The 57671-nt window shown below is 52.9% G+C and carries 48 protein-coding genes, 1 rRNA gene and 1 riboswitch (1 of these 50 running past the window's edge); of the genes, 25 read left to right on the forward strand and 24 right to left on the reverse strand.

Features of this window, described 5'->3' with window-relative positions:
- Positions 1-10: 10 nt before the first annotated feature.
- The 3 genes from OGV74_RS05020 to btuB form a co-directional block, all read right to left on the reverse strand.
- Positions 11-1552 (reverse strand): 16S ribosomal RNA (locus OGV74_RS05020).
- 377 nt (positions 1553-1929) lie between these two features.
- Entirely contained in the window at positions 1930-2781 is an 852-nt protein-coding gene (murI, locus tag OGV74_RS05025) for a glutamate racemase (RefSeq protein WP_086504743.1), read from the reverse strand.
- Complete coding sequence (btuB, locus tag OGV74_RS05030) at positions 2726-4582, reverse strand: TonB-dependent vitamin B12 receptor BtuB (protein ID WP_003028868.1); 1857 nt, start codon at positions 4580-4582, stop codon at positions 2726-2728. The genes murI and btuB overlap by 56 nt, the downstream gene beginning before the upstream one ends.
- 65 nt (positions 4583-4647) lie before the next feature.
- Positions 4648-4834: riboswitch (cobalamin riboswitch) on the reverse strand.
- A gap of 115 nt (positions 4835-4949) precedes the next feature.
- Here btuB and trmA point away from each other — a divergent pair.
- The gene (trmA, locus tag OGV74_RS05035; RefSeq protein WP_003028866.1) at positions 4950-6050 is read left to right on the forward strand and encodes a tRNA (uridine(54)-C5)-methyltransferase TrmA; all 1101 of its coding nucleotides are present in this window, start codon (positions 4950-4952) and stop codon (positions 6048-6050) included.
- Positions 6051-6132: 82 nt separating this feature from the next.
- Here trmA and OGV74_RS05040 read toward each other — a convergent pair whose 3' ends face one another.
- Positions 6133-6492: a YijD family membrane protein gene (locus tag OGV74_RS05040; protein ID WP_003028863.1), complete on the reverse strand. Its 360-nt coding sequence runs from the start codon at positions 6490-6492 to the stop codon at positions 6133-6135.
- A 15-nt stretch (positions 6493-6507) separates the two neighbouring features.
- A complete protein-coding gene (gene fabR, locus OGV74_RS05045) occupies positions 6508-7143 on the reverse strand; it encodes an HTH-type transcriptional repressor FabR (protein WP_003028862.1) in 636 nt (211 codons plus the stop codon).
- 191 nt (positions 7144-7334) lie between these two features.
- Here fabR and sthA point away from each other — a divergent pair, with 191 nt between their 5' ends.
- Positions 7335-8735, forward strand: a complete 1401-nt coding sequence (gene sthA, locus OGV74_RS05050; RefSeq protein WP_003028860.1) for a Si-specific NAD(P)(+) transhydrogenase — start codon at positions 7335-7337, stop codon at positions 8733-8735.
- Here sthA and oxyR read toward each other — a convergent pair.
- The 4 genes from oxyR to argC all read right to left on the reverse strand — a co-directional run bounded on the left by oxyR (position 8718) and on the right by argC (position 13168).
- Complete coding sequence (gene oxyR, locus OGV74_RS05055; RefSeq protein WP_003028858.1) at positions 8718-9635, reverse strand: DNA-binding transcriptional regulator OxyR; 918 nt, start codon at positions 9633-9635, stop codon at positions 8718-8720. The genes sthA and oxyR overlap by 18 nt on opposite strands.
- Positions 9636-9898: 263 nt before the next feature.
- The gene (gene argH / locus OGV74_RS05060) at positions 9899-11272 is read right to left on the reverse strand and encodes an argininosuccinate lyase (RefSeq protein WP_003028856.1); all 1374 of its coding nucleotides are present in this window, start codon (positions 11270-11272) and stop codon (positions 9899-9901) included.
- A gap of 108 nt (positions 11273-11380) precedes the next feature.
- Entirely contained in the window at positions 11381-12154 is a 774-nt protein-coding gene (argB, locus tag OGV74_RS05065; RefSeq protein ID WP_003028854.1) for an acetylglutamate kinase, read from the reverse strand.
- A gap of 9 nt (positions 12155-12163) precedes the next feature.
- The gene (gene argC, locus OGV74_RS05070) at positions 12164-13168 is read right to left on the reverse strand and encodes an N-acetyl-gamma-glutamyl-phosphate reductase (RefSeq protein WP_008323185.1); all 1005 of its coding nucleotides are present in this window, start codon (positions 13166-13168) and stop codon (positions 12164-12166) included.
- 155 nt (positions 13169-13323) lie between these two features.
- Here argC and argE point away from each other — a divergent pair, with 155 nt between their 5' ends.
- From argE to gldA, 6 genes are all read left to right on the forward strand, one after another.
- Complete coding sequence (gene argE / locus OGV74_RS05075; RefSeq protein WP_003028848.1) at positions 13324-14475, forward strand: acetylornithine deacetylase; 1152 nt, start codon at positions 13324-13326, stop codon at positions 14473-14475.
- Between the two features lie 269 nt (positions 14476-14744).
- Positions 14745-17396, forward strand: a complete 2652-nt coding sequence (gene ppc / locus OGV74_RS05080) for a phosphoenolpyruvate carboxylase (RefSeq protein WP_032938423.1) — start codon at positions 14745-14747, stop codon at positions 17394-17396.
- Between the two features lie 212 nt (positions 17397-17608).
- Positions 17609-19342, forward strand: a complete 1734-nt coding sequence (locus tag OGV74_RS05085) for a phosphoethanolamine transferase CptA (protein WP_003840540.1) — start codon at positions 17609-17611, stop codon at positions 19340-19342.
- A gap of 151 nt (positions 19343-19493) precedes the next feature.
- Positions 19494-20342, forward strand: a complete 849-nt coding sequence (locus OGV74_RS05090) for an AraC family transcriptional regulator (RefSeq protein ID WP_086504742.1) — start codon at positions 19494-19496, stop codon at positions 20340-20342.
- A 247-nt stretch (positions 20343-20589) separates the two neighbouring features.
- Entirely contained in the window at positions 20590-21252 is a 663-nt protein-coding gene (gene fsa, locus OGV74_RS05095; protein ID WP_016151282.1) for a fructose-6-phosphate aldolase, read from the forward strand.
- Between the two features lie 11 nt (positions 21253-21263).
- Positions 21264-22367 (forward strand): bifunctional L-1,2-propanediol dehydrogenase/glycerol dehydrogenase, encoded by a 1104-nt coding sequence (gene gldA, locus OGV74_RS05100; protein WP_016151281.1) that lies wholly within the window; start codon positions 21264-21266, stop codon positions 22365-22367.
- 86 nt (positions 22368-22453) lie between these two features.
- Here the strand turns inward: gldA and katG are convergent, their stop codons facing one another.
- The 3 genes from katG to OGV74_RS05115 all read right to left on the reverse strand — a co-directional run bounded on the left by katG (position 22454) and on the right by OGV74_RS05115 (position 26756).
- Positions 22454-24634 carry a catalase/peroxidase HPI gene (katG, locus tag OGV74_RS05105; protein ID WP_048234198.1) on the reverse strand — a complete coding sequence of 727 codons (2181 nt, stop codon included), beginning with the start codon at positions 24632-24634 and terminating at the stop codon, positions 22454-22456.
- Positions 24635-24802: 168 nt separating this feature from the next.
- Positions 24803-25690, reverse strand: coding sequence for a methylenetetrahydrofolate reductase (metF, locus tag OGV74_RS05110; RefSeq protein WP_003028830.1), 888 nt, complete (start codon positions 25688-25690; stop codon positions 24803-24805).
- Positions 25691-25847: 157 nt separating this feature from the next.
- A complete protein-coding gene (locus tag OGV74_RS05115; protein ID WP_286520436.1) occupies positions 25848-26756 on the reverse strand; it encodes a LysR family transcriptional regulator in 909 nt (302 codons plus the stop codon).
- Between the two features lie 89 nt (positions 26757-26845).
- Between OGV74_RS05115 and OGV74_RS05120 the strand changes: the two genes are divergently transcribed.
- The gene (locus OGV74_RS05120) at positions 26846-27223 is read left to right on the forward strand and encodes a carboxymuconolactone decarboxylase family protein (protein ID WP_086504740.1); all 378 of its coding nucleotides are present in this window, start codon (positions 26846-26848) and stop codon (positions 27221-27223) included.
- A 38-nt stretch (positions 27224-27261) separates the two neighbouring features.
- On the opposite strand, the gene OGV74_RS05125 is transcribed toward OGV74_RS05120, so the two are convergent.
- Positions 27262-28818, reverse strand: a complete 1557-nt coding sequence (locus OGV74_RS05125) for a bifunctional metallophosphatase/5'-nucleotidase (protein ID WP_086504739.1) — start codon at positions 28816-28818, stop codon at positions 27262-27264.
- Positions 28819-28951: 133 nt separating this feature from the next.
- Between OGV74_RS05125 and OGV74_RS05130 the strand changes: the two genes are divergently transcribed.
- Entirely contained in the window at positions 28952-30127 is a 1176-nt protein-coding gene (locus tag OGV74_RS05130; protein ID WP_286520441.1) for a cytoplasmic protein, read from the forward strand.
- A gap of 35 nt (positions 30128-30162) precedes the next feature.
- On the opposite strand, the gene metL is transcribed toward OGV74_RS05130, so the two are convergent.
- Both metL and metB read right to left on the reverse strand, forming a co-directional pair.
- Positions 30163-32595: a bifunctional aspartate kinase/homoserine dehydrogenase II gene (gene metL / locus OGV74_RS05135; RefSeq protein WP_003028820.1), complete on the reverse strand. Its 2433-nt coding sequence runs from the start codon at positions 32593-32595 to the stop codon at positions 30163-30165.
- 2 nt (positions 32596-32597) lie between these two features.
- Positions 32598-33758: a cystathionine gamma-synthase gene (gene metB, locus OGV74_RS05140; protein WP_003028818.1), complete on the reverse strand. Its 1161-nt coding sequence runs from the start codon at positions 33756-33758 to the stop codon at positions 32598-32600.
- A gap of 264 nt (positions 33759-34022) precedes the next feature.
- Between metB and metJ the strand changes: the two genes are divergently transcribed.
- The gene (gene metJ, locus OGV74_RS05145) at positions 34023-34340 is read left to right on the forward strand and encodes a met regulon transcriptional regulator MetJ (protein WP_003028816.1); all 318 of its coding nucleotides are present in this window, start codon (positions 34023-34025) and stop codon (positions 34338-34340) included.
- Positions 34341-34392: 52 nt separating this feature from the next.
- Here metJ and OGV74_RS05150 read toward each other — a convergent pair whose 3' ends face one another.
- The 3 genes from OGV74_RS05150 to rpmE all read right to left on the reverse strand — a co-directional run bounded on the left by OGV74_RS05150 (position 34393) and on the right by rpmE (position 37125).
- Positions 34393-35817, reverse strand: a complete 1425-nt coding sequence (locus tag OGV74_RS05150) for an MFS transporter (RefSeq protein ID WP_032950714.1) — start codon at positions 35815-35817, stop codon at positions 34393-34395.
- 78 nt (positions 35818-35895) lie between these two features.
- Positions 35896-36576: an oligogalacturonate-specific porin KdgM family protein gene (locus OGV74_RS05155; protein WP_003028811.1), complete on the reverse strand. Its 681-nt coding sequence runs from the start codon at positions 36574-36576 to the stop codon at positions 35896-35898.
- A gap of 336 nt (positions 36577-36912) precedes the next feature.
- Positions 36913-37125 (reverse strand): 50S ribosomal protein L31, encoded by a 213-nt coding sequence (rpmE, locus tag OGV74_RS05160; RefSeq protein WP_003028810.1) that lies wholly within the window; start codon positions 37123-37125, stop codon positions 36913-36915.
- Positions 37126-37329: 204 nt separating this feature from the next.
- On the opposite strand from rpmE, the gene priA reads away from it, so the two are divergent.
- From priA to OGV74_RS05200, 8 genes are all read left to right on the forward strand, one after another.
- Complete coding sequence (gene priA / locus OGV74_RS05165; protein WP_086504737.1) at positions 37330-39528, forward strand: primosomal protein N'; 2199 nt, start codon at positions 37330-37332, stop codon at positions 39526-39528.
- A 156-nt stretch (positions 39529-39684) separates the two neighbouring features.
- Positions 39685-40710, forward strand: coding sequence for a DNA-binding transcriptional regulator CytR (gene cytR, locus OGV74_RS05170; RefSeq protein WP_086504736.1), 1026 nt, complete (start codon positions 39685-39687; stop codon positions 40708-40710).
- A gap of 93 nt (positions 40711-40803) precedes the next feature.
- Positions 40804-41784, forward strand: coding sequence for a cell division protein FtsN (gene ftsN, locus OGV74_RS05175; protein WP_003840513.1), 981 nt, complete (start codon positions 40804-40806; stop codon positions 41782-41784).
- Positions 41785-41875: 91 nt separating this feature from the next.
- Complete coding sequence (hslV, locus tag OGV74_RS05180; protein WP_003028805.1) at positions 41876-42406, forward strand: ATP-dependent protease subunit HslV; 531 nt, start codon at positions 41876-41878, stop codon at positions 42404-42406.
- 9 nt (positions 42407-42415) lie between these two features.
- On the forward strand, positions 42416-43747 hold the full coding sequence (gene hslU / locus OGV74_RS05185) for an ATP-dependent protease ATPase subunit HslU (protein ID WP_003028803.1): 1332 nt from the start codon (positions 42416-42418) through the stop codon (positions 43745-43747).
- A gap of 67 nt (positions 43748-43814) precedes the next feature.
- A complete protein-coding gene (gene menA, locus OGV74_RS05190; protein WP_003028801.1) occupies positions 43815-44744 on the forward strand; it encodes a 1,4-dihydroxy-2-naphthoate polyprenyltransferase in 930 nt (309 codons plus the stop codon).
- A 92-nt stretch (positions 44745-44836) separates the two neighbouring features.
- Positions 44837-45322 (forward strand): ribonuclease E activity regulator RraA, encoded by a 486-nt coding sequence (gene rraA / locus OGV74_RS05195; RefSeq protein WP_003028798.1) that lies wholly within the window; start codon positions 44837-44839, stop codon positions 45320-45322.
- A 159-nt stretch (positions 45323-45481) separates the two neighbouring features.
- Positions 45482-46225: an SDR family NAD(P)-dependent oxidoreductase gene (locus tag OGV74_RS05200; protein WP_003840511.1), complete on the forward strand. Its 744-nt coding sequence runs from the start codon at positions 45482-45484 to the stop codon at positions 46223-46225.
- A gap of 202 nt (positions 46226-46427) precedes the next feature.
- Here the strand turns inward: OGV74_RS05200 and zapB are convergent, their stop codons facing one another.
- Positions 46428-46673 (reverse strand): septal ring assembly protein ZapB, encoded by a 246-nt coding sequence (gene zapB, locus OGV74_RS05205; RefSeq protein WP_088732415.1) that lies wholly within the window; start codon positions 46671-46673, stop codon positions 46428-46430.
- 428 nt (positions 46674-47101) lie between these two features.
- Between zapB and OGV74_RS05210 the strand changes: the two genes are divergently transcribed.
- The 4 genes from OGV74_RS05210 (at position 47102) to fpr (ending at position 51465) form a co-directional block, all read left to right on the forward strand.
- Positions 47102-47947, forward strand: a complete 846-nt coding sequence (locus OGV74_RS05210) for an MIP/aquaporin family protein (protein WP_003028793.1) — start codon at positions 47102-47104, stop codon at positions 47945-47947.
- A gap of 21 nt (positions 47948-47968) precedes the next feature.
- Positions 47969-49477 (forward strand): glycerol kinase GlpK, encoded by a 1509-nt coding sequence (gene glpK / locus OGV74_RS05215; protein WP_003028792.1) that lies wholly within the window; start codon positions 47969-47971, stop codon positions 49475-49477.
- Between the two features lie 135 nt (positions 49478-49612).
- A complete protein-coding gene (gene glpX, locus OGV74_RS05220; RefSeq protein ID WP_003840506.1) occupies positions 49613-50623 on the forward strand; it encodes a class II fructose-bisphosphatase in 1011 nt (336 codons plus the stop codon).
- Between the two features lie 95 nt (positions 50624-50718).
- The gene (gene fpr / locus OGV74_RS05225) at positions 50719-51465 is read left to right on the forward strand and encodes a ferredoxin--NADP(+) reductase (RefSeq protein ID WP_003840504.1); all 747 of its coding nucleotides are present in this window, start codon (positions 50719-50721) and stop codon (positions 51463-51465) included.
- 63 nt (positions 51466-51528) lie between these two features.
- Here fpr and OGV74_RS05230 read toward each other — a convergent pair whose 3' ends face one another.
- A complete protein-coding gene (locus OGV74_RS05230) occupies positions 51529-51957 on the reverse strand; it encodes a DUF805 domain-containing protein (RefSeq protein ID WP_003840502.1) in 429 nt (142 codons plus the stop codon).
- 100 nt (positions 51958-52057) lie between these two features.
- Between OGV74_RS05230 and OGV74_RS05235 the strand changes: the two genes are divergently transcribed.
- Positions 52058-52654: a YiiQ family protein gene (locus OGV74_RS05235; RefSeq protein WP_086504735.1), complete on the forward strand. Its 597-nt coding sequence runs from the start codon at positions 52058-52060 to the stop codon at positions 52652-52654.
- A gap of 111 nt (positions 52655-52765) precedes the next feature.
- Positions 52766-53533: a triose-phosphate isomerase gene (gene tpiA / locus OGV74_RS05240; RefSeq protein ID WP_003028783.1), complete on the forward strand. Its 768-nt coding sequence runs from the start codon at positions 52766-52768 to the stop codon at positions 53531-53533.
- Between the two features lie 39 nt (positions 53534-53572).
- Here tpiA and OGV74_RS05245 read toward each other — a convergent pair whose 3' ends face one another.
- The 4 genes from OGV74_RS05245 to sbp form a co-directional block, all read right to left on the reverse strand.
- Positions 53573-55045: a DASS family sodium-coupled anion symporter gene (locus OGV74_RS05245; protein WP_286520445.1), complete on the reverse strand. Its 1473-nt coding sequence runs from the start codon at positions 55043-55045 to the stop codon at positions 53573-53575.
- 113 nt (positions 55046-55158) lie between these two features.
- Positions 55159-56463 carry an SLC13 family permease gene (locus OGV74_RS05250; RefSeq protein WP_003840496.1) on the reverse strand — a complete coding sequence of 435 codons (1305 nt, stop codon included), beginning with the start codon at positions 56461-56463 and terminating at the stop codon, positions 55159-55161.
- Between the two features lie 73 nt (positions 56464-56536).
- A complete protein-coding gene (locus OGV74_RS05255) occupies positions 56537-57286 on the reverse strand; it encodes a CDP-diacylglycerol diphosphatase (protein ID WP_003028780.1) in 750 nt (249 codons plus the stop codon).
- A gap of 104 nt (positions 57287-57390) precedes the next feature.
- On the reverse strand, positions 57391-57671 hold the final stretch of the coding sequence (gene sbp / locus OGV74_RS05260) for a sulfate/thiosulfate ABC transporter substrate-binding protein Sbp (protein ID WP_003028779.1). Its footprint extends 709 nt past the window's final position; the window shows 281 of its 990 coding nt (coding positions 710-990); its start codon lies beyond the right edge, outside the window — the gene reads right to left on this strand; the stop codon is at positions 57391-57393.

Here is a 57671-nt window from a genome sequence, read left to right on the forward strand (position 1 = left end):
TTCTTTAAGGTAAGGAGGTGATCCAACCGCAGGTTCCCCTACGGTTACCTTGTTACGACTTCACCCCAGTCATGAATCACAAAGTGGTAAGCGCCCTCCCGAAGGTTAAGCTACCTACTTCTTTTGCAACCCACTCCCATGGTGTGACGGGCGGTGTGTACAAGGCCCGGGAACGTATTCACCGTGGCATTCTGATCCACGATTACTAGCGATTCCGACTTCATGGAGTCGAGTTGCAGACTCCAATCCGGACTACGACATACTTTATGAGGTCCGCTTGCTCTCGCGAGGTCGCTTCTCTTTGTATATGCCATTGTAGCACGTGTGTAGCCCTACTCGTAAGGGCCATGATGACTTGACGTCATCCCCACCTTCCTCCAGTTTATCACTGGCAGTCTCCTTTGAGTTCCCGACCGAATCGCTGGCAACAAAGGATAAGGGTTGCGCTCGTTGCGGGACTTAACCCAACATTTCACAACACGAGCTGACGACAGCCATGCAGCACCTGTCTCAGAGTTCCCGAAGGCACCAAAGCATCTCTGCTAAGTTCTCTGGATGTCAAGAGTAGGTAAGGTTCTTCGCGTTGCATCGAATTAAACCACATGCTCCACCGCTTGTGCGGGCCCCCGTCAATTCATTTGAGTTTTAACCTTGCGGCCGTACTCCCCAGGCGGTCGACTTAACGCGTTAGCTCCGGAAGCCACGCCTCAAGGGCACAACCTCCAAGTCGACATCGTTTACGGCGTGGACTACCAGGGTATCTAATCCTGTTTGCTCCCCACGCTTTCGCACCTGAGCGTCAGTCTTTGTCCAGGGGGCCGCCTTCGCCACCGGTATTCCTCCAGATCTCTACGCATTTCACCGCTACACCTGGAATTCTACCCCCCTCTACAAGACTCTAGCCTGCCAGTTTCGGATGCAGTTCCCAGGTTGAGCCCGGGGATTTCACATCCGACTTGACAGACCGCCTGCGTGCGCTTTACGCCCAGTAATTCCGATTAACGCTTGCACCCTCCGTATTACCGCGGCTGCTGGCACGGAGTTAGCCGGTGCTTCTTCTGCGAGTAACGTCAATCGTTGCGGTTATTAACCACAACGCCTTCCTCCTCGCTGAAAGTACTTTACAACCCGAAGGCCTTCTTCATACACGCGGCATGGCTGCATCAGGCTTGCGCCCATTGTGCAATATTCCCCACTGCTGCCTCCCGTAGGAGTCTGGACCGTGTCTCAGTTCCAGTGTGGCTGGTCATCCTCTCAGACCAGCTAGGGATCGTCGCCTAGGTGAGCCGTTACCCCACCTACTAGCTAATCCCATCTGGGCACATCCGATGGCAAGAGGCCCGAAGGTCCCCCTCTTTGGTCTTGCGACGTTATGCGGTATTAGCTACCGTTTCCAGTAGTTATCCCCCTCCATCGGGCAGTTTCCCAGACATTACTCACCCGTCCGCCACTCGTCACCCAAGGAGCAAGCTCCTCTGTGCTACCGTTCGACTTGCATGTGTTAGGCCTGCCGCCAGCGTTCAATCTGAGCCATGATCAAACTCTTCAATTTAAGTTTGATGCTCGTGAATTAAACTTCGTAATGAATTACGTATGTTCACTCAGAGACTTGGTATTCATTTTTCGTCTTGCGACGTTAAGAATCCGTATCTTCAAGTGCCCACACAGATTGTCTGATAAATTGTTAAAGAGCAGTTGCGACGCGCTTTAGCGCTCTGTCGCGAGGTCCCGTATATTACGTTTTCCTCATTCAGAGTCAAGCATTTATTTTTGCTTTTCTCTACGAGATTCTCAGTGGAACCCCGCTGACCCGGCGGCTTGTAATCCGTTATTCCGTGTCAGTGGAGGCGCATTATAGGGAGTTATTTCGGGCTGACAAGGGGAAATTTAAAATAATCTTCCGAGTGCGTATTTTTTCATCAAAACAACTTAAACTGACAGTTTTTCGAGCGTTTTAAAGCCATAGCGCTGTAGCACGGGCAATAGTTGTTCGGCTTCTGTCGTCATTGCCATACAAAATGCAACGTTCTCATCTGTTGATTTCGCATCTGGCGCTTCATGTTCTAATAACCAGGCCGTGCGGCGCGCAATCGCGGCACCAGAATCCACCAGCCGCGTCCCCTCGGGCAGGACCTGTAAAAGCTCTTCCTGTAATAGAGGGAAATGAGTGCACCCGAGCACTACCGTGTCGGGTGGTTCCGACATCCGCAGCCACGGACGCAGAATACGCCGCAGCTCTTCCAGAGAAAGTGTTTCACCGTGCAGCTTCGCTTCCGCCAGTTCCACCAGCTCAGCAGAACCCAACATTGCAATTTGGCATTCGTTAGCAAACCGCGCAATCAGCTCATGGGTATACGAGCGCTTCACCGTTGCACGCGTAGCCAGCAGCCCCACTACGCCATTCGCCGTGAGTCGCGCCGCCGGTTTAATCGCAGGCACCACGCCCACAACCGGGAAGGCAAACTTCTCACGTAACGCAGGAAGCGACACCGTGCTTGCTGTATTACATGCGATGACCGCAAGAGAGAGGGGATAACGCTGCTGGACAGCAGTCACAATCTCAACAACACGCTCGACGATAAACTCCTCGCTCTTCTCTCCATAAGGAAAGGCGACGTTGTCGAAAGCGTAGATATAGTGGAGATCCGGCAGAAGACGCCGGATCTCGTCATAGACCGACAACCCACCGACGCCGGAATCAAACACCAGCACGGTGGGACGGGGATCAGAAGGTGTAGCTGCCAGACAAGGTGTATTCCCGTCCTGCAGTTGCGTAGCCATAAACTGTCTCGTAATCTTTATCGAACAGGTTGGCGATTTTACCACGAACTGTCAGCTGTGAGGTGATTGGATATGATAATCCGATATCCCATAAGCTGACGCCGCCCAATTTAACATCACGATTATTGTCGTAATCATTATCGTAACGTTCACCTATATATTGATACGCAACGTTCCAGCCCAGATCCTGGACCTGTCCGGTTAACTCATACTTAACCTGCTGTTTTGCACGGCGATAGAGCACCTTGTTTGTGTCATCATCGCGCGGATCAACGTATTGTAGCGTTAGATGATGTTCTACAGGGCCAGTCGTAATGTTTCCGGTCCATTCCAGCCCCTTAATCGTGGCTGATTTAACGTTGACGTACTGGTTATTCTTGTAGTCGATCAGGTTTTGAATTTCATAGTGGTATGCGGAAAGACGCCAATCAAGCGGCCCTGTCAATCCATCAATTCCTGCTTCCCACTGTTTGGATTCTTCCGGTTTCAGGTTCGGGTTGGCGGCAATACCCGGCCCATAGGATGAGGCAAAGCGCGTCGCCCCGTACTGCTGACCCAGCGAGGGTGCCAGGAAACCAGTACCGTAAGAGAGCGTTGCGCGATAACCATCAACAAACTCCCAGCCGGCTGCGGTCTGCCAGGTGCCATGCCAGCCGAATTGTTCGTCATGATCTTCACGCCCCGAAGCTTCCAGCGTGACGCTGTCAATTTGTTGCTGTCCGGTCAGATAAAGCCCGGTCGTATCACGTTTATAGCTGTCGGATAACGTCGTGCTACTGGAGGTCAGTTTTTCCTGTTTCCAGTCAACACCGCCGTTGATCGCCCCATGTCCAACCTCAATGCTATTCCCCCACTGGATATAACGCTGTTCCATATCATCCAGCGTGGCATCTCCTGCGTAGCGGCCAAGCTCGTTACTGTAGTTGTAATCCTTCAGGCGCTGGTAGTTAGCAATTAACTGAGAAGAGTAAATGCCAGAGTTGTACCGTAAACCCGTATCCCAGGACTGGTTGTAATTCTGGGCTTCGTCATTACCGCCCGGATAACCCCACGCCCCTTGGTCGTAATCGCTATTCGCGGTGTAGCCGTAGCCACGGAAAAAACCGGAGAAATTATTGTCGAACTTATGCTGTACCGCGCCCCAGAACAACTTGTTACGGTAACCATCCCGGTCGCTGTCACCGCTGTAGGGTGAATCGGGCTGAATGTTAAAGCCTTTCGTCGTCTGATATGCGCCGGCAGCGGTCACCACCGTGTCGCCGAAACGCTTGTTGATAGCGCCATCGTAAGTCTGATAACCGTTACTACCCATGCCTGCGTTGATCTGCGATTTCTCTTCATCACTCATCGTAATGATGTTAACCACACCACCGATCGCACCAGATCCATACACCGCTGAACGCGGTCCGCGAATGTATTCAACCCGCTGCACCAGCGATACCGGAATCTGGCCAATATCAACACCATTGGAAATGCCTGGCCGTGCCATTGGAACACCGTCAATCAGTACCAGCACATGACGCGCTTCAGTCCCACGCACATATAGAGAAGAGCTGCTCCCCATCCCACCGGTCTGCGAGATATCTACCCCCGGCAATCGACGCATGACATCATTCAGATCTTTTGACTGCCAGCGCTGAATATCTTCACGCGTGACCACATCGGTGGGGGCAAGAACAGTATTAACAGGCTGCTGAAAACGGTTGGCAGTGACGACGAGAGTATCCGGGCGAGTGTCCTGTGCCCAACCAGAAAATGCCGTGACGGACAGCGCCGTGCACAGCAATGATTTTTTGATCATTGTAAAGCATCCACAATTTAAGAAGGATGCCGCAGGTCCCACCGATAGTACGCGATGATGAAAACCAGATGCGACGTTAGCCGGCAGGTCTTCGGGCTTGGAGGCGACTTAAAGAGACGATGACTTCCCGCGGCAATCCGCAGTGTCTGCACCAGGTGCGCTCATCTCTTACCTTCCTTACCGCTGCGCGTCAGCTCCAGATTTACACTGGATTCCCTTTTAACTCACAGGACCGGAAAACGGATGCTACAGTTTGTTACAACCTGGTGTCCAGACCGCGTATCACATTATCGGAAATCATCAATGACTGGACATCTGTTGAGCAATCCCTACAATCCCCGCGTACTTTTATTTTTCAGGACGCATCATGACCCCCGAACACCTTCCGACAGAACAGTACGACGCCCAGTTAGCTGAGAAAGTAGTGCGTCTGCAGAGCTTAATGACGCCATTTTATGCACAGGCTCCGGAAGTGTTTCGCTCACCGGTCAGCCATTACCGTATGCGCGCCGAATTCCGCCTGTGGCATGACGGTGATGACCTGTACCACATCATGTTCGACAGCCAGACCAAAAACCGTATTCGCGTCGACAGCTTCCCGGCTGCCAGCGAGCTCATTAACACGCTGATGACGGCAATGATCGACGGCGTTCGCAACAACCATGTCCTGCGCCACAAACTGTTTCAGATTGATTACCTCACAACCCTGAGCGATCAGGCGGTGGTTTCGATGCTGTACCATAAAAAGCTGGATGATGAATGGCGTAAGGAAGCCGAAGCGCTGCGAGATGCGCTGCGGGCGCAAAACCTGAACGTGCATTTGATTGGTCGGGCTACCAAAACCAAAATTGAGCTGGACCAGGACTACATTGACGAACGCTTGCCGGTTGCAGGTAAAGAGATTATCTACCGCCAGGTTGAGAACAGCTTCACCCAGCCGAACGCCGCCATGAATATTCAGATGTTGGAGTGGGCGATTGATGTCACCAGGGGCTCAAAAGGCGATCTGCTGGAGCTGTATTGCGGCAATGGCAATTTCTCGTTAGCCCTGGCGCAAAACTTCAACCGCGTACTGGCGACGGAAATCGCCAAGCCGTCCGTGGCTGCTGCGCAGTACAACATCGCGGCTAACCATATTGATAACGTACAAATTATCCGCATGGCGGCCGAAGAGTTTACACAGGCGATGAACGGCGTTCGCGAGTTCAACCGTTTGCAGGGAATCGATCTGAAGAGTTACCAGTGTGAAACTATCTTCGTTGACCCACCGCGCAGCGGTCTGGACAGCGAAACGGAGAAAATGGTGCAGGCGTATCCGCGCATTCTGTACATCTCCTGCAATCCGGAGACGCTGTGTAAGAATCTGGAAACGTTAAGCCAGACGCACAATGTTTCACGTCTGGCTCTGTTCGATCAGTTCCCGTATACGCACCATATGGAGTGCGGAGTACTGTTAACGAAGAAGTAAGACTGAACGGAGGCCGGATAAGCACTACCGGTTCAGATTGCCGGATAGCGGCTTTGCCTTATCCGGCCTACAGCGACAACTGTTACTCCACAATTTCCTGTTTACGGTTACGCACTTTAAAGCCGATCCAGAACACCAGAATCACCGACAGCACCGCCGGGAAGAAGTTAGAGCCAATATCCGGATATTCAGCGCGTACCACGGTGCTGTACAGCAGAACACCGAGAATAAAACAGGCGGCGGCCAGGCCCGGCAATCCCACAGGCATGGTGCGGTTCTGATAGCGTTGATGCAAACAATAAACCGTCAGCACCAGCGAAATAATCGGGAATACGGAGAATGGCACAATGGAGCTAAACAGCGCCGCAAATGTACCATTGATCGATAAGCCAGCAACCAGCGCCAGCAGCAGCGTACCTTTATCTTGACCTGACTGTTTCATTGCTTGTCCTTCTCGTTACTCGGAGTGGTGCGTCATCTTCTCTTGTTCACGGCGGTACCAATAAAATGCGCCTTTCGCGATCATACGCAGTTGCAATACCAGCCGCTCTTCTAGCTGTCGACGCTGTTCAGCGCCAACATCCAGTGCTTCTGCCCCGGCGCTGAAAACAATGGTTACCATGGCTTCGGCTTGCGCTTCAGTAAACGCACGAGGCATATGGTTTTCGAGTTCCAGATAGTCCGCAAGTTCCGCAATGAAGTGCTGAATTTCACGTGCGACCGCTGCACGAAACGCTGCGGATGTCCCCGAACGCTCGCGCAATAATAAACGGAAGGCGTTGGGATTGTTGCCGATGAACTCCATAAATGTTGAGACCGAGGTGCGGATCACACTCCCGCCCTTCGCGATACGCTGGCGCGCCTGGCGCATCAATTGACGCAGCATCAGACCGCTTTCGTCCACCATCGTCAGGCCGAGTTCATCCACATCGCGGAAATGGCGATAAAACGAGGTTGGCGCAATGCCCGCTTCACGAGCAACTTCGCGTAAACTGAGGCTGGCAAAACTACGCTCAGCGCTCAGTTGACTAAATGCGGCTTCTACCAGCGAACGCCGGGTTTTTTCTTTTTGTTGCGCTCTAACGCCCATCACGATGTCTGAATCCTTCCACATACCTTGCTGGCACTATACCAGAGATTAGGCGGTTGGCATGGCTTTGTGAATGATTGTTTACGCGCAGTTTGTGCTTCGACTTCGCAAAAAAGCACAACGATAATTGGGTTATCCTGACAACGATGTTACTATTCTGTTGCTTTTATGTATAAGAACAGGTAAGCCTGACCATGTCACATTCCTACGATTACGATGCAATAGTAATAGGTTCCGGTCCCGGCGGCGAAGGCGCTGCAATGGGTCTGGTTAAGCAAGGAGCGCGCGTCGCGGTGATTGAGCGCTATCATAACGTCGGCGGAGGCTGTACCCACTGGGGCACCATCCCGTCGAAAGCCCTCCGCCACGCCGTCAGCCGCATTATTGAATTCAATCAGAACCCACTGTACAGCGACCACTCCCGACTCCTTCGTTCTTCTTTTGCCGATATTCTCAACCACGCTGATAACGTTATTAATCAGCAAACGCGTATGCGGCAAGGATTTTACGAGCGCAATCACTGCGAAATTTTGCAGGGGAATGCCCGTTTTGTTGATGAACACACGATCGCCCTGGAATGTCACGACGGTACGGTGGAAACGCTGACTGCGGATAAGTTTGTTATTGCCTGCGGTTCGCGTCCTTATCGCCCTGTTGATGTCGACTTTTCGCATCCACGGGTTTACGACAGCGACTCTATCCTGAGCCTGCACCACGAACCACGCCATGTGCTGATTTATGGCGCGGGGGTCATTGGCTGTGAATATGCGTCGATCTTCCGTGGAATGGACGTCAAAGTTGATTTAATCAACACCCGCGATCGTCTGCTGGCGTTCCTAGATCAAGAGATGTCCGACTCGCTCTCTTACCACTTCTGGAACAGCGGTGTGGTCATTCGCCATAACGAAGAGTATGAGAAGATTGAAGGCTGCGATGACGGCGTCATCATGCACCTGAAATCCGGTAAGAAACTGAAGGCAGACTGCCTGTTGTACGCCAATGGCCGTACCGGTAATACCGATTCGCTGGCGCTGGAAAACATTGGCCTGAAAACCGACAGCCGTGGGCAGCTCAAAGTGAATAGCATGTACCAGACGGCGCTGCCGCATGTGTATGCTGTAGGGGATGTGATCGGTTATCCGAGCCTGGCATCGGCAGCCTACGACCAGGGACGCATTGCCGCCCAGGCGTTGGTAAAAGGCGAAGCCACCGCGCATCTGATTGAAGATATCCCGACCGGGATTTATACCATTCCAGAAATCAGCTCCGTTGGTAAAACCGAACAGCAACTCACGGCAATGAAAGTTCCATACGAGGTTGGCCGCGCCCAGTTTAAGCATCTGGCACGTGCGCAAATCGTGGGTATGAGTGTCGGAACGCTGAAGATCCTGTTCCATCGCGAAACCAAAGAGATTCTGGGGATCCACTGCTTTGGGGAGCGCGCGGCCGAAATTATTCACATCGGGCAAGCGATAATGGAGCAAAAAGGTGGTGGTAACACTATCGAGTACTTCGTTAACACCACCTTTAACTACCCAACCATGGCAGAAGCCTATCGGGTAGCAGCGCTAAATGGCTTAAACCGCCTGTTTTAACGCACTGTCGAAATGGCCATCCATTGATCCACGGATGGCCTCTGCCAACTGTTCATAACGGCTGCGCAGCGGCGAACCAGGACGGTACACCAGACCAATCGTACGACGCGGTTCGGGTTTAATGCATGGCAGATAAACGACACCATCACGCTTACGCTCCGGCGGAACAGCCAGCGCAGGCAGTAAGGTAATACCGCTTCCTGCCGCCACCATGTTACGCAGCGTTTCCAGACTGGTTGCCCGAAAATGGGTATCTTCATCAGCACCCGCTTCAAAGCAGAAGCCCATTGCCTGATCGCGCAGGCAGTGGCCATCTTCCAGCATCAGCAGTTTTTCACCCGCCAGATCGGACATCGGTACACAGTCACGGTTTGCCCACGGATGATCTTCATAGATCGCCAGCAGCATAGGCTCATCAAATAGCGGTACTTCGATGAACGCCTCACTCTCTTTCACCAGCGCCAGAATGACGCAGTCGAGCTTGCCGCTATCCAGTTGCGCTAACAGCTGATGTGTCTGCGCCTCATGGAGATACATTTCCAGTTTTGGGAAGGTCTGGTGCAACATCGGAATAATATGCGGCAGCAGGTATGGCCCCACCGTTGGGATCAAACCAATATGCAGCGGGCCAGACATTGTCTCGCCTTGTTGGCTTGCCATCTCCTTGAGCACTTTGACCTCGCGCAGCACGGTGCGCGCCTGATCCACCAGCAGCAAACCAGCCTGGGTGAACAGCACCTTGCGACTCGTACGCTCCAACAACATGACGCCAAGCTCATCTTCCAGCTTGCGGATCTGCCCGCTCAGTGTTGGTTGGCTAACGTGACAGGAGTCTGCCGCTCGTCGGAAGTGACGATGTTCGGCTAGCGCTACCAGGTATTCAAGATCACGAATATTCATTATTCATCCTCCATCGCCACGATAGTTCGTAGCGATAGGTAGCATAGCAACGAACGATTATCCCTATCAAGCTTTCTGTTTAATAATGCACCACAGAAACGGAACGGTACCCCTTTAACCCTTGAAGCTACTGTCCGTTCTGAGAGTTTCTCTCATACTCGAAATAACTAAAGCCAACGTGAACTTTTGCGGACCTTGTGTCCGCATTTTTTTTGCATAAAAAAGCCCGGCGTGACGCCAGGCTCGAATGATTACCCATCACTTTATGCCAGACGTGCCTTCGCGTAGTCGATCGCCTGTGCAACCTGCTGGGGTGACACGCCGCCTTTCGCCGCACGCTTGTCCAGGCACGATTGCAACGAGAGGATCGGGTAAACATCATCGCCAATCACCTGGCTAAACTTTTGTAAGTCAGCAAGCGACAGCGCCTCCAGCGGTTTGCCCTGTCGAATCGCCTCGACCACCGTTTCACCTACGATATGGTGCGCTTCGCGGAACGGGACACCTTTCGCCACCAGATAATCCGCCAGCTCAGTGGCGTTAGCATAACCCTGCTGCGCTGCTTCCTGGCAACGCGGACGTTTCACCTGGATGCCATCCAGCACCAGCGCGGCCATATGCAGACAGTCCAGCCAGGTGTCGAGCGCGTCGAACAGCCCTTCTTTGTCTTCCTGCATATCTTTGTTGTATGCCAGCGGGAGGCCTTTTAACGTCATCATCATGCCGGTCAACGCACCCTGCACGCGACCGCATTTGCCACGGATCAGCTCCAGCGCATCCGGATTTTTCTTCTGCGGCATCAAAGATGAACCCGAAGTCACACGATCGGACAGCTCGACAAAGCCCGCTTCGCCGGTGTTAAAGAAAATCAGGTCTTCAGCAAAACGCGACAGGTGTACCATGCCGATAGAGGCGTCTGAGAGTAACTCCAGAACGTGGTCACGGTCAGAAACGCTGTCCAGACTGTTGCGCGTAGCCGAGGCAAAGCCCAACCAACCCGCCAGCTGCTCGCGATCGATTTCATACGCCGTACCCGCCAGCGCGCCGCAGCCTAACGGACTGACGTCCAGGCGTTTGAGCGCATCCTGCAGGCGGCTCTCGTCACGCGCCAACATTTCAACATAGGCCAGACACCAGTGAGCAAACGTCACCGGCTGCGCACGTTGCAGGTGGGTGTAACCCGGCATGACGGCGTCCTGGTTATTCTCCGCCGTCACCACCAGCGCAGTTTGCAACTGACGATTGGCCGATAGTAATTCGATAACCGTGTCTTTGCACCACAGCTTGAGATCGGTCGCGACCTGGTCGTTACGGCTACGTCCGGTATGCAGTTTTTTACCAAGCTGGCCGACTTTATCAATCAGCTTACCTTCCACCCAACTGTGAATATCTTCGGCATCGCTTTGCAGAATCTGCTGAGGATTCGCACGAACCTCTTCCAGCAGATTATTCAGCGCCTCTTCCAACCGCAGCTGTTCATCAGCAGTCAGTACACCGACCGTTACCAACGCTTTGGACCAGGCCACAGAGCCAACAATATCCTGTTCTGCCAGGCGGTAGTCAAAACGCAACGAGTCGTTGAACTGTTTGAACCGCTGATCTGCTGCCTGTGTAAAACGCCCACCCCAAAGTGCCATAACGAATTTCCTTAATATGATATTTTTGCCCGGTGGCGCTGCGCTTACCGGGCCTACAAAACCCACGTAGGCCGGATAAGGCGAAGCCGCCATCCGGCACATTAATAGTTAAGCCAGAATACGCGTACCAATTGGCGTGCCGTTAAACAGCGCCGGGAGTTGCTCTGCATGACGCCAGGAGGCGATATCCACCGGACGACCCAGCGTACGCGCGGCATCCAGCGCCGCATTCACCTTCACGATCATGCCATCGGTAATAATGCCCTGTTCAATCAGCTGTTCCGCTTTCGCTGCGGTCATTTCGGCAATACGCTGGCCTTTACCATCCAGAATACCGCTCACATCAGAGAGCAGGATCAGATCCGCACCCAGCGTTGCCGCCAGCGCTGTTGCCGCCTGATCGGCATTCACGTTCATCAGCAGCCCATCATCAGTGACGCCAATAGAGCTCACTACCGGCAGAAAACCGCTTTCCAACAGCGTGTTAATCAGCTTAGGCGAACCCGGCTGCGCCAGTCCAACATGACCCAGTTCTTTATCGAGCGGCGTCACTTTTACGCTGTCGCCATCGCCAAGATACAGACCCACAGACGCGATGTGATGTTTTTTCGCCCAAGCCAGCAAGGTTTTATTCGCCGTTCCCGCCAGGGCACCGGTAATAATGTCAATTTGATCGGCAGGCGTGACGCGCAGACCATTTTTCTTTTTCACCGGCAGATTCAGCTGCTTCATCAGCTCGTCGACCACGCAGCCGCCACCGTGCACAATGACCAGCGGACGCTGGTGCGACTCACGATAATTCACTAGTGCGGTAAACAAGCGCTCCAGCGCCTCTTCGCTATCCAGTAAAACGCCGCCCAGCTTGATAATTAATGGATTCATTGTTGCACCCTAAATAAGAGACTGCGTTTGGGCAAAGCCAAAACGAATATTTGCGCACTGCATCGCCTGTGCCGCCGCGCCTTTCAATAAGTTGTCTTCCGTCGCCACGACGATCAGGTGTTCACCCTGTACGGCAAACCCGATATCGCAGAACGGTAATCCAACCACATTCTTCAGTGCCGGAACCCCTTTGTCATACAGACGCACCAGCGGTTTATCGCCATACGCCTGTTGCAGCGTCTGAGCCACCTGTGCATGGGTTACGCCCGCCTTAAGGCGGCAAGTGATAGTTTCCAGAATTCCGCGCGGGAAGTTACCCAGATGCGGGGTGAAAATCACTTCTGTCCCCAGATGAGTGGCGATTTCCGGCTGATGACGATGGGTAAACACGCCATACGGCTGCAGGCTCACCTCACAAAAGCTGTTGGAGATAGCCGCTTTACGCCCCGCACCGCTCACGCCGCTGGTCGCATTAATTACCGGCCACTGGCTGAGATCCAGCAGCCCGGCATCAATCAACGGTTTCAGCGAAAGCTGCGCCGCCGTCGGGTAACAACCTGGCACAGCAATCAGATTCGCTTCTTTCAGTTTATCCGCGTTCCACTCCGCCAGCCCATAAACGGCCTGCTCCAGCAGCTCAGGATGCTGATGCGTAAAGCCATAATATTTTTCATAGAACGCGCCGTCGTTTACGCGAAACGCGCCCGAAAGGTCAAACACCACGCAACCGGCCTGCAAAAACTGCGGAGCCAGGTCATGACTCACCTCATGAGCCGTTGCGAGGAACACAACATCCACCCCTGCGCTAAACTCGCTGATATCTGACATTGGCTGCAACGGTAAATCGACAATGCCTTTCAACTGCGGATGCAAATCGGAGATTAATTTTCCTGCATCATTGCTTTGCGCTGAGACGGTCAAAGCGGTTATGGTCATATCAGGATGGCGATTTACATAGGTCACAAGCTCTGCGCCGGCATAGCCACTGGCGCCCACAATCAGCGTATTCAACATCGGGGCAGCTCACCTTCTTAGATTCTGTTGCCAGGTATAAGCCTTTATCACCTCACCTTACACTTGGTGGGTTTTATTACGCTCAACGTTAATGTATTTTTATTCACAAATACTGCATGAATATTGATACTATCATGACCCGAGGTGTGTCAACAATGAAAAACAATTTACCGCCATTTATCGAGATTTACCGCGCTCTGATTGCCACGCCATCGATCAGCGCCACCGAAGAAGCGCTCGATCAAAGCAATGCAGGTTTAATCACTCTGCTGGCGGGCTGGTTTAAAGATTTAGGCTTCAATGTTGAGGTCCAACCGGTTCCCGATACGCGAAATAAATTCAATATGCTGGCGAGCATTGGACAGGGCGCTGGCGGCCTGTTGTTGGCGGGCCATACCGATACGGTACCCTTTGACGACGGACGCTGGACGCGCGATCCGTTCACTCTAACCGAGCATGACAATAAGCTGTATGGTTTGGGTACGGCGGATATGAAAGGCTTCTTCGCCTTTATCCTCGACGCGTTGCGTGATGTCGACGTCACGAAACTGAAAAAACCCCTGTACATTCTGGCCACTGCTGACGAAGAGACCAGCATGGCGGGAGCTCGCTACTTCTCTGAAACTACCGCTCTGCGCCCGGACTGCGCGATCATTGGCGAACCCACATCCCTGCAACCGGTGCGCGCGCACAAAGGCCATATCTCTAATGCGATACGCATTCTGGGACAGTCGGGTCATTCAAGCGATCCGGCGCGTGGCGTTAATGCGATTGAACTGATGCATGATGCCATCGGCCATATCATGCATCTGCGCGATGACCTGAAAGCGCGCTATCACCATGATGCCTTTACCGTCCCGTATCCAACGTTAAATTTGGGCCACATCCACGGCGGTGACGCCGCCAACCGAATCTGCGCCTGCTGCGAATTGCATATGGATATTCGCCCGCTACCGGGTATGACGCTAAACGATCTCAATGGGTTACTTAACGAAGCGCTGGCCCCTGTCAGCGAACGTTGGCCGGGTCGCCTGACCGTATCGGAACTGCATCCGCCAATTCCAGGCTATGAGTGCCCACCTGACCATCAACTGGTAGAGGTGGTTGAGAAACTGCTGGGCGCACAGACTGAAGTGGTGAACTATTGCACCGAAGCGCCGTTTATCCAGACGCTTTGCCCAACGCTGGTATTGGGTCCAGGCTCCATTAACCAGGCGCATCAGCCGGATGAGTATCTGGAAACGCGCTTTATTAAGCCAACCCGCGAATTAATCACCCAGGTTGTGCACCATTTCTGCTGGCATTAACTGCTTGTCACCCCGCTAATCCCTTAGTGGTAAGCGGGGCGATTTTTTAACATTTCCATAAGCAACGCTTATTTGATTGGATGTGAATTAAATAACGTAAATTCACGGCATTTATTCGTTTGCTGAACCGATTTCGCAGCAATTGACGTCACGTGTTTTACGTGGCTTTATAAAAGACGGCTAAAAAGTTAAGTCCGCAAGATTTTGCGTGATAGTCAGGCGCGAAAGATACAGGACATATTCAAAATAGATGGGGTGTCTGGGTTAATATGAACGAACAATATTCCGCGTTGCGTAGTAATGTCAGTATGCTCGGCAAAGTGCTGGGAGAGACCATCAAGGATGCGTTGGGAGAGAACATTCTTGATCGCGTAGAAACAATTCGAAAGCTGTCCAAATCATCTCGCGCTGGCAATGAAATTAATCGCCAGGAATTGCTCACCACACTGCAAAATCTGTCTAACGACGAGCTGCTGCCGGTTGCCCGCGCATTTAGCCAGTTCCTGAACCTGGCCAACACCGCCGAGCAGCACCACAGCATTTCGCCAAAAGGCGAAGCCGCCAGCAACCCGGAAGTGATTGCTCGCACTCTGCGTAAACTGAAAGAGCAGCCCAACCTCAATGACGCCACCATCAAGAAAGCCGTAGAATCACTCTCTCTGGAGCTGGTACTCACCGCCCACCCGACCGAGATCACTCGTCGTACGCTGATCCACAAAATGGGTGAAGTGAACGCCTGCCTCAAGCAGCTTGATAACAAAGACCTCGTCGATTATGAACGCAACCAACTGATGCGCCGTCTGCGTCAGCTCATTGCTCAGTCCTGGCATACGGATGAAATCCGCAAACTGCGCCCAAGCCCGGTTGATGAAGCTAAATGGGGATTCGCGGTTGTTGAAAACAGCCTGTGGGAAGGTGTGCCGAACTACCTGCGCGAGCTGAATGAACAACTGGAAGAGCATCTTGGATATAAGCTGCCGGTTGATTTTGTCCCGGTTCGATTTACCTCCTGGATGGGCGGCGACCGTGACGGCAACCCGAACGTAACGGCGGATATCACCCGTCACGTGCTATTGCTCAGCCGCTGGAAAGCGACAGACCTGTTCCTGAAAGACATCCAGTTTCTGATTTCTGAGCTGTCGATGGTGGATGCCACTCCGGAACTGATGGCGCTGGTAGGTGAAGAAGGCGCAGCTGAACCATACCGCTACCTGATGAAAACCCTGCGTTCTCGTCTGATGGCGACCCAGGCCTGGCTTGAAGCCCGTCTGAAAGGCGAGAAATTGCCGAAACCTGCGGGACTTCTCACCCAAAACGAACAGCTCTGGGACCCGCTTTACGCGTGCTACCAGTCTCTACAGGCCTGTGGTATGGGCATCATCGCCAATGGCGAATTGCTCGACACCCTGCGCCGCGTGAAGTGTTTCGGCGTGCCGCTGGTGCGTATTGATATTCGTCAGGAAAGCACCCGTCATACTGAAGCCTTGGGCGAACTGACTCGTTATCTGGGCATTGGCGACTACGAAAACTGGTCGGAAGCAGATAAACAGGCTTTCCTGATCCGCGAACTGAATTCCAAGCGTCCGCTCCTGCCGCGTAACTGGGAGCCGAGCAATGACACCCGTGAAGTGCTCGACACCTGTCGGGTCATTGCCGAAGCCCCGTATGGCTCCATTGCCGCCTATGTTATCTCGATGGCGAAAACGCCGTCGGATGTGCTGGCCGTGCATCTGCTGCTGAAAGAAGCCGGAATTGGTTTTGCTATGCCGGTCGCTCCGCTATTTGAAACGCTGGACGACCTCAACAATGCCGATGACGTCATGTCCCAGCTTCTGAATATCGACTGGTACCGCGGCTTTATCCAGGGCAAACAGATGGTCATGATTGGCTACTCTGATTCCGCAAAAGACGCGGGCGTGATGGCAGCGTCCTGGGCGCAATACCAGGCTCAGGACGCGCTGATCAAAACCTGCGAAAAAGCCGGTATCGAACTGACGCTGTTCCACGGTCGCGGCGGATCCATTGGTCGCGGCGGCGCGCCTGCGCATGCGGCGCTGCTCTCTCAACCACCAGGCAGCCTGAAAGGCGGTCTGCGCGTGACAGAACAAGGGGAGATGATCCGCTTTAAGTACGGCCTGCCGGAAGTGACCATCAGCAGCCTGTCGCTGTATACCGGAGCAATTCTGGAGGCCAACCTGTTACCACCGCCAGAACCGAAGGATAACTGGCGTCATATCATGGATGAGCTTTCCGATATTTCCTGCGAGCTATACCGTGGATATGTGCGTGAAAACAAAGACTTCGTCCCTTATTTCCGCTCAGCTACACCGGAGCAGGAACTGGGTAAATTGCCGCTCGGTTCACGTCCGGCAAAACGCCGTCCGACCGGCGGCGTTGAGTCTCTGCGTGCTATACCGTGGATCTTTGCCTGGACGCAGAACCGTCTGATGCTCCCGGCCTGGCTTGGTGCTGGTACCGCGCTGCAAAAAGTGGTTGAAGATGGTAAGCAAAGCGAACTCGAAGCGATGTGCCGCGACTGGCCATTCTTCTCCACACGCCTTGGCATGCTGGAAATGGTTTTCGCGAAAGCAGACCTGTGGCTGGCAGAGTATTACGATCAGCGCCTGGTCAAAAAAGAGCTGTGGCCGCTGGGTGAAGAGCTACGCCAACGCCTGGCAGCAGATATCGATGTCGTACTGGCGATTGCCAACGACTCACATTTGATGGCCGACCTGCCGTGGATTGCCGAGTCCATTCAGTTAAGGAATGTTTATACTGACCCGCTGAACGTCTTACAGGCAGAGTTGTTACACCGCTCACGCCAGGCCGAAGAGCAAGGTCATGAACCGGATCCACGCGTTGAACAAGCGCTGATGGTGACCATCGCGGGTGTCGCCGCCGGTATGCGCAATACAGGCTAACGTCCCCTCCTGCTGTCGCCTTCGTGCTACTGTACGAAGGCGACAGTAAAAACCGCTGTTACAACCACTTCATTTTCAATATATTCCTGCCTGAACATATTCACTACGTGAATATTACAACAGCAAAACACGATCCTGAGATCGTGATGCTTCAGTTCCTCTTAATGTTTAGTCGCTACTCTTGGCGCTACGATTAAAGACAGGCTCACATTATGCAATCCTTACAACTCCAGTCTAAACCCGCCTTTAGCTGGAAAGCCCTGGGTTGGGCGCTCCTCTATTTTTGGTTTTTTTCCTCATTACTACAGGCCGTTATCTATTTTAGCGGCTATAGCGGATCTACCGGCCTACGCGACTCCCTGCTGTTCAGCTCGCTGTGGTTGATCCCGGTATTTTTATTTCCAAACCGTATCCGCATTATTGCTGCCGTCATTGGCGTAATTCTATGGGCGGCCTCGCTGGCAGCTCTGAGCTATTACGTCATTTACGGGCAAGAGTTCTCGCAAAGCGTTCTGTACGTAATGTTTGAAACCAATGCGAACGAAGCCAGCGAGTACCTGAGTCAATACTTCAGCCTGAAGATCGTCTTAATTGCGCTGGCATATACAGCAATGGCAATTCTGCTATGGACACGTCTGCGTCCGGTACATATTCCATCACCCTGGCGCTATCTGGTGTCGTTTGCACTGTTATACGGATTGATTCTGCATCCGATGACAGTGAACACATTTATCAAACATAAGCCGTTTGAAAAAACGTTGGATGGCCTTGCTTCACGTATGGAGCCCGCCGCGCCGTGGCAATTCATCTCCGGGTATTATCAGTATCGTCAGCAGTTGACCTCGCTCAATAGCCTGCTGAATGAGAACAATGCCCTGCCGCCGCTGGCCAACTTTAAAGACAGTTCAGGTGACGCACCGCGTACGCTGGTACTGGTGATTGGTGAGTCAACGCAACGTGGCCGCATGAGCCTGTATGGCTATCCGCGTGAAACGACGCCAGAACTGGATGCGCTGCATAAATCCGATCCTAACTTCACCGTATTCAATAATGTCGTGACTTCCCGTCCGTACACCATTGAAATCCTGCAGCAGGCGCTGACCTTCGCTAACGAAAAGAACCCGGATCTGTATCTGACTCAGCCGTCCCTGATGAACATGATGAAACAGGCGGGTTATAAAACCTTCTGGATCACTAATCAGCAGACGATGACCGCCCGCAACACCATGCTGACGGTGTTCTCTAAGCAGACGGATAAACAGTTCTATATGAACCAGCAGCGTACGCAAAGTGCGCGCGAATATGACAGCAACGTGCTGGCGCCATTTAAAGAAGTCCTGGCCGACCCGGCACCGAAAAAGTTCATCATCGTGCATCTGCTGGGTACGCATATTAAGTACAAATTCCGCTATCCGGATGGCCAGGGTAAGTTCGATAATAATATCGACCATGTTCCCGCAGGCCTGAGTAACGATGAGCTGGAAGCCTACAACGATTACGACAGCGCGAATGTTTACAACGATCATATTATTGCCAGCCTGATCAAAGACTATAAAGCGACCGATCCGAACGGCTTCCTGCTGTACTTCTCCGATCATGGCGAAGAGGTTTACGATACGCCACCGCACAAAACGCAGGGTCGTAATGAAGACAACCCAACGCGCCATATGTACACGGTGCCGTTCCTGTTGTGGACTTCGGAAAAATGGCAGGCCGCGCACCCGCGCGACTTCTCACAGGATGTGAATCGTAAATACAGCAGCTCAGAGCTTATCCATACATGGTCTGACTTAGCGGGCTTCACCTACGATGGCTTCGATCCAACTCGCGCCATTACCAGTCCGCAGTTCAAAGAGACAACCCGCTGGATTGGCAATCCGTACAAGAAAAATGCCCTGATAGATTACGATTCCCTGCCTTACGGCGATCAAATCGGTAATCAATAACCGTCTGCCGGATGCGCTACGCTTATCCGGCCTACAGCTCGCAAAGACTTGTAGGCCGGATATGGCATTAGCCGCCATCCGGCAATAATCACTTGAGGGCGATTGTTTTCAACGTTACTGTTTCCCTGTCTGCTGCCTGCAAGGGATTAACATGTATCACGACGTCAGCCATCTTCTCTCCCGCCTGATTAACGGCCCCACGCCGCTGCGGCAGATTTATTTCGCCAGCACCAATAGCACAACGCCGGAACTGGCGTATCAGGTCGATTTTCCCCGGCTGGAAATTGTGCTGGAAGGTGAATTTGCGGATTCTGGCATCGATAAGGTGCTTACTCCCGGCGATGTCTTGTTTGTTCCGGCTGGCGGCTGGAATATTCCGCAGTGGGTCACACCGGTCACGACACTCAGCATTCTTTTCGGCAAACAGCAACTGGATTTCAGCGTCGTCCAATGGGACGGCAAGCAATATCAAAACCTTACCCGCCAGCACGTCGCACGGCGTGGGCCGCGTATTGGCTCTTTTCTGCTGCAAACGCTCCATGAGATGCAAATGCAGCCGCAGGAGCAGCAAACGGCCAGGCTAATCGTTGCAAGCTTGCTGAGTCACTGTCGCGATCTACTCGGCAGCCAGATCCAAACCGCATCACGTAGTCAGGCGCTTTTCGACGCCATTCGCGGCTATATTGACGAACGCTACGCTTCGCCGCTCACCCGAGAATCCGTCGCGCAGGCGTTTTACATTTCACCCAATTACCTCTCCCACCTGTTTCAAAAAACGGGCGCTATCGGGTTTAACGAATACCTGAATCATACGCGACTGGAACATGCAAAAACGCTATTAAAGGGTTACGAGCTGAAGATCAAAGACGTGGCGCACACCTGTGGGTTTATTGACAGCAACTACTTCTGCCGCCTGTTTCGCAAGAATACTGAGCGTTCGCCGTCAGAGTATCGTCGGCAGTATCACAGCCAGCTGACGGAGAAAAAAACTGACCAGTAATAATCGCATACTGGGACAGAAAACGGAGACAAAGGTAACATTTACTGGATTTTTGTATTATCAAAAAACATATGCCAGCACATATCACTTACATGTGAAGTATCTCCCACTTTTATAGCCATATTACATTTATCCAGCTTTTGGCAGATTTGTCAGATAGCACTGCGTGACGAAACACTCTTATCCTGTGCATAGCAAAGCAACCCGGCAACGGGTAGCTAACGGAAAACGTAGAGGGTGTTTTTGTATGGAACTTTATCTTGATACCGCCAACGTCGCGGAAGTCGAACGTCTGGCCCGCATCTTCCCTATCGCGGGCGTCACCACCAACCCAAGCATTGTGGCAGCAAGCAAAGAATCCATCTGGGATGTGCTGCCACGCCTGCAGAACGCCATTGGAAAAGAGGGCATTCTGTTTGCCCAGACCATGAGCCGGGATGCGCAGGGCATGGTGGAAGAAGCTAAACGCCTGAGCAATGCGGTGCCCGGTCTGGTAGTGAAAATCCCGGTGACATCCGAAGGTCTGGCCGCGATCAAGATGCTGAAAAAAGAGGGTATCACCACGCTGGGAACCGCCGTTTACAGTGCTTCTCAGGGGCTACTGGCTGCGCTGGCAGGAGCGAAATATATCGCGCCTTACGTTAACCGTATCGACGCGCAGGGCGGCGACGGGATTCGCACAGTACAGGAACTGCAAACATTGCTGGAACTGCATGCACCGAACAGCATGGTACTGGCGGCCAGCTTTAAAACTCCACGTCAGGCGCTGGATTGCTTGCTGGCAGGATGTGAAGCAATCACCCTACCATTAGACGTAGCGCAACAAATGCTCAATACCCCTGCGGTAGAGTCAGCAATAGAGAAGTTTGAGCAGGACTGGAACAACGCATTTGGTCACATCAACCTGTGAGGAAATAAAGTATGGATCGCATTATTCAATCACCTGGTAAGTACATCCAGGGTGCTGATGTTATTACCCGTCTTGGCAGCTACCTCAAACCACTGGCAGAGCGCTGGCTGGTCGTTGGAGACAAGTTTGTCTTAGGCTTTGCCCAGGGTGCACTGGAAAAAAGCTTCCAGGATGCCGGACTGGCGCTGGAGATTGCACCGTTTGGCGGCGAATGTTCACAAAACGAAATCGACCGTCTGCGCGTCGTAGCGGAAAAAGCGCAGTGTGCGGCAGTACTTGGTATTGGTGGCGGTAAAACGCTGGATACCGCCAAAGCGCTGGCGCACTTTATGGGCGTGCCTGTCGCCATTGCGCCAACCATCGCCTCTACCGATGCGCCGTGCAGCGCGCTGTCCGTCATTTACACCGATGCCGGTGAATTCGATCGCTATCTGCTGCTGCCCAATAACCCGGACAGGGTCATTGTTGATACCAAAATTGTCGCGGGCGCACCGGCGCGTCTGTTAGCTGCGGGTATTGGCGATGCGCTGGCGACCTGGTTCGAAGCGCGTGCCTGTTCACGCAGCGGCGCAACCACAATGGCGGGCGGTCAGTGTACTCAGGCGGCGCTGGCGCTGGCAGAGCTGTGCTTTAATACGCTGATCGAAGAAGGTGAAAAAGCGATGCTGGCTGCAGAGCAGCACGTGGTTACACCAGCACTGGAGCGCATTATTGAAGCCAACACCTATCTGAGTGGCGTCGGTTTTGAAAGCGGTGGTCTGGCAGCGGCTCACGCCATTCATAACGGTCTGACCGCAATCCCGGATGCACATCATTATTACCACGGCGAGAAAGTGGCATTCGGTACGCTGACGCAGTTGGTGCTGGAAAACGCGCCGGTCGATGAGATTGAAACCGTTGCCGCGCTGTGCCATTCCGTTGGCTTGCCGATTACCCTGGCGCAACTGGATATCAAACAGGATATTCAGGCGAAAATGCGCATTGTGGCTGAGGCAGCCTGTGCCGAAGGCGAAACCATCCACAACATGCCTGGCGGCGCAACGCCGGACCAGGTGTATGCCGCCCTGCTTGTGGCTGACCAGTACGGTCAACGTTACCTGCAAGAGTGGGAATAACCTGCAAATAGAAAATCCCCGCAAATGCGGGGATTTTTTTATTCCTACCATGCCGGACCCGCGCAAGCGGCATCCGGCATTGTCTGTTACAGCAGATCGAAACGATCCAGGTTCATCACTTTCACCCATGCGGCCACGAAATCTCTCACGAACTTCTCGTGGGCATCGCTGCAGGCATAAACTTCAGCCACTGCGCGCAGTACAGAGTTAGAACCAAATACCAGATCGGCGCGGGTTGCGGTGTATTTTACTTCGCCACTCAGACGGTCACGACCTTCAAACAGCTCTTGTGACTCATCAACCGCCTTCCACTCATGGCGCATATCCAGCAGATTGACGAAGAAGTCAGTGCTGAGTACGCCTGGACGATCGGTAAAGACACCGTGCTGGCTACCATCAAAGTTGGTGCCCAGTACGCGCATACCGCCCACCAGCACTGTCATTTCCGGTGCGGTTAACGTCAGCTGCTGTGCTTTATCAATCAGCAGCGACTCGGTGGTCGATACGTCAGGACGGGCGCGGTAGTTACGGAAGCCATCGGCGATCGGCTCAAGCAGTTCAAACATCTCAATATCCGTTTGATCCTGGCGCGCATCCACGCGGCCCGGCGCAAAAGGTACCTTAATGCTGACACCCGCAGCACTTGCCGCCTGCTCGATACCGACAACACCTGCCAGCACGATAATATCGGCCAACGAGGCGGTATGAGCAGACTTATAAATCCCTTCCAGCACAGGCAGAACGCGTGCTGCGGTGGCATTCACATCCCAGCCGCGCTGTGGATCCAGCGCCAGACGCGCACCGTTAGCGCCGCCACGTTTATCCCCACCGCGGAAAGTCGATGCCGACGCCCATGCTACCGATACCAGTTCGCCCACGGACAGCCCGGAAGCGGCGATGGTCGCCTTCAGCTTCAGGATATCTTCTTCGCTTGGGTTGAAGAACGCATGCGGCAGCGGGTCTTGCCAAATCAAATCTTCTTTTGGCACTTCCGGTCCGATGTAACGCGCTTTTGGCCCCATATCACGGTGCGTCAGTTTAAACCACGCACGGGCAAACGCTTCGTTGAACGCCTGCGGATCGTTCAGGAAACGGCGGGAGATTTTCTCGAACTCAGGATCGAAACGCAGCGTCAGGTCGGTAACCAGCATCGTCGGCTTACGTTTTTTCGATGGATCAAACGGATCAGGAATAATTTCTGGCGCGTCAACCGCTTCAAACTGAATAGCGCCTGCCGGACTGCGGGTTTGTACCCACTCGTATTTGAACAGGTTCTCGAAGAAATAGTTGCTCCATTGGGTTGGCGTCTGCGTCCAGACCACTTCCAGACCGGATGTAATGGCATCCGCGCCCGCGCCGCTGCCGTAGCTGCTCGCCCAGCCCAGGCCCTGTGCTTCAATCGGTGCGGATTCAGGATCGGCGCCTACGTGCGAAGCCGGTGCAGCGCCGTGGGTTTTGCCCAACGTATGACCACCGCCAATCAGCGCCACGGTTTCTTCGTCGTTCATACCCATATTACCGAAGGTCGCGCGAATAGCTGCTGCCGCTGAAAGCGGTTCGCCGCTATGGTCCGGCCCTTCCGGGTTCACATAGATAAGGCCCATTTCGGTTGCGCCCAACGGCGCTTTGGCCAGTTCTTCCGGGTGACGGTGAGTCAGCCAGGCTTTTTCATCACCCCAGTTTACGTCGAGATCCGGTTCCCAGACATCTTCACGACCAGCACCAAAGCCGAAGGTGCGGAAGCCTGAGTTTTCCAGCGCCACGTTACCCGCGAGGATAAACAGGTCGGCCCAGGAAATTTTCTGGCCATATTTCTGCTTGATTGGCCACAGCAGACGACGCGCTTTATCAAGGCTTACGTTATCCGGCCAGGAGTTCAGTGGTGCAAAACGCTGCTGTCCGCGACCCGCGCCACCGCGTCCATCGATGGAGCGATAGGTCCCTGCACCGTGCCATGCCATGCGGATAAACAATCCAGCATAGGTTCCCCAGTCAGCGGGCCACCACGGTTGAGATTCGGACAGAAGGGCTCTGAGATCCCCTTTCAGGGCAGAGTAGTCGAGTTTGCTAAACTCTTTGCGGTAGTCGAAGTCCTCACCCAGCGGGTTAGAACGGTTGGAATGTTGGTTTAAAAGATCAACGCGCAGTTGATTTGGCCACCAGTCGCGGTTGTTCGTTCCTGCTCCCGCGCTCTGGTCGTGACCGCCCTGATGAAAAGGACACTTACCGGCAGTTGATGCGTTTTGGCTATCGTCGGACATGCTCATCTATATGCTCCCTTTACAGTGTTCTGACTACGATATACACCACCAGAGATAAGATATAGTCGAAATAACCCACAGATTCGATAGCTAATTCCTTTTATATTTTACGTTACAGAGATGTAGATCAAAATGATCAACAAAAAGCCCTCCGTAGAGGGCTGGGGCATCTGTTTAGTTCGGTCTTACACCCAGTGTGTGACAAATAGCGTAGCTCATCTCGGCACGATTAAGGGTATAGAAGTGAAAATCTTTCACCCCTTCGCGGCTGAGAATCTTCACCATGTCCATAGCGATATTAGCGCCCACCAGCTTGCGGGTTTCCGCGTCATCATCCAGACCATCAAACATGGTCGACATCCACGCCGGAATGCGGACGTTGGTCATGTCGGCAAATTTTTTCGCCTGCTTAAAGTTGGAGACTGGCAGGATACCCGGAATAATTTCCACGTCGATTCCCGCAGACACACAGCGATCACGAAAGCGCAGATAGCTTTCTACATCGAAGAAGAACTGGGTAATCGCACGGTTCGCACCGGCATCAACCTTACGCTTCAGGTTCAGCAGATCGGCCTGAGCGCTCTTCGCTTCCGGGTGCACTTCCGGGTAAGCCGCAACGGAGATATCAAAGTCTGCAACGTCTTTCAGTAGCGTCACCAGGTCAGAAGCATACATATCCGGTTTACCGCTTCCCGGCGGCAGGTCACCGCGCAGGGCAACAATATGACGAATACCGTTGTTCCAGTAGTCCTGAGCAATAGTCCGCAGCTCATCGCGGGTTGCATCAATACAGGTCAGGTGCGGAGCCGCTTCAAGGCCAGTGCGATCCTTAATGCCTTTAATAATGCTGTGCGTACGGTCGCGCTCACCAGAGTTTGCACCGTAAGTGACTGAAACAAACTTCGGCTTCAGGCTGCTCAGGCGATCGATGGAGTTCCACAGGGTTTGCTCCATTTCACTGGTGCGCGGCGGGAAAAACTCAAATGAAACGTTAATCTGACCGGCAACTTCTGCCAGGCTCTGATTCAGGGCTTCCCGCTGGTTGGCGTGAAAAAAGCTCATACCTTACCTCATCAATCTTTTGTCGTTATATGTTGTGTTGTGAACTGCTATACGTTTAGACGTCTAGATGTAAAAATGACGGAAAAGCATGCTGGCGTCAACACAAAAATCATCGCTAAAGGTGAGGAATACTCAGCCAACGTGAAAAAAATTCACATCAGTCTGAATTGATGAGGGATTGCGCCATGACCGTCTGCAGCCATGCTAATTTTTTTACGTTTTCAGGCAGCATCAGCAACCCCGTGCTAATACGCAATTCGGTATCGGTAAGCGGCAGGAATATCACCCCCCGACGTTGGATAGCGGAAAAGGAGGCCGGAAGTAGGCTCAGACCTTCACCCTGCGCGATCCGCGCCAACAACACATCATGTTCCAGCGGTTCTTCAATACAGGCAGGAGAGTAACCAGCATGACTAAAAATATGTCGGGTATAATCAAAAAAGGCAGGGTTACGTTCACGTTTGAACCAGAACAGTGGTCGGTGGCTCAGCGACATTAACGAGAGCGAAGGCAGCGCCGCCTCTGGCCAGAGCGCGGGTAAGGCGACGATCAACGATTCTTGCCAGCCGAGCGGCGTGACGCTAAGCCCCGAAGTCTCAAGCGGTAACGCCACCAGCGCGGCATCCAGCTTTCCACGACGCACCAGACGCGCGAGTTCAGGCGAACCATGACGGACAATATGTCGCTTCTGCACATGCGTAGTCAGTTGTGACTCAAGCGCCGCAAAAACGCCCTGTTCAAACGCTGTACTTAGCCCTAAGCGCAGAGATGGCCCCCCGATTTGCGTTAATTGACTCAACGCAGCGTAGGTTTTGTCCTGGAGATCAAGCAGCGGGCGCACCATTTCAAGTACGTGCTGGCCGTCCTCCGTCAGCGTTAATCCACGGGTATGACGGACAAACAGTATGACCCCCAGGCGATCTTCAAGCTGGCGAATGTGGCGGCTCAACGGCGGTTGCGACATGAACAAGCGCTGCGCAGCCCGGCTCATATTGTTCTCTTCCGCTACTACGGAAAAGTAGCGCAGCAGGCGAATATCCAGAGAGTGTAATTGCGATGTTGTCATACCGAAAAGGTATCACGGAAACGGTATTATCCAAATCATTCTACGCCCCCTATTCTCTCGCCATACGCCACACCTACGAGGGAAAAATCATGGAATCAGAACGTTTTATTACCGGCCAGAAAATGCTGCAACAGGTAGATGGTAAAGGGGGAGAGGCCGTCGTTGAGAGCCTGAAGGATATCGCGCCGGATTTTGCCCGCTACCTGCTGGAATTTCCGTTTGGCGACATCTATGCACGTCCAGGTCTGGACCTGTGCAGCCGAGAAATTGCCACTGTCGCCGCTTTAACGGCAATGGGCAATGCCGCCCCGCAGTTGAAAGTGCATATTGGCGCGGCATTACACGTTGGTTTAACGCAGGATGAGATCGTTGAAGTGATTATGCAGATGGCCGTATATGCCGGCTTCCCTGCCGCACTCAATGGTTTGTTCGCCGCGAAAGAGGTATTTGCCTCTCACAGAGGCTAAAACAACAGGCCAGCGGATTGTCTGCTGGCCTGAGCTCACTATGGTTTCACATCTGCCACACGCATGCCTTTAAGCTGCTCATCCGTCAGCGTATTTCCCGCCTTGAAATAGTCAACGACAGCATTAGAGACATAGTAACCTCCGGAGGTATTTCGCGCTTTTCCTTCGGTAAATGCCGTAAAACCATCACCGCCGTCTGCCAGGAAGCTATTGGTGGCTATGTGATAAACCGTGGCATCCTCAATCGGTTTACCGTTTAACGTTAGTACGGTGACGCGCTGACCGACTGGTTTACTGCTGTCATACTTCATCTCCAGTCCTTTGGACACCTGCAATACACCGTTGCTTAAACCCGCGCCGTGCTCCATCAGGCTACGCAACTGTTTACCGGTGAGATCCATTGTTGACAGCTCGTTGGGGAACGGGAAGGTGCTAATGACTGCACCCATCGTGATAGCACCTGCTGGGATTTCATTACGGATACCGCCCGAATTAGTGAGCGCTAATTGAGTATCTTTACCTGCCGCCACCAGCAACGCATCCGCCGCCAGATTGCCCAACGAAGAAGATTCACCGTAAGCACGCGTCAGCTCAACCGGGGAGTTTGCAACCGTCTGTTGTACCACCTTATCAAGCTTTTTATTCCAGCCATCAATGACCTGTTTCGTCTGCGGGTCTGGCTGCCACTCATCAGCATAAATGGTCTTCAGCTCGAAGTTCTTCACGGTAAATTGATGCGGTTTCTGCTGATAATCCAGCACCAGTTTACCCACATCAATACCGCCGCTGTCGGTAGAAAGAATCAGAGTGTTACCGACTTTAATCGGCTCCGGCGTGCCCACATGCGCATGGCCGGTAATCAGGATATCCAGCCCCTTTACCTGACCTGCGGTCTGGATGTCTTTATCCAATGCACGGCGCACATCTGTACTTCCCTGACTAGACTGACGCGCTGGCGTACCTTCATGGATCAGCGCCACAGTGAGATCGACTTTACCTTTAAGCTCATCGATATAGCGTTGCAACCACTTCACTTCATCCCGCGCTTCAATACCGACACGTGTCGCAGCAGAAACCGTATCATCAAAAGCAAACACGCCGTGCAGGCCAATCACACCAATCTTCACGCCATCTTTTTCAATAATGGTGTAAGGCTTATCCCAGAACATTTTGCTGCTGTTCTGATAAAAGATATTACCCTGCACGATGGGGAATTTCGCCTGACTCAGTTGTAGTAGCGTGTTATCCCAACCGTGATCGAATTCATGATTACCCATGGTTACAGCATCAAAATTCATGGTGTTCATGATATCGATAATCGCCTTACCCTTGGTCAGGCTGCTGATATACGGCCCGGTAAAATAATCACCGGCATCAAAAAACCAGGTGGCGCTATTTTTCGTTTTTTCCTGCTTCACCATCGTCGTGATATTAGCCCAACCACCAATATCACGCGTGCCATTAGCAATCCATGGGACTTTATAAGGTTCAACGTGGGCGTGAAGATCGTTGGTATAGATAATCGTGACATCTTTGGCACTCGCCCAAAGCGGCAACGATACCAGAACACCAACAGCAAGCATTTTTAACTTCATAATCAATCCCTTTCAGTCATATAAAGAATCGCTACGTTACGTTCTGAAAGGTTTTTTTATGTGAGAAAACTCACATCCACTGGTGATAGTCGCGGGTCAAAATCAACGACCATTAAAAATCGTTGGTAATACGATGACGTCACTGTTCACCATCAATTGCTGTAAGTCCTTCGGCTGTAAAAATCTGGGGCTGGCGAGCTCACCAGATTACAGCTGGCCCGAGTATCGGTTGGGTTATGCTGCGCTGCATTGCCGGGCATGCGGCAGCTATCCCCCGCTGTTTAATGAGGAACAGTTTGGTGGGTGGTTGTCAGCATATTTAACGGATTTTGCCGCCCAAAGCGGTCATTTTTGCCCACGATGTTATCAGCGGGAAACCATCCTCTATGGGCATAATCCTCAGGGCAGCCAACGCATTCAGTGCTGGAGCTGCAAACAAGTCTGGACACCAAAGCAGCAGCCGCTCACCACCATTGTTCCACCAGAACAAATAGCGACGGTTCCCTTAATCGTCCCTTTTCAGGGAGCCTGCACCGACCAGAAACTTTATGTATTACTCAGTTTTGACGCTATTCGCGGCAATATTTTGCATATTTCCAGTAATTTCACGCCCCATCTCGTAGGGGATACATTACGATACCGCTGGCGTAACAACGTTGAACCTACGGTCATTCATGACGATATCGTTGAACGAGTAAGACAGAGGGAAACCCTGTTTTTACGCCGCAGCCAGTTTGATGAAATCCAGTACGGCAGTGCCATGCTCAAACGAAATGCCAACGGCGCAGTTTTACGCCCGGTCATTACCGCGCACGGACATTTCCGCATACTGAGCCATCTCTGGCCTGAGGTAAAAACGCACATTATTGCCCACGAATGTTTTCTGCGCGGCGCGGCGATTACCGCATGGGCGCAGCAATATCGCGATCATCACGCTTCGCTTTGGTTTATTGATGAAGAGATCAATAGCGATAAGTGCACACTGCCCTGGCGATTGCTGGGTAAAACCTGGCAGGGGTGGTGGCAAAACCAGTGGCAAATTTGGCAACAAGGCGACACACGCAAAATGGTGTGTCTGTTAACGGAGGGTCAGGTTGAAAAAGGGGCGTCAATCACACTGGCGGCAGGCCACCATTTTCTCGTCTGGTTACAGCAGCAGGTGGAGTTTCGGGATAGCGCCCGTTACTCGGCTCATTCGGTGTTTCAGACGATAAGGACTCTGGCGGAGCAATACAACACCCTGATCACCCAGCGCGATTTGCCCGGTGGCGCTGCCGCTTACCGGGCCTACGGTTCATGCCATATGTAAGCCGGATAAGCGTAAGCGCTATCCGGCAACACAAACTACAGCAACTGCGCTAAACGGTTGATGTCAGACTGAATCGCCCCAGCGGTGACGTCACGGCCCGCGCCCGGTCCACGGATCACCAGCGGGTTATCGCGATACCAGCGGCTCTCTATGGCGAATACGTTATCGCACGGCAACAGCGCCGCCAGCGGGTGTTCAGGGCGAACCGCTTCAACACCAACGCGAGCTTTGCCGTTAGCATCAAAACGCGCCACATAGCGCAGCACCAGCCCCATTTCACGCGCCGCTTCCAGACGCTGCACCATCTGCTCGTTCAGTTCATCGCCATTCTCAAAGAAATGGTCGATAGAGCCTTCTTCACAATGCGCAGGCACCAGCGATTCCACGCGAACCTGGTCCGGTTCGATGTCGTAACCCGCTTCACGCGCCAGAATCACCAGCTTACGCATCACATCTTTGCCGGAAAGATCTACGCGCGGATCGGGTTCAGTCAGACCCTGTTGCCATGCCTGATCCACCAGATCGGTGAATGGGACCGTGCCATCAAATTGCAGGAACAACCACGACAACGTGCCGGAGAAGATCCCGCTGATCGACAAAATGGTATCGCCACTATCAATCAGATCGCGCACGGTATGGTTGATCGGCAAACCTGCACCCACGGTGGCGTTATATAACCAGTGGCGACCCGTTTTTTCGAAAGCGTCATGAATCTGGCGGTAATTATTACTGCTGCTCGCCCCGGCCAGTTTGTTGGCGCTGATAACGTGGAAACCATGGCTGGCAAAATCCAGATACTGATCCGCCAGTTGCTCGCTCGCTGTCACATCCAGCACCACTAAATCATCATACGGGTGAGCACGCATCCACAGGAATAGAGACTCTTCATCCTGCTCTACCGCCTCGTCATCAAAGAAAGCTAACGCGCGGCTGGCATCCAGCCCTTCGTAATTCAGCAGGCTACGACGGCTATCAACCACACCCGCCAGCACAAACTCTAATCCGGTACGCGCCGAGAGCGTGCTCTGCTCGCGAGCGAACAGCTCCAGCCAGCGCGACCCAATGTTGCCTTTGCCGAACAACACCAGACCAATGCGTTTTTCAGCACGGAAGATTGACTGATGCAGACCCTGAATCAGGCTCTCCGTTGGCCCAGTACGCAGTACCGCGACCAGGCTGATGCCCTCTTCCGACTGCCAGGTGAATTCAACCGGCTGACCTTTCAACTGTTGCCAGAAACGGTGGCAGTGCAGCGGATTACGGGTGACGCCCGCCCCGACCATCGCCACCAGCGCCAGCCCCTGGCGCAGACGCAGCTCGCCAGGCAGGCCAGCTTCATCCAGAATTTTCAGCGCGCTGTCAGCGACTTCGGAGGTGTAGCAAAATTGCAATAGCTGGCGGTCAGGATGCACGCCCACTGCCAGCGGACGCACCTGGCTACGTTTTAAAACCTGGTCAATCTCTTTATAAGCCAGCTTAAAATCCTGGCCAGTCGGAACCAGAAACTCAATCAGGCAGACGTCATCATGACTGGTCACAATACGCGCCCCGGTACCGGAGGCCAGTACTCGCTCAATACGCGTTGAACCCTGCTCAGGGGTATAACTACAACGCAACTGGAGATCGATATCGCTACCGGAAACCGGCTGTAAGGTACGGGCATGGAGAACCGGTGCCGCCAGACGCGCCAGCTCGCTGGCTTCATCCAGACGCAGCAGCGGCAGCAAACAGGCGTCTTTTACTTTACGCGGATCCGCGCTGTAAACCCCAGCGACATCGCTCCAGATGGTTACTCGGGAAACGCCCGCCAGCGCACCAACCTGCGTCGCCGAGTAGTCAGAACCGTTACGCCCCAGTAGCACTGTTTCACCGGCATTGCTGCGGCTAATAAAGCCGGTAACCACCAGGCGTTTACCCGGATGCTGCGCCAACAGTTGCTGCAGTAATGGGTAAGAAAGACCTTCATCTACCTGCGGCTGGGCACCGCGTTCAGCACGTAAAAAATCGCGCGCATCCAGCCAGGCCGACTCCAGCCCCTGTTGATTAAGGACGGCAGACATCAAACGCGCGGACCATACCTCGCCATGCCCAACAACCTCAGCATAGACGGCATCGTTCACGCCGCTGTCGAGTAACCCGGCCAGACGCTCCAGATCGTGAATAAACGCGCCAATCAGTCCATCCGCCACCTCGGGAGGTAACAAACCGCTGATAAGCTCACTTTGATAGCGACGTAACGCCTGTTGAACCTGATGCGCAGAAAGGCGATCGGTCTGGCTTAATTTCAGCCAGCTAATCAACTGGTTAGTGGTACTGCCTGCGGCTGAAACAACCATCATGTCATCAGGCTGCGAGTAATCCGCCATAATGCCTGCAACACGCAGATAACATTTCACGTCTGCCAGACTACTACCACCAAATTTGTGCAGTTGACGACCCTTCGCCCCTGCCTGCGCAATCACACTCATGTTTACCCCTTGTTTGCAGCCCGGAAGCCATTTTCCAGGTCGGCAATTAAATCTTCGCCATCTTCAATACCGGTGGAGATACGCAGCAGCGTTTCGGAAATTCCGGCAGCAGCACGCGCTTCTGGTGCCATGCCCGCGTGTGTCATGGTTGCGGCGTGGGAGATCAGACTTTCAACGCCCCCTAACGATTCCGCCAGCGTAAACAATGACAACCCGCCGAGGAAACGGCGCAGCGTTTGCTCATCGCCATCCAGTTCAAAACTTAACATCGCGCCAAAGCCTTTTTGCTGACGCGCAGCAATCTCATGGCCCTGATTATCCGGCAATGACGGGTGATATAATTTTTTCACCAGCGGCTGAGTTTGCAGATAATCGACTATCGCCTGAGCATTACGTTGCGCCACCTCCATACGAGGAGACAAAGTACGCAGGCCGCGCAACAGCAGATAACTATCAAACGCGCCGCCGGTCACACCAATATTATTCGCCCACCATGCCAGTTCAGTGACCGTCTCCGGATCTTTGGCTATAACCACACCAGCCACCACGTCTGAGTGACCGTTTAAATATTTCGTGCATGAATGCAACACCAGATCGGCGCCTAATGCCAGTGGATTTTGCAGTGCCGGGCTTAAAAAAGTGTTGTCCACCACGCTGACCGCGCCAGCCTCGCGCGCCAACTGGCAGATTTTCGCAATATCCACCACGCGCAGCAGCGGGTTGCTTGGACTTTCTACCAGCACCAGCTTCGGTTTTTCCGCCAATGCGGCCTGCAATGCCTGCTCATCTCCTTGATCGACAAACAGGACGCGATAACAGCCACGCTTTGCCAGACTGTCAAACAGTCGATAGCTCCCGCCGTAGCAGTCGTGCGGTGCAACCAGCAGATCGCCAGGCTTAAGGAAGACAGTGGTCACCAAATGAATCGCCGACATGCCAGTATTGGTCAGTACAGCACCTGCACCACCTTCCAGTTCCGCCAGCGCACGTTGAACGACATCACGCGTTGGGTTGCCGCGACGCGAATAGTCATGAGCACGAGGTTCATTAAATCCGGTAAAGTTATAGGTGCTGGAGAGGTGAATCGGCGGGACAACGCAACCGTACTGTTCGTCGTCATTTAACCCGCTACGCACTGCGATGGTGGCCTGTTTACGCGTCATATTGAGAAGATCCTGGCTGAGTCGGTGAAAAGTCAGGCACCAGAGTAATCATTGTTACTATAGCCGTCAATACATCTGGACATCTAAACTTCTTTGCGTATAGATTGAGCAAACTGGAAATAGCCGTTAAAATTATATGCATTAGCGTACATCTGCGTCGGCTACTTCGTGTCAGGGCCGCGCCACTACGATAAACTACGCGCAATTATGGTCCGGGCTCAGGTTCTGGCCTCAATATTAATGACAAAGAGGATTAGGTATCTCATGGCTGAATGGAGCGGCGAATATATCAGCCCATACGCTGAGCACGGTAAGAAGAGTGAGCAAGTCAAAAAAATTACGGTTTCCATTCCTCTGAAGGTGTTAAAAATCCTTACCGATGAACGCACGCGTCGTCAGGTGAACAACCTGCGCCACGCCACCAACAGTGAACTGCTGTGTGAAGCGTTTCTGCATGCTTTTACCGGGCAACCATTACCCAACGATGAAGACCTGCGTAAAGAGCGCAGTGATGAAATCCCGGAAGAAGCAAAGGTAATCATGCGTGAACTGGGTATCAACCCGGAAACGTGGGAATACTGATTGTTAGAACAGATGAGAAAAGGCGGGATTGCTCCCGCCGATTCTCGCTATGTTACTTACTGATACCATTAAGTTTATTCAATGTTTCTTCCATTTTGAGCGTCTCTTTACGGTTCAATGGATAGAAATAAATCAGAATAACCGCGGCCAAAAACAGGCATAACGCCGGTAAAAGATTCGCCATCGTATAGATGTTTTCCTGCACAATGCTGGTTTGCACAGCGCCACCTGTTGACGATGATTGATAACCAATGATGGCCAACATAAAGCCGCCAATGGCCCCTGCACACGCCTGACCAACCTTGCGGGCAAAGAAGTTCACACCATAGACGGTACCATCCTCGCGATCGCCGGTGACATACTGGTGATAATCACAAACATCGGTCATAAACGCCCAAATCATCAGGTTGAATAGTCCGGCCCCCAACGTCGCCAGGAACAGGAAAACCAAATAGACTTTCGCGTCGGTAATGTGGATGAAGTACATAATCAAATACATCGCTACTGCAAAGAGTAGCGCGCCGACGCTGGCCTCTTTTTTACCAAACCGCTTCGTGAGCCAGGATGCCGATGGTGCCAGCAAAACCAGGGAACCAAAGGTAAACAGCAACGCGACTGACATCGCCTCTTTATTGTGGAAATAGTCATTAAACAGGTAAGTCATATTGGTACCGGACAATCCCTGATTAATCACAATCAGCAAATCCACAACCACTAAAACAATCAGCGCCTTATTGCGTGCCAGTCCCTTCAGCAACACCGAAACGGGCATGCTCTCTTTTCTCTCCACGCGCACGCGTTCGGTCGTTAACTGACAGGTCAAGGATAAAAAGATAAAGCCCAGCACTGCGCAACCAATGGAAATCCAGAAGAAGTGTTGCCCGGAAATCACCTGGCTTCCGTCCACCAGGGTGGTGTACATCAGGATCGGAATGAAAAAGCCAGTTGCCCCACCGCCGATAGCTGACCCAACGCTGCGCCAGGTTGACAGCGAGACACGATCATCCGGATTCGAGCTAATCGCCGCAGACATAGCGCCGTACGGAATACTCACGGTCGATAACAGCGAACCGTAAATGAAATAGGAGCAACAGATGTAGATAATTTTCGCCGTATAAGAAAAATCATTCACAAACGGCAGGAACAGGACAACCGCAATGATGCAAAATGGATACTTCATACGACGCACCCACGGGTTAAAACGTCCATGTACCGTCAATTTAGAGGTATCGCATAAGCGCCCTACACCAACATCAACGAACGCATCAAAGAGTTTGGTCACAAAATAGAGTGAGCCAACAATAACGCCGGAAATACCGAGGACGTTAGTGTAATAAATCATTAAAAAACTATTAACTAAGCCAAGAATAAAACAGGTTCCGAGGTCACCACATAAATAACCAATTTTATCTCGAATTCCGAAAGGTCTGACGGCAGTGGTTTCATTATTTCCGATAATAGTTCCATCATTAGACATGATGTCAACTCCTTAGACATATTATTCACACAAACTATGCTTATCGATATAATCAGTCGATATGAAAGCTATTACCGGTTAGAAGTTATAACCAAGACCGACACGATAACGGGTCTGACGATCGTCAGTCGTTGTTGTGTTATAACCCGAGGAAACGTTACCAACCTCAACAAATGGAACCCAGGAGCCTAGTTTATACGCCACGCGGAAGTTATATTCATAATCATCTTTCCGGTTGTTATATAAATCTTCGCTATCGGCAATTTTATAAATACCATTTAGCTCAAACATCCAGTCATTGACGTTATAACCAAGCCAGGCTTCCGGACGATAGACCATGCGGTCATCTTTGCCGTCAGTGTTTCTGCGCATGTACTCCTGACGATAGCGGAACGCGGTCCACCAGCTGTCGTTAATGTTGTACTGCACGCGGATGTAAGGTTTATAAATCGTGATGTTATCGCCCGTTTCGATCGCAATACCTGGCTGCCAGATAAGATCCCGCCAGGTAAACTGGTAGCTTGCCGTATACTCATTGCCATTACTCTCCATATTATTCCACGCATCATTAGATTGCGTATCTTCGGAACGTGAAATGGCTTCGACTGCGACACCAAAACCAGTCGCAAAACGGTGAGACATATAAACACGATCGTAATTACGCCCATCGTCATAATATTCATGCCGGTAATCAACATAACCCGCTTGTGCGGCCGCAGAGAATAATGGAATCAGTAATAACGCAGATTTAAATTTCATGACAATCCCTCTTCACACTCAACAACGGAAATTACCCAACTCGTCCCGTCCATTAATGGGAAACGATGAAGGATTAAGAATAATTTTATATTTCCATGAAAGTGTATTTTAGAAAGAAAGCAGAAACCTTTGGTATTTTGCCAACAATTGGCATGAGTGGCAGAAATCAGAAGATAAAAATGACGCAGATCACCAGTAGAAACATTTTACCTAAAAAATAAAAACACCGTTTCATTTGTTAAATAAAAACACTATTCAACACATCAATATAAATTTTAGTCTTCAAGCGCAGATACAAAAAAAGCGCCATAAGGCGCTTTTTTCTGACAGCTGAACTTACTTGCTGCCTGGGATGCTGAAACGCTTGTTGAAGCGATCAACACGGCCACCGGTAGCAACATCACGCTGCTTGCCAGTATAGAACGGGTGGCACTTGCTGCACACGTCGAGGTTCAGATCGTGACCGACAGTAGAGCGGATTTTAATGACGTTACCGCAAGAGCAGTTTGCAGTAATTTCTTCGTATTTCGGGTGAATATCTTTTTTCATGGGAAAACCTCGGTTTAAGGCCGCGTCGCTCTTCCAGCCCTAACGCCAGACACCACGCGATGTTAATAGTATAGGTCAGTGATACAAATTTGTATCAAAGGCGGCGAATCATACAGAAATTAACCTGCTCATGCAAACTGATCCGCATTCTACCCTCCACTAATGTGTATACTAACCCGCCAGATTTCAAGTCAGGATGATTCAATGCCCGTTGCGCACGTTGCCTTACCTGTTCCGCTACCTCGCACCTTTGACTACCTCCTGCCGGAAGGCTTGAGCGCCAAAGCCGGGTGTCGTGTACGCGTGCCTTTTGGCAAGCAGCAGGAGCGCGTGGGTATCGTCCTGTCCGTCAGCGAGCACAGTGAACTACCGCGGAGCGAATTGAAAGCCGTTCTCGAAGTGCTGGACAGCGAACCGGTCTACTCGACCTCTGTCTGGCGTCTGCTGTTGTGGGCGGCGGATTATTATCATCATCCTATCGGTGACGTACTGTTTCACGCTCTGCCAATTTTACTGCGCCAGGGACGTCCGGCGACAAACGCGCCCATGTGGTACTGGTTTGCCACTGAAGAAGGCCAAGTTATTGACCTCAACAGCCTGAAGCGTTCTCCTAAGCAGCAACAGGCGCTGGCTGCGCTACGCCAGGGAAAAATCTGGCGCGACCAGGTGGCTGAACTGGAATTTAATGACGCCGCATTACAGGCACTGCGGAAAAAAGGGCTGTGCTCCCTGGCGAGCGAAACGCCAGGCTTTAGCGACTGGCGTACGCACTACGCGGTTTCCGGTGAGCGTCTGCGGCTGAATACCGAACAGGCCACCGCCGTCGGGGCGATCCACAGCACATCAGACAGTTTTAGCGCCTGGCTATTAGCGGGCGTGACAGGATCGGGTAAAACAGAGGTCTATTTAAGCGTACTGGAAAATGTGCTCGCCCAGGGCAAACAGGCGCTGGTAATGGTGCCGGAGATTGGCCTGACGCCGCAAACTATTGCCCGTTTTCGCGAACGCTTCAATGCGCCGGTCGAAGTCCTGCACTCGGGTTTAAATGACAGTGAACGTCTTTCGGCATGGCTGAAGGCGAAAAATGGCGAAGCGGCAATTGTTATCGGCACGCGCTCGTCGCTGTTCACGCCGTTTAAAGATCTGGGCGTGATTGTCATCGACGAAGAGCACGACAGCTCTTATAAACAGCAGGAAGGCTGGCGTTATCATGCGCGCGACCTCGCGGTTTATCGCGCCCATAGCGAACAAATTCCTATCATTCTCGGCTCAGCCACCCCAGCGTTGGAAACGCTGTGCAATGTGCGGCAGAAAAAATACCGCATGTTGCGCCTGACGCGCCGTGCCGGGAATGCACGCCCAGCCACTCAGCACGTGCTGGATCTCAAAGGTCAGCAGGTACAGGCCGGGCTCGCCCCTGCGCTTATCGCCCGTATGCGTCAGCATCTGCAAGCGGATAACCAGGTGATCCTGTTTTTAAACCGCCGGGGTTTTGCGCCTGCCCTGCTGTGCCACGACTGTGGCTGGATTGCTGAATGCCCGCGCTGCGACCACTACTACACGCTGCATCAGGCGCAACACCATCTGCGCTGCCATCACTGCGACAGTCAGCGTCCGATACCGCGTCAATGCCCTTCCTGCGGCTCAACGCACATGGTTCCGGTAGGACTCGGCACCGAACAGCTTGAGCAGGCTCTGGCGCCTTTTTTCCCCGGCGTGCCAATCTCACGCATCGATCGTGACACTACCAGCCGCAAAGGCTCGCTGGAGCAGCATCTGGCGGAAGTGCATCGCGGCGGCGCGCGAATCCTGATCGGCACGCAAATGCTGGCGAAAGGCCACCATTTCCCGGACGTCACTCTGGTGGCGTTGCTGGACGTTGACGGCGCGCTGTTCTCCGCAGATTTCCGGTCGGCAGAACGCTTCGCCCAGCTCTACACGCAGGTTTCCGGGCGTGCCGGTCGCGCCGGGAAGCAGGGCGAAGTGGTACTGCAAACGCACCACCCTGAACATCCGCTGCTGCAAACCTTGCTGTATAAAGGGTATGACGCCTTTGCCGAGCAGGCGCTGGCAGAGCGACAAACGCTCCAGCTTCCCCCATGGACCAGCCATGTGATCGTGCGGGCAGAAGATCACAACAACCAGCATGCGCCGATGTTCTTACAGCAGTTACGAAATCTGATTCAGGCCAGTCCGCTGGCCGATGAAAAACTGTGGGTGTTAGGCCCAGTTCCCGCCCTGGCGCCCAAACGTGGCGGTCACTATCGCTGGCAAATTTTGTTGCAGCACCCGTCGCGAATTCGCCTGCAGCATATCGTCAGCGGAACGCTGGCGCTGATTAATACGTTACCCGATGCACGTAAGGTTAAATGGGTGCTGGATGTCGATCCCATCGAGGGATAATCCCTCACGATGCGAGGCGGATCGTAAAATTAAATATCCATCACACTTTTTATGAAAATTCTGTAACCGCTTCCATTCACTATCTGATAAAAATGTTTCAGATGAAGGCTATTCAAGGACGAGTCTGTGCCAGCAGCTCTCTGGCGAGGAGAAAGAGTGAAACCGAATAAGCAGGTTGCCGCCGCTACGATGAAAGATGTTGCTCTGAAGGCGAAAGTCTCAACGGCAACCGTATCCCGCGCATTAATGAACCCAGACAAAGTCTCGCAGTCAACCCGTAACAAGGTTGAGCAGGCAGCGCTTGAAGTGGGATATTTACCCCAATCAATGGGACGTAACGTTAAGCGTAATGAATCGCGTACCATTCTGGTGATTGTGCCGGATATCTGCGATCCGTTTTTTAGCGAAGTGATTCGTGGCATCGAAGTCACCGCCGCAGAACAGGGATATCTGGTGCTTATCGGCGATTGCGCGCACCAGAACCAGCAGGAAAAGACCTTCCTCAACCTCATAATTACCAAGCAGATCGATGGCATGGTGCTGCTCAGCTCGCGCCTGCCGTTTGATGCCAGCGTGGAAGAGCAACGCAACTTGCCACCGATGGTTATGTCCAACGAGTTCGCGCCAGAGCTGGAACTGCCCACCGTGCACATTGATAACCTCACCGCCGCCTTCAACGCGATGAACTATCTGCTGGAACTGGGGCATAAACGCATTGGCTGTATCGCCGGGCCCGAAGATATGCCGCTGTGCCATTATCGTCTGCAAGGTTACGTTCAGGCACTACGTCGCAGCGGAATTACGGTCGATCCGCATTTCATCGCGCGCGGTGACTTTTCCTATGAAGCGGGAGCCAATGCGCTTAAACAGCTCCTGGCGCTACCACAGCCGCCTACCGCGGTCTTTTGTCACAGCGATGTCATGGCGCTTGGCGCCCTCTCTTACGCCAAACGTCAGGGTCTGAAGGTGCCCGACGATTTATCGATTATCGGCTTCGATAACATTTCGCTCGCGGAATTTTGTGATCCACCCCTGACAACCGTCGCACAGCCGCGTTTCGATATCGGACGTGAAGCTATGCTGTTACTGCTCGATCAATTACAAGGACAGAACGTCAGCAGTGGCTCACGTTTACTGGACTGCGAGCTTATTATTCGGGGTACTACCCGGGCACTGACGTAAAGTAAAGTGCTTTCGGACTCCCCTGTCTGGTCAAAGGCCCGCCGCTTAAGTAACATGGCGGGCTGACGAACGAATAAATACAGCGAAACGATAGTGGCACAACGAGATTATGTACGTCGCGGCCAACCGGCACCTTCGCGGCGCAAGAAGAGCACATCACGGAAAAAACAACGCAATACGCCTGCGGTATCGCCCGCAATGGTTGCTATTGCTGCAGCCGTACTCGTGACCTTTATCGGTGGTCTGTACTTCATTACGCATCACAAGAAAGAAGAGTCCGAAACGCTGCAAAACCAGAAAGTCACCGGTAATGGCATCCCGCCAAAACCGGAAGAGCGCTGGCGATACATTAAAGAGCTGGAAAGCCGTCAGCCTGGCGTACGTGCGCCTACCGAACCGTCTGCCGGCGGCGAGGTGCTGAACGCCGATCAGCTAACCAATGAGCAGCGCCAGCTATTGGCGCAAATGCAGGCTGATATGCGTCAACAGCCAACGCAGCTCAACGAAGTGCCGTGGAACGAACAAACGCCTGAACAGCGTCAGCAAACGTTGCAGCGCCAGCGTCAGGTACAGCAACAGCAATGGGCCAACACGCAGCAGCAGGCTCAACAGCCGCGCACGCAACCACGGGTAGCGGAACAGCCTTACCAGCAGCCGCAAACGCGTACGGCGCAAACCGCGCCGGTACAGCAGCCGAAAGCACAGCCAAAACCGGCGGCGCAACAGCCGTATCAGGATTTGCTGCAAACGCCTGCGCATACCACCGCCGCTCAGCCGAAAACGCAACCGGCCGCGCCAATAACGAATGAAACGCAGCCGCCAAAACAGACGGCGGAGAAAAAAGATGAACGCCGCTGGATGGTTCAGTGCGGGTCATTTAAAGGCGCTGAGCAGGCAGAAACCGTGCGCGCGCAGCTGGCCTTTGAAGGGTTCAACTCGCGTATTACCACCAATAACGGCTGGAATCGCGTGGTCATTGGTCCGGTCAAAGGCAAAGAGAATGCCGACAACACCATCAGCCGCCTGAAGGTTGCTGGTCACACAAACTGCATTCGACTCGCCACTGGGGGTTGAAACCCCCAAAATCCCCCCCATCTATACTTGCATTACGCCCCGCATACTGTGCGGGGCCTGTACATTGCATTTGTAACCAAGGGGTCTGCTCGTGACAACAATAGTAAGCGTACGCCGTAACGGCCATGTGGTAATCGCCGGTGATGGTCAGGCCACACTGGGTAACACCGTAATGAAAGGCAACGTGAAGAAAGTCCGCCGTCTTTACAACGACAAAGTCATCGCGGGCTTTGCGGGCGGTACTGCGGATGCATTCACGCTGTTTGAACTGTTTGAACGCAAGCTGGAAATGCACCAGGGTCACCTGGTGAAGGCTGCCGTTGAACTGGCAAAAGACTGGCGTACAGACCGTATGCTGCGCAAACTCGAAGCGCTGCTGGCCGTCGCAGATGAAACGGCATCGCTCATCATCACCGGTAACGGCGACGTCATCCAGCCAGAAAACGATCTGATTGCCATCGGCTCCGGCGGTCCCTACGCCCAGGCTGCTGCACGCGCTCTGCTGGAAAACACCGAGCTTGGCGCACGCGAGATTGCTGAGAAAGCGTTGGATATTGCAGGGGATATCTGCATTTATACCAACCACTTCCATACCATCGAAGAATTGAACTCCAAAGCGTAAGGATCCCCCATGTCTGAAATGACCCCACGCGAAATTGTCAGCGAACTGAACAAACACATCATCGGCCAGGATAACGCTAAGCGTTCCGTGGCGATTGCCCTGCGTAACCGCTGGCGTCGTATGCAGCTCAACGAAGAGTTGCGCCATGAAGTCACGCCGAAAAACATTCTGATGATTGGCCCGACCGGCGTCGGTAAAACCGAAATCGCCCGTCGCCTGGCAAAACTGGCCAACGCGCCGTTCATCAAAGTTGAAGCAACCAAATTCACCGAAGTTGGCTATGTTGGTAAAGAAGTTGACTCGATCATCCGCGATCTGACCGATGCTGCCATTAAGATGGTTCGCGTTCAGGCAATCGAGAAAAACCGCTTCCGCGCTGAAGAGATGGCGGAAGAGCGCATTCTCGACGTGCTGATCCCACCGGCTAAAAATAACTGGGGACAGTCAGAGCAGCCGCAGGAACCTTCTGCAGCGCGTCAGGCGTTCCGTAAAAAACTGCGTGAAGGCCAACTGGATGATAAAGAGATCGAAATCGATCTCGCGGCCGCACCGATGGGCGTTGAAATTATGGCGCCTCCGGGAATGGAAGAGATGACCAGCCAGCTGCAGTCCATGTTCCAGAACCTGGGCGGTCAGAAGCAAAAACCGCGTAAGCTTAAAATCAAAGACGCGATGAAACTGCTGATTGAAGAAGAAGCGGCCAAACTGGTGAACCCGGAAGAGCTGAAACAAGAAGCTATCGATGCCGTTGAGCAGCACGGGATCGTGTTTATCGACGAAATCGACAAAATCTGTAAACGCGGTGAATCCTCCGGCCCGGACGTGTCCCGCGAAGGCGTACAGCGCGACCTGCTGCCGCTGGTTGAAGGCTGCACGGTGTCCACCAAGCACGGCATGGTGAAAACCGATCACATCCTGTTTATCGCCTCTGGCGCATTCCAGGTGGCGAAACCGTCCGACCTGATCCCGGAACTGCAGGGTCGTCTGCCGATTCGTGTCGAGCTGCAGGCGCTGACCACCAGCGATTTTGAGCGTATCCTTACCGAACCGAATGCCTCCATCACCGTGCAGTACAAAGCGCTGATGGCGACTGAAGGTGTGGACATCAACTTCACTGAATCCGGTATTAAACGCATTGCCGAAGCGGCCTGGCAGGTTAACGAAACCACCGAAAACATCGGTGCACGTCGTCTGCATACCGTTCTGGAACGTCTGATGGAAGATATTTCCTATGATGCGAGCGATTTGAACGGCCAAAGCATCACAATTGATGCCGAATATGTGAGCAAACATCTGGATGCGCTGGTCGCAGATGAAGATCTGAGCCGTTTTATCCTATAATCGCGTTCAATGCATTTTCATCACTGTTGATGGGGCTGATAAAGCCCCATTTTTATTGGCGCTAAATATGACTGAACAACAACAAATTAGCCGCTCACAAGCCTGGCTGGAAAGTTTACGACCTAAGACCTTACCGCTCGCCTTCGCGGCGATCATCGTCGGTACGGCATTAGCATGGTGGCAAGGATACTTCAATCCGCTGGTTGCTCTGCTGGCATTGATTACGGCGGGATTGCTGCAAATTCTGTCCAATCTCGCTAACGACTATGGCGATGCCGTCAAAGGCAGCGACAAGCCCGACCGCATAGGACCGCTGCGCGGTATGCAAAAAGGGGTCATCACCCAACAGCAGATGAAGCGGGCGCTGATCGTCACCGTGGTCTTGATCTGCCTGTCCGGTCTGGCCCTGGTTGCTGTGGCCTGCCACACGCTGGCAGATTTTGTCGGCTTCCTGGTGCTCGGCGGCCTGTCGATCATAGCCGCAATCACCTATACCGTAGGCAATCGCCCTTACGGATATATCGGTCTGGGCGATATTTCCGTACTGGTGTTCTTCGGCTGGCTGAGCGTTATGGGAAGCTGGTATCTGCAGGCGCATACGTTGATTCCGGCGCTCATTCTGCCTGCTACCGCCTGCGGCCTGCTGGCAACTGCCGTGCTCAACGTCAACAATCTGCGCGATATCAACAGCGACAGAGAGAACGGCAAGAACACGCTGGTCGTGCGTTTAGGCGCCGTCAATGCCCGCCGCTACCACGCCTGTCTGCTGATGGGCACGCTGGTCTGCCTGGCCCTGTTTAACCTGTTCTCACTGCAAAGCCTGTGGGGATGGCTGTTTATCCTCGCCGCTCCGCTGCTGATTAAACAGGCGCGATACGTGATGCGTGAGATGGATCCTGCGGCAATGCGCCCGATGCTGGAACGCACCGTAAAAGCGGCATTGTTAACTAACCTGCTGTTTGTCGTTGGAATTTTCTTAAGTCAGTGGTCTCTTTAACTGACAAATATCAATTAACAATTGATGATTTTGCCAACAGTACACATAGCGCGATATACTAAAAATTCTCGCAGCAACTGAACGTTGAGCCTATGAAATACGATACATCCGAGCTTTGTGACATCTATCAGGAAGATGTCAACGTCGTGGAACCACTGTTCTCTAACTTTGGAGGACGGTCGTCGTTTGGCGGACAAATCATCACGGTAAAATGTTTCGAGGACAACGGGTTGCTGTACGATCTGCTCGAACAAAACGGCCGTGGTCGCATTCTGCTGGTCGATGGCGGCGGTTCTGTCCGTCGTGCGCTGGTCGATGCCGAACTGGCTCGACTGGCCGTACAGAATGAATGGGAAGGTCTGGTCATCTACGGCTCAGTCCGTCAGGTAGACGATCTGGAAGAACTGGATATCGGTATTCAGGCGATTGCCGCCATTCCGGTCGGTGCCGCAGGGGAAGGTATTGGAGAAAGCGATGTACGCGTCAACTTTGGCGGTGTAACGTTCTTCTCTGGCGACCACCTGTACGCCGACAACACCGGGATAATCCTCTCCGAAGACCCGCTCGATATCGAGTAAAGAAAACACCGCAATTCGGTGTGATGCCAGTCGGTTAAACAACTGACTGGCTTTTTTTTTGCCACACCCCCTTCCGATTCCCCCATCCTGCGCATTGACGAAGAAAAAACTCTCTCTATACCTAATGATGAATCTCATCACTCTCATCACGAGGTCATCATGCATATCGATCTGACAGGTAAAAAAGCGCTGGTCACCGGAGCCAGTCGTGGATTAGGGCGCGCCATTGCACTGTCGCTGGCGAAAGCCGGTGCTGATGTTGTTATAACCTATGAAAAATCTGCGGAGAAAGCCCAGGCCGTTGCCGATGAAATTACAGCACTTGGCCGCCATGGTGAGGCGATTCAGGCAAACAGTGCAGACGCTCAGGCGATTCAGAATGCCGTAAACCGCACGGTACAGTCACTCGGTGGACTGGATATTCTGGTCAACAACGCAGGGATCGCACGCGGCGGCCCGCTGGAGTCGCTGTCACTGGAGGACATCGACGCATTGATTAACGTGAACATCCGTGGCGTGGTAGTTGCCATACAGGCCGCGCTACCGCATCTCCCTGAAGGTGGGCGAATCATCAATATTGGCAGTTGTCTTGCCAACCGCGTCGCCCAGCCGGGGATTGCCGTCTACGCGATGACTAAATCAGCGCTCAACTCGCTAACCCGTGGCCTGGCTCGCGATCTCGGCCCACGGGGTATTACCGTTAATCTTGTCCATCCCGGCCCAACTGACAGTGATATGAACCCGGCAGATGGCGAGCAGGCAGAATCCCAACGGCAGCTTATTGCTACAGGGCATTACGGAACACCGGAGGATGTTGCAGCGGCGGTGACGTTTCTGGCAAGCCCAGCGGCTGGGCAGATTTCCGGCACCGGTCTGGACGTAGATGGGGGTTTGAATGCCTGAAATTAACGTTGTGTTGCGGTAAAACGATTGTATTGCCGGATGACGGCTTACGCCTTATCCGGCCTACACAGGAACGATTACGCAATAGATTTCGTGTTGTAGCAAGGCGGCAAACGAAGGTATCCCCAGGAGCGTAGTAAACTACGTGACTGGGGTAACTGAGCGCAGCCAACGCAGCTACGGCACGAAAGATGAAGCGTAATTAGACTTCTTCCATACGACCCAGCAGGGCATGCAGACGATCCTGCCAGCCATTCTGCTGTTCTTTCAGGTTGTTGTTCTCACGCTCCAGCTCTTCACGCTGCTGCTGTGCAGTCTGAACTTCCTGCGACAGTGAGTTGTTCTTTTCTTTCAGCTCTTCGATTTCCATCTGTAACAGCGTGATGGTATCAATCGCCTGCTGTACTTTTGCTTCCAGTTTCTCAAACACTTCTAATGACATCGTCATACCTCTCCTGAATTGCAAGGCGTTGATGGATAAAAATCCTCGTCCCGATAACCGGCGACGCCTTAATAAAAACGAGCGCACTCTACTTAACACCGATTGTATGAAGCCGCGTCATCCCTGTCCAGCGGCATCCCGCGCAGATTGCGGTTTGCAACACTTTTAGTCTTTCTCCTGGTGACATGACTGTCATAACTCTTAAGTGTTAACAGATTGATCAGTGAAATGATTCAGCTCACACTATTTTTGTATAACAAATACCGCACAATGGCGCGAAAACGCTCATTTTGTTGATGCAGTACACACATTTTAATTTCGATATTTCTCGTTTTTGAGCGTTAACGATAAATTAACAGTGTGCCTACCGGCTCCGGGGATGTCAGTGACCTTCTCGCACACAATAAACATTAAACTCTCTTCAGGATCCGATTATGAGTCAAACCTCAACCTTAAAAGGCCAGTGCATTGCTGAATTCCTCGGTACCGGGTTGTTGATTTTCTTCGGTGTGGGCTGTGTCGCTGCACTCAAAGTAGCTGGTGCTACTTTTGGTCAGTGGGAAATCAGTATCATCTGGGGTCTGGGGGTAGCAATGGCTATCTATCTGACCGCAGGCGTTTCTGGTGCACACCTGAATCCCGCGGTAACCATCGCACTCTGGCTGTTCGCCTGTTTTGATAAACGCAAAGTTGTCCCTTTTATTATTTCGCAAATTGCCGGCGCCTTTTGCGCAGCGGCATTGGTTTACGGGCTTTATTACAATCTTTTCATCGATTTTGAACAAACCAACCATATCGTGCGTGGCACTACCGAAAGCCTGGGTCTGGCGGGTACTTTCTCCACCTATCCGAATCCGCATATCAATTTTGTGCAGGCCTTCGCGGTTGAAATGGTCATTACCGCTATTCTAATGGGGCTGATTCTGGCTCTGACCGACGATGGTAACGGTGTACCTCGTGGTCCGCTGGCACCACTGCTGATTGGCTTATTAATTGCCGTTATTGGTGCTTCCATGGGTCCGCTGACAGGTTTTGCGATGAACCCGGCACGTGACTTCGGACCGAAACTCTTCGCCTGGATGGCCGGATGGGGTGAGATTGCCTTCACAGGTGGTCGCGATATCCCTTACTTCCTGGTTCCGGTGTTTGGCCCAATTACCGGCGCGATTTTGGGCGCATGGGCATATCGCAAACTGATTGGTCGCCATTTACCGTGCGATGTCTGCGTGATTGAAGAAAAAGACGCGGCGGCCAACACTCAACAAAAAGCTTCGCTGTAATGTGACTACGGGACAAAAATTATGACTGAAAAAAAATATATCGTTGCGCTCGACCAGGGCACCACCAGCTCCCGCGCGGTCGTAATGGACCACGATGCGAATATCGTTGCCGTTTCACAGCGCGAATTCGAGCAAATCTACCCGAAAGCAGGTTGGGTAGAACACGACCCAATGGAAATTTGGGCAACCCAAAGCTCTACGCTGGTTGAAGTTCTGGCGAAAGCCGATATCAGTTCCGATGAAATTGCAGCGATCGGTATTACCAACCAGCGTGAAACCACCATCGTCTGGGAGCGTGAGACCGGTAAACCAATCTACAACGCCATTGTGTGGCAGTGTCGTCGTACCGCAGATATCTGCGAAAAGCTCAAGCGCGATGGCATGGAAGAATACATCCGTAACAACACCGGCCTGGTCATTGACCCGTACTTCTCTGGCACCAAGGTGAAATGGATCCTCGACCACGTTGAAGGCTCGCGTGAACGCGCTCGTCGCGGCGAACTGCTGTTTGGTACCGTGGACACCTGGCTTATCTGGAAAATGACGCAGGGACGCGTACACGTCACGGATTACACCAACGCTTCACGTACCATGCTGTTCAACATCCACTCCCTGGACTGGGATGACACGATGCTGGATGCGCTGGATATTCCGCGCGCCATGCTGCCAGAAGTGCGTCGCTCTTCTGAAGTGTACGGTCAGACCAACATTGGTGGTAAAGGCGGCATTCGTATTCCTATCTCCGGTATCGCCGGTGACCAGCAGGCAGCTCTGTTTGGCCAGCTGTGCGTAAAGGAAGGGATGGCGAAAAACACTTACGGTACTGGCTGCTTCATGCTGATGAATACCGGTGAGAAAGCCGTTAAGTCCGAAAACGGACTGCTGACCACCATCGCCTGCGGACCGACCGGGGAAGTGAACTACGCGCTGGAAGGTGCGGTATTTATGGCTGGCGCATCTATTCAGTGGCTGCGCGATGAAATGAAACTCATCAGCGATGCATTCGACTCTGAGTATTTCGCCACCAAAGTGAAAGACACCAACGGCGTGTACGTCGTTCCGGCATTTACTGGCCTGGGTGCACCGTACTGGGACCCGTATGCACGTGGCGCCATCTTCGGCCTGACCCGTGGCGTAAACTCCAACCACATCATCCGCGCAACGCTTGAGTCTATCGCTTATCAGACGCGTGATGTTCTGGAAGCGATGCAGGCTGACTCCGGTATTCGTCTGCACGCCCTGCGCGTTGACGGCGGTGCGGTCGCCAACAACTTCCTGATGCAGTTCCAGTCTGACATTCTGGGCACCCGCGTAGAGCGTCCGGAAGTTCGCGAAGTCACCGCATTAGGTGCAGCGTACCTGGCTGGCCTGGCAGTAGGCTTCTGGCAGAATCTGGATGAGTTGCAGGAGAAAGCGGTCATCGAGCGTGAATTCCGTCCAGGCATCGAAACCACCGAGCGTAACTTCCGTTACAGCGGCTGGAAAAAAGCGGTAAAACGCGCCATGGCATGGGAAGATCACGACGAGTAATACGTCATTGCCGGATGGCTACTTTGGCTTATCCGGCAAAATCTTCGTGCGGGGGCAACCCCGCACACACATCAATAATCTCGCCCCCTCCCCTGTGCTACACTTCGCGCCATTCCTTTCAGCTACGAGTTTGCAATGAGACGAGAACTTGCCATTGAATTTTCACGCGTGACCGAAGCGGCCGCGCTGGCTGGCTATAAATGGTTGGGCCGCGGCGATAAAAATACCGCTGACGGCGCGGCAGTGAACGCCATGCGTATTATGCTCAACCAGGTCAACATCGACGGCACCATCGTGATTGGCGAGGGTGAGATTGATGAAGCGCCGATGCTGTTTATCGGTGAAAAAGTCGGGACCGGTCTTGGTGATGCGGTCGACATCGCCGTCGATCCTATCGAAGGTACACGCATGACGGCAATGGGTCAGGCAAACGCGCTGGCCGTACTGGCTGTGGGCGATAAAGGCTGCTTCCTGAATGCGCCAGATATGTACATGGAAAAGCTGATTGTCGGCCCAGGCGCAAAAGGGTCTATCGACCTGAACCTGTCGCTGGAAGCCAACCTGCATAACGTTGCCGCTGCACTCAATAAACCGCTGAGTGAGCTGACCGTAACCATTCTGGCCAAACCACGCCATGATGAAACGATCGCCGAAATGCAAAAACTGGGCGTGCGCGTCTTCGCTATTCCAGACGGCGACGTTGCGGCCTCCATTCTGACCTGCATGCCAGACAGTGAAGTTGACGTGCTGTACGGCATTGGCGGCGCACCTGAAGGTGTGGTTTCCGCAGCGGTGATCCGCGCACTGGACGGCGACATGCAGGGCCGTTTGCTGGCGCGTCATGACGTCAAAGGCGACAGCGAAGAGAACCGTCGCATTGGCGAACAAGAACTGGCTCGTTGCGCCGCCATGGGCATTGAAGCGGGCAAAGCGCTGCGCCTCGATGAAATGGCGCGTAGCGACAACGTCATTTTCTCCGCCACCGGCATCACCAAAGGCGATTTGCTGGAAGGGATTAGCCGTAAAGGTAATATCGCGACCACCGAAACGCTGCTGATCCGCGGCAAATCACGTACGATCCGTCGCATTCAGTCGATTCACTACCTCGATCGTAAAGATCCCGATGTGCAGGCGCACATCCTGTAATTGATTTGATCAATAGAGCCTTCCAGCCCATATGGGCTGGAAATCTTTCGTCCAACGAACGAAGATAAGGCAATCAAAGCAGACAGGAGAAAACCATGGCAGATTGGGTAACAGGCAAAGTCACAAAGGTGCAAAACTGGACCGATGCCCTGTTTAGTTTGACCGTGCGAGCTCCGGTTCTTCCTTTCACTGCAGGTCAGTTCACTAAGCTTGGCCTTGAGATCGACGGCGAACGCGTCCAGCGCGCCTATTCTTACGTAAATGCCCCTGATAACCCCGATTTAGAGTTTTATCTGGTGACGGTTCCCGACGGCAAACTGAGCCCTCGTCTGGCAGCACTGAAGCCTGGCGATGAAGTGCAGGTGGTGAGTGAAGCTGCTGGTTTCTTCGTGCTGGATGAAGTCCCCGATTGCGAAACGCTATGGATGCTGGCGACCGGCACGGCTATCGGCCCATATTTGTCGATTCTGCAGTTAGGCAAGGACCTGGATCGCTTTAAAAATCTGGTGCTGGTCCACGCCGCGCGCTATGCCGCCGATTTGAGCTATCTGCCGCTGATGCAGGCGTTGGAAAAACGCTACGAAGGTAAATTACGCATCCAGACGGTTGTCAGCCGTGAAACAGCCGCAGATTCGCTGACCGGACGTGTACCGGCGTTGATTGAAAGCGGTGAGCTAGAAAAAGCAGTCGGGTTGCCAATGGATAAAGAAACCAGCCATGTGATGCTGTGCGGAAACCCGCAAATGGTACGCGACACGCAGCAGTTGCTGAAAGAGACCCGGCAAATGACCAAACACCTGCGCCGTCGACCGGGCCATATGACCGCAGAGCACTACTGGTAAGAACGTTTCAATGCCCGGTAAACACCCGGGCATTTTGCCGGATGGCGCTTACGCTTATCCGGCCTACGAGTCAGCTCTGTACTTTACGTCCTGCGTATCCTTACCATATTTATTCGCGTCCTGGGTGCCAATGAACGCCCCCAGATCGATAAGCATACCAACCAGAATCAACGTTGGAACAAAGCGGCCTACCGCCCATTGCCAGACGCCGGGTAAAATCGCCCAATTTCCGGCCAGCAGCATCCACGCCAGGATCATCAACAGCGCCCACGCTCCGGAGCGCCCCCGGTCATGCAGACGTTTTACCGTCACTGCCGCCGTTGGCCATAGCAGACACACCAGACAAAAAGCCGCGGTCTGAATATCGAGTAATTGTTTGCTCGCCAGCGAAAACAGAACCAGCATGCTGACGATCCAGAGGCCAATCCAAATCCAGAAATCACGGCGCCCGATGCGCCCTTTAAATGAGAATAACCACTGCTGTATGGTCATGTAAGTTCCTTTATTATTACCTTCCAGAACAGTTTACCCTTTTGACAAGCTCGACGGTTACCGTTTTAATCGTGAGCAATGAGAATGAAAGGTACGATTGATGAAGCAAGGATTTACACTGTTTTTATTATTGTTTTCAGCCTTAACCGCGAGCACTGCGGTACTGGCGGAAGAGCCGTCGACGGCAACCACGGCTCCCTATTTACTGGCGGGCGCGCCGACCTTTGACCTGTCGATTAGCCAGTTTCGTGAAAACTTTAATACGCAGAATCCGAAGCTTATTCTGAATGAGTTCCGTGCCATCGACAGCAGTCGCGATCGAGCAAATCTCACCCGCGCAGCCAGTAAAATCAATGAAAACCTGTATGCGTCTTCCGCTCTTGAACGCGGCACCCTTAAAATCAAAAGTATGCAGATAACCTGGTTACCCATTCAGGGGCCAGAACAAAAGGCAGCCAAAGCGCAAGCGCTGGAATACATGACCGCCGTCATCCGCACCGTCGCACCGCTACTGACGAAGGAACAGAGCCAGAAAAAGCTGCAAAAACTACTCGCCGCAGGCAAAGGTAAGCGCTATTACGCTGAAACAGAAGGCGCAATTCGCTATGTTGTTGCTGACAACGGTGAAAAAGGACTGACCTTCGCTGTTGAACCGATTAAGCTGGTACTATCAGAAAGTCTTGAGAAGGCGAATTGATGACAAAAAGCAAAGCCTTTCAGGGGATGAATCTCTATACTGTTTCACAGACCATGCTGCCCTCACGGGCGGCCATATTCCTTAATTCGCTGACAAGCGTGGAGAAATGAAATGCGACATCCTTTAGTGATGGGTAACTGGAAACTGAACGGCAGCCGCCACATGGTAAACGAACTGGTTGCTAACCTGCGTAAAGAACTGGCTGGCGTTGCTGGCTGTGCAGTAGCGATTGCTCCGCCGGAAATGTATATCGACCTGGCGAAACACGCCGCTGCCGGTAGCCACATCATTCTGGGCGCGCAGAACGTTGACCTGAACCTGTCTGGCGCATTCACTGGTGAAACAAGTGCTGAAATGCTGAAAGACATCGGCGCGCAGTACATCATTATCGGTCACTCTGAGCGTCGTACTTACCACAAAGAATCTGACGAGCTGATCGCTAAAAAATTCGCCGTGCTGAAAGAGCAGGGTCTGACTCCAGTTCTGTGCATCGGCGAAACCGAAGCAGAAAACGAAGCGGGCAAAACTGAAGAAGTTTGTGCACGTCAGATCGACGCGGTTCTGAAAACTCAGGGCGCGGCAGCATTCGAAGGCGTCGTTATCGCTTACGAACCAGTATGGGCTATCGGTACCGGCAAATCTGCAACTCCTGCTCAGGCTCAGGCTGTTCACAAATTTATTCGTGACCACATTGCTAAAGCTGACGCGAAAATCGCTGAACAAGTTATCATCCAGTACGGCGGTTCTGTAAACGCAGCTAACGCGGCAGAACTGTTCGCTCAGCCGGACATCGACGGTGCGCTGGTTGGTGGTGCTTCTCTGAAAGCAGACGCCTTCGCAGTCATCGTTAAAGCAGCAGAAGCCGCTAAACAGGCTTAAGTTGTTAAGGCGGGAGGAGCCCTCCTCCCGCTGTATTAACTACCAGTATCCCAACCAGTGCCACCAGAAGGCGCCGGTCACACCCCAAATGGTCAGGTTGACCACACTCATCACCAGCCCCGTTTTCCACCACTCCGCCAACGTGACATAGCCCGAACCAAAGATAATAGGCGCAGTACCCGTGCCATAGTGCGTGAGCGACATCATCAAGGAGGAGGAGAAACCGAGCATTAAACCAAGCAGCGCTGGCGGCGCGCCGAGGCCTAAGCCTGCGGCAAAGAACGCAGCGAACATAGCCGTAATATGCGCAGTTGTGCTGGCGAAAAAGTAGTGCGAGTAGACGTAAAGCAGGATCAACAACAGCGTCGCAACACTCCAGTGCACGCCAAGATGGTCGATTGCGCTACCCACGCTGGTTGCCAGCCATCCTACCAATCCCAGTTTGCTGAGAAAATCCGCCATCATCACCAGCGCGGCAAACCAGACTATCGTATCCCATGCCCCGCGGCATTTAAGAATGTCATCCCAGCTCAATACACCCGCCATCAATAGAATCGACAATCCAATTAACGCGGCGCTAGTGGGGTTTACGCTCCAGGCACTGCCCATCAGCATTGCTGGAACACCCGCCCATAGACAGAGCAGCAAAATGAACACCCCCAGGGTGATTTTCTCTGCCAAAGAAAGTGGACCCAGCGCATCCAGTTTTTGCCGCGCAAACTGCGGTGCATTTGGTGTGCGCGTGATAGCTGGCGGATAGAGCCACCAGATTACAATCGGCATGACAACCAGTGATAGCAGTGCGGGAAGAAGCGCCGCAATAGCCCACATTCCCCAGGTCATGTTCAGCACGCCATCCGTCCCCTTTGTCAAAAAACTGACGATTAACGGATTAGGTGCAGTCGCGGTGATGAACATAGCCGAGCTGATCGGGTTAATGTTGTAGTTCACCAGCGCGAGATAACGGCCCGTGGAGCCATTCTCGGCATGGCCTGGCTGCGAGCCGAGGCTCTCCGCAATCGCCCGCATTACCGGGTGGATAATGCCACCACCACGCGCGGTATTGCTTGGCGTTACGGGTGCAATTAGCGTTTCCGCAAGGGTTAATGCCCACGCAATACCCAGCGTTCTTTTACCAAATAGCGCAATAAACCCGTAGCCAATACGCGCGCCCAGGCCGGTCTTTAACAGACTTTGCGACAGCATAATGGATAAACCAATCAGCCAGATTAGCTGGTTAGAAAAACCACTCAATGCATCGTTCAATGCCGCCGAGGGTTTGCCTGGGTTAGTAACGCCTGTCATCGCCACCAGCATAATCGCCACAATCGCAATTGCGCCAATGGGCATAGCTTTACCGATAATCGCGGCGATCGTACCAATAAACAGTGCCAGCAGGTGCCACGCTTGCGGGGTTACGTCAGGAGGACACGGGATAACAAACCAGATGGTCAGCGTAATCACAAGCGAGATGATGGCAGGCCAGCGGCGTATGGGGGTCAAACTGTCCATGAATCAATCCTTGAGTTTCCAGTGCGCAAATCTGCGCTCAGGCATTAACCGATATTGCCGCGCATAATACAATTCACTCACTCACAAAACATAAAATTAACATTTTGATACAGCTACAGTTTTCCCAACACCGTAAACCAGGCGTAATCCAGCGGCAGAAGAATCAAATACGTTGCCGCCGCCAGTGCGATACACAGAAGCATCCCTGCCCTTGCAGGTACTTTCCCGAGCGCCATCGCCACCACGATCGGTGAAGCCTGATACGGCAACAGTGGTGTGGAATAACCCAGCACCTGGATCATAATCACCGACAGCAGCGGGAATCCCGTCGCATCGGCAAAGCTTTGCGCCAACGTGGTATACAGCGCCGGAACACCGTTCGCCGTCATAATAAAATTAAGCGCCGTGGTAATACCGGTCAGCGCGAGGAAACTGGTAAACGGCTTTTCCGCATCCAGCGGCATCACCTGTAACAGCGCTTCACCAACGGCGCTACCAATACCTGTTTGCGTGACGGTGATCGCCAGCCCCAGAATACCCGCCACATAAATACAGGTACGAATGTTGACCCCAGTGGAAAACTCGTCGCCATTGATAAAGCCAACCCGTGGGAGCAATGTGATGACTGCCGCCGCCAGCCCAGTCCACGCGGGGCCAATGCCGTGCCAGCTTTCGCTTACCCAAAGAAGCAACACCACCGCTAACATCCAGGCCAGACGTTTTTCATCTCCGCTCATCGGTTCCGACGGCGTGAGATCGCGTGGCGCATGGGGCTTGCCAGGGAACAGCCAGCAGATAAGCACGATGAGAACCGCGCCTTTAAGCCAACCCAGAACCGGCGTATGCAGCAGCAAATAGGGAAGATAATTGAGGTGGATGCCGTAAGAGCCTTCCGCAGCGCCGCTCATCACCAGATTCGGTACGTTAGCGGGTAAAATCGTCGCGGAAAGCTGGAACGTCCCAAACCCAACGGCCAGTGCCAGACCATACCAGGCGCGCGTACCATCGTTAATTCCAGCCCGTTTCGCCATCGCTGCGACAATCGGCATCAGCAGCGCAATGCGGCCCATGTTGGATGGCATTACAAACGCCAGCGCGTAACTCAACAGCACCACACTCGCCACCATTAACGGCCAGGAGTCGGTCAACCGTGATGACAGCGCCCTCGCCGCCCTGTCCGCCAGCCCCGTTTTACGAATCGCGATACCCAGCACAAAGCCGCTAAACACCAACCAGAATGCGGAGGACGCAAAGCCGCCAAAGATCACATCCGGTGGCGCGATTTTGGCGACCATCGCCACGGCAAAGAACAGCAGCGCCGTTATAAACTCCGGCAGCAGCGACGTAGCCCAGAGCAGAATGGTGATGCCAACCACCAGAGAGGGGATAAACAGAGGGTGTGTAAGCCAGAGCGACATGCCTGTCTCCTGTTGTTTTTTTCAACAAGAATACGGGGACAGGCATGCGGAGTAAACGCCAGATTAGGTGGGGTTAACGCAGAATATCACATTGATGATCCTGAATTTCCTCAGCGGAGGCGAGATTCAGCGCCAGCAGATTGCGCTGAGTAGCCAGCAGAACAAAGGATTCATCGCTCTGACGCACCATCGCCAACGCATAGCTGCCCATATGCTCACGTGCATCCGGCACCTCTTCTGCCAGCATCATAAATGGGCTGCGTTGTGCCAGTTCATTTTCCGTGACGCGACGCGCCAGATATTCATGACCGCGCAGCCCACCTGGTAGAGGTAGCCAGCGGGTGCTGATTTTCGCCAGGTTGTCATCCAGCTGTTTTCTGACATCGGTTCGCAGGCAGGAGATATGAATATGCAGGTGATTTTGAGTACGCCCGCTACGTGAGTTAATGCTCAGAGAGACTGCTTTGTCAGGGATTTCCTGGCCGTATTTTTGGCTCATAAAGCTACGCGCCTGCCAGGCCAGCCAGAAAAAGTTCGGCGTGCCTGATTTTAACAGCAGTGGGCTTTCCGTACCGTTAATGCGATAAGTGGGCATCAACAAATATTGCAAAGGGCCGTTACGGTCTTTGAACACCACATATCCGGCATCCGGCTTCACTTCTGCGCATGGTGCAGGATCCTGCTGCTGCAACTGGTGCGGCAAGCATTGTTGAAGGACGATCTGGCGTAATGCGTCCGGGTTGCCGGTGAATTTCCAGTACCCGATGCCTGCAGCGGCGGCAACCACAATCACCGCCAGTAAAAGATAGCCTGCTTTTTTCATTACGCGTTTCCTGCATCCCATTGAAGGGCAAGAGTAACGCAAAACCATGACAAATAAAAAACCCGGTCGCGTTAGGCCACCGGGTCGGTAAATCACAGACTTATTTAGCGTTTGCTGATCTGGTCGAACGTACCGCCATTAGAGAAGTGCTCTTTCTGCGCTTTCGTCCAGCCGCCAAACTCTTCATCGATGGTGAACAGCTTCAGCTTCGGAAATGCATTTTCGTATTTCTTCGCAACGTCTGTATCACGTGGACGATAGTAATTTTTCGCTGCAATTTCCTGGCCTTCCGGAGAGTAGAGATACTTCAGGTAAGCTTCCGCCACCGCTTTGGTGTCTTTCTTTTCCACCACTTTATCGACCACGGAAACGGTCGGCTCCGCGA

The sequence above is a fragment of the Citrobacter sp. Cf116 genome (assembly GCF_030336505.1).
Lineage (GTDB): Bacteria > Pseudomonadota > Gammaproteobacteria > Enterobacterales > Enterobacteriaceae > Citrobacter > Citrobacter freundii.

Excerpts from the sequence above, each read along its gene's own strand:
- murI (WP_086504743.1), bottom strand. The coding sequence starts at position 2,781 with ATGGCTACGCAACTGCAGGACGGGAATACACCTTGTCTGGCAGCTACA.
- btuB (WP_003028868.1), bottom strand. The coding sequence starts at position 4,582 with ATGATCAAAAAATCATTGCTGTGCACGGCGCTGTCCGTCACGGCATTT.
- trmA (WP_003028866.1), top strand. The coding sequence starts at position 4,950 with ATGACCCCCGAACACCTTCCGACAGAACAGTACGACGCCCAGTTAGCT.
- OGV74_RS05040 (WP_003028863.1), bottom strand. The coding sequence starts at position 6,492 with ATGAAACAGTCAGGTCAAGATAAAGGTACGCTGCTGCTGGCGCTGGTT.
- sthA (WP_003028860.1), top strand. The coding sequence starts at position 7,335 with ATGTCACATTCCTACGATTACGATGCAATAGTAATAGGTTCCGGTCCC.
- oxyR (WP_003028858.1), bottom strand. The coding sequence starts at position 9,635 with ATGAATATTCGTGATCTTGAATACCTGGTAGCGCTAGCCGAACATCGT.
- argH (WP_003028856.1), bottom strand. The coding sequence starts at position 11,272 with ATGGCACTTTGGGGTGGGCGTTTTACACAGGCAGCAGATCAGCGGTTC.
- argB (WP_003028854.1), bottom strand. The coding sequence starts at position 12,154 with ATGAATCCATTAATTATCAAGCTGGGCGGCGTTTTACTGGATAGCGAA.
- argC (WP_008323185.1), bottom strand. The coding sequence starts at position 13,168 with ATGTTGAATACGCTGATTGTGGGCGCCAGTGGCTATGCCGGCGCAGAG.
- argE (WP_003028848.1), top strand. The coding sequence starts at position 13,324 with ATGAAAAACAATTTACCGCCATTTATCGAGATTTACCGCGCTCTGATT.
- ppc (WP_032938423.1), top strand. The coding sequence starts at position 14,745 with ATGAACGAACAATATTCCGCGTTGCGTAGTAATGTCAGTATGCTCGGC.
- OGV74_RS05085 (WP_003840540.1), top strand. The coding sequence starts at position 17,609 with ATGCAATCCTTACAACTCCAGTCTAAACCCGCCTTTAGCTGGAAAGCC.
- OGV74_RS05090 (WP_086504742.1), top strand. The coding sequence starts at position 19,494 with ATGTATCACGACGTCAGCCATCTTCTCTCCCGCCTGATTAACGGCCCC.
- fsa (WP_016151282.1), top strand. The coding sequence starts at position 20,590 with ATGGAACTTTATCTTGATACCGCCAACGTCGCGGAAGTCGAACGTCTG.
- gldA (WP_016151281.1), top strand. The coding sequence starts at position 21,264 with ATGGATCGCATTATTCAATCACCTGGTAAGTACATCCAGGGTGCTGAT.
- katG (WP_048234198.1), bottom strand. The coding sequence starts at position 24,634 with ATGAGCATGTCCGACGATAGCCAAAACGCATCAACTGCCGGTAAGTGT.
- metF (WP_003028830.1), bottom strand. The coding sequence starts at position 25,690 with ATGAGCTTTTTTCACGCCAACCAGCGGGAAGCCCTGAATCAGAGCCTG.
- OGV74_RS05115 (WP_286520436.1), bottom strand. The coding sequence starts at position 26,756 with ATGACAACATCGCAATTACACTCTCTGGATATTCGCCTGCTGCGCTAC.
- OGV74_RS05120 (WP_086504740.1), top strand. The coding sequence starts at position 26,846 with ATGGAATCAGAACGTTTTATTACCGGCCAGAAAATGCTGCAACAGGTA.
- OGV74_RS05125 (WP_086504739.1), bottom strand. The coding sequence starts at position 28,818 with ATGAAGTTAAAAATGCTTGCTGTTGGTGTTCTGGTATCGTTGCCGCTT.
- OGV74_RS05130 (WP_286520441.1), top strand. The coding sequence starts at position 28,952 with ATGACGTCACTGTTCACCATCAATTGCTGTAAGTCCTTCGGCTGTAAA.
- metL (WP_003028820.1), bottom strand. The coding sequence starts at position 32,595 with ATGAGTGTGATTGCGCAGGCAGGGGCGAAGGGTCGTCAACTGCACAAA.
- metB (WP_003028818.1), bottom strand. The coding sequence starts at position 33,758 with ATGACGCGTAAACAGGCCACCATCGCAGTGCGTAGCGGGTTAAATGAC.
- metJ (WP_003028816.1), top strand. The coding sequence starts at position 34,023 with ATGGCTGAATGGAGCGGCGAATATATCAGCCCATACGCTGAGCACGGT.
- OGV74_RS05150 (WP_032950714.1), bottom strand. The coding sequence starts at position 35,817 with ATGTCTAATGATGGAACTATTATCGGAAATAATGAAACCACTGCCGTC.
- OGV74_RS05155 (WP_003028811.1), bottom strand. The coding sequence starts at position 36,576 with ATGAAATTTAAATCTGCGTTATTACTGATTCCATTATTCTCTGCGGCC.
- rpmE (WP_003028810.1), bottom strand. The coding sequence starts at position 37,125 with ATGAAAAAAGATATTCACCCGAAATACGAAGAAATTACTGCAAACTGC.
- priA (WP_086504737.1), top strand. The coding sequence starts at position 37,330 with ATGCCCGTTGCGCACGTTGCCTTACCTGTTCCGCTACCTCGCACCTTT.
- hslU (WP_003028803.1), top strand. The coding sequence starts at position 42,416 with ATGTCTGAAATGACCCCACGCGAAATTGTCAGCGAACTGAACAAACAC.
- menA (WP_003028801.1), top strand. The coding sequence starts at position 43,815 with ATGACTGAACAACAACAAATTAGCCGCTCACAAGCCTGGCTGGAAAGT.
- rraA (WP_003028798.1), top strand. The coding sequence starts at position 44,837 with ATGAAATACGATACATCCGAGCTTTGTGACATCTATCAGGAAGATGTC.
- OGV74_RS05200 (WP_003840511.1), top strand. The coding sequence starts at position 45,482 with ATGCATATCGATCTGACAGGTAAAAAAGCGCTGGTCACCGGAGCCAGT.
- zapB (WP_088732415.1), bottom strand. The coding sequence starts at position 46,673 with ATGACGATGTCATTAGAAGTGTTTGAGAAACTGGAAGCAAAAGTACAG.
- OGV74_RS05210 (WP_003028793.1), top strand. The coding sequence starts at position 47,102 with ATGAGTCAAACCTCAACCTTAAAAGGCCAGTGCATTGCTGAATTCCTC.
- glpK (WP_003028792.1), top strand. The coding sequence starts at position 47,969 with ATGACTGAAAAAAAATATATCGTTGCGCTCGACCAGGGCACCACCAGC.
- glpX (WP_003840506.1), top strand. The coding sequence starts at position 49,613 with ATGAGACGAGAACTTGCCATTGAATTTTCACGCGTGACCGAAGCGGCC.
- fpr (WP_003840504.1), top strand. The coding sequence starts at position 50,719 with ATGGCAGATTGGGTAACAGGCAAAGTCACAAAGGTGCAAAACTGGACC.
- OGV74_RS05230 (WP_003840502.1), bottom strand. The coding sequence starts at position 51,957 with ATGACCATACAGCAGTGGTTATTCTCATTTAAAGGGCGCATCGGGCGC.
- OGV74_RS05235 (WP_086504735.1), top strand. The coding sequence starts at position 52,058 with ATGAAGCAAGGATTTACACTGTTTTTATTATTGTTTTCAGCCTTAACC.
- tpiA (WP_003028783.1), top strand. The coding sequence starts at position 52,766 with ATGCGACATCCTTTAGTGATGGGTAACTGGAAACTGAACGGCAGCCGC.
- OGV74_RS05245 (WP_286520445.1), bottom strand. The coding sequence starts at position 55,045 with ATGGACAGTTTGACCCCCATACGCCGCTGGCCTGCCATCATCTCGCTT.
- OGV74_RS05250 (WP_003840496.1), bottom strand. The coding sequence starts at position 56,463 with ATGTCGCTCTGGCTTACACACCCTCTGTTTATCCCCTCTCTGGTGGTT.
- OGV74_RS05255 (WP_003028780.1), bottom strand. The coding sequence starts at position 57,286 with ATGAAAAAAGCAGGCTATCTTTTACTGGCGGTGATTGTGGTTGCCGCC.